This window comes from Georgenia yuyongxinii (assembly GCF_006352065.1).
GTDB lineage: Bacteria > Actinomycetota > Actinomycetes > Actinomycetales > Actinomycetaceae > Georgenia > Georgenia yuyongxinii.
The window spans coordinates 853,374-911,044 of the sequence record NZ_CP040915.1; the positions used below are offsets into that span (position 1 = coordinate 853,374).

Here is a 57,671-nt window from a genome sequence, read left to right on the forward strand (position 1 = left end):
ACCGCGACGCCCACGCCGCGGTGGTCGAGACGCTGCTGGCCGACGGCGCCCCCGAGCGCACGGTGTTCCACTGCTTCTCCGGCGACGTCGAGCTCGCCCGCACCTGCGCCGAGCACGGCTGGTACGCATCCTTCGCGGGGCCGGTCACGTTCAAGGCCAACGAGGACCTGCGCGCCGCGCTGCGCGAGCTGCCGCCCGAGCTCGTGCTGGTCGAGACCGACGCGCCGTACCTGACCCCCGCCCCCTACCGGGGGCAGCCCAACGCCTCCTACGTCATGCCGCTGACCGTGGCGGCGATCGCCGAGCAGCTCGGCCTGGACCTCGAGCGAGCGTGCGCGGTGCTGACCGCGAACACCGACGCCGTCTACGGCACCTGGTAGCCGCCCGGACCGGACGCGTGATCCACAACACATGTCGACAGGGTTTTGCGGAAGATCACGAATCGGTTACGGTCGCATCCGGACCGTCTCCCCCTCCAGGCAGGACACCTCTTCGTGGCACGACACACCGCAGGGCGTCACAACGCTCCCGAGCTTGATGCGACGCCCCTGGGCCCGCCCGCGCCCGGCTCCCGGCGCGCCGCCCGCGCCGAGGCCGAGATGACCGCCCGATCGGGCGGCACCGGCATCACCCTGCCCCTGCCGGCCGTGCACACGCTGCGCGCCGGCGTGCTGGGTGCGGTCGTGCTCGGCACCGGCGCGTTCACGGTCAGCCAGGTCGCGGCCGACCCCGGCCTTGCCGCCGGCGACCTCACCGCCGCCGAGGCCGGCACCCTCGCGCTGCGCTCGGGCGAGGCCGCCTCCCGCTCCGAGACCGCTGGGCGCATGGCGCTCGAGGCCGACGGCGCCCGCACCTTCACGCTCGCGGTGGACGACCAGACCCACGAGGTCATCACCTCCGCCGCCACCCTCGGTGAGGCCCTCGCCGAAGCCGGCGTCGTCGTCGGCGCCGACGACAACGTCTCCGCCCCGCTCTCCGGCGCCGTGCCGGACGGCGAGCGCGTCGAGATCGCCCGCGTCACCACCGAGCACGTCACCGAGGAGAGCGTCGAGGCGCACTCCACCGTCGAGGAGAAGGACGCCTCGCTGCCCGAGGGTGAGCGCAAGGTCGTCACCGCCGGCGTGGACGGCGTCGCCAGCCACACCTACGCCGTCAAGAGCGCCGACGGCGAGGAGGTCTCCCGCGAGCTGGTCGCCTCCGTCGTCGCCGCCGTGAAGGTCGACGAGGTCGTCAAGGTGGGCACCAAGAAGGCCGTCGCCGAGGTGCCCGCGACCACCGCCGCCGTGAGCAGCGGCGACCCGCGCGCGATCGGCCGCGACCTGGCCGCTGCCCGCGGCTGGGGCGCCGAGCAGTTCCGGTGCCTGGACGCCCTGTGGACCCGTGAGTCCAACTGGCGCGTCCACGCCGACAACCCGTCCTCCAGCGCCTACGGCATCCCGCAGGCGCTGCCCGGTTCGAAGATGGCCTCCGCCGGCGCGGACTGGGCCACCAACCCTGCCACCCAGATCACCTGGGGCCTGGGCTACATCGCGGGGCGCTACGGCACCCCGTGCGGTGCCTGGGGCCACTCCCAGAGCGTCGGCTGGTACTGAGCCGACCGCTCGACCAGACCCGCTCCGGGGCCTCGATCTCGGCGGCCGGGTCGTTCGACGCGACGCAGGGGGCCGCGCCGAACGACCCGACCGCCGCATCCCCGCTAGGTCTCGCTGTGATTCGACACACGTAGACGCCAAGGTCACGATTAGATTACGGTTCCAACCGGTCCGTCCTGGACCACGGGCGCGCGAGCGCCCACCCTCCGAACAGCCGGATCAGACCGGCCGTCAGCGCCCCACCCGGCGCACGGCGAGGCAGCGCCTCGACCCTGACGGCGCCTCTGTGCCGGACCGCGCGTCGAAGGACACACGTGAGCGCGAACCACCGCACCGACCAGATCACCACCGTCTCCGCCGAAGGCGTCGAGACCTCCGTCCGCGCGAAGCGCCGCCTCCTTCCCTGGCTCGCCCTGGGCATCGTGCCCGTGCTCGTAGCCGGCGGCGCCGTCACCGCCCACGCCCACAAGAGCGTGGACCTCGAGATCAACGGCGAGCACCACACGCTGAGCACGTTCGCCGGTTCGGTCGAGGGCCTCCTCGCCGAGAAGGGCATCACCCTCGGTGAGCGTGACCTCCTCGCCCCCGCCCCGGACACCGCCCTGGCCGACGGCGCCGACGTCGTCGTGCGCACCGCCCGGGAGGTGACGGTCCAGATCGACGGCGAGGAGCAGGAGGTCTGGACCACGGCCCTGACCTCCGGCGAGGTCGTCGCCAGCCTCTTCGAGTCCGGCCGCGAGGTCTCCGTGGCCGCGTCCCGGTCCCTCGCCGGCGGCCGTCAGGCCCTGGACATGCCGCTGGTGGTCGACGGCGAGGCCGACGTCGTCGCCGACGGCGCCACCACCCGCGTGCAGCTCGCCGGCACCGCGTTCGTGCCCGACGCCCTCGAGGCGGCCGGGGTGGAGGTGGACCGCACCGACCGCGTCGAGGTCCGCACCGGCGAGAACGCGGTCCCCGTGGTCGTCGTGACCCGCATGGACCGGGGCGAGCGCACCGAGACCGAGCCGGTCGAGTTCGAGACGGTCGAGCGCGAGGACCCGACGATGCTCGAGGGCGAGACCGAGGTGGTCCAGGAGGGCGTGCCCGGCGAGCTCACCCGCACCTTCGTCACCGTGACGGTCGACGGCAAGGAGGCGCACTCCGAGCAGACCCGCGAGGAGGTCACCACCGAGCCGGTCAACAAGATCGTCGCCGTGGGCACCAAGGCGCGTCCGGCCCCGGCGCCCGCTCCCGCCGCCAAGGCACCCGCAGCGGCCGCCTCCGGCGGCGGCGGCGCCGCCACGGCCGCACCGGCACCGGCTCCCGCCCCTGCCACCGGCGACGTGTGGGCCCGGCTGGCCCAGTGCGAGTCCGGCGGCAACCCGACCATCGTCAGCGCCAACGGGCTCTACCACGGCCTCTACCAGTTCTCGGTGGGCACGTGGCAGGCCGTGGGTGGCACCGGTCTGCCCAGCCAGGCCTCCCCGGCCGAGCAGACCCAGCGCGCCCAGGCCCTGCAGGCCCGGTCCGGGTGGGGCCAGTGGCCCGCCTGCGCCCGCAAGCTCGGCCTCCTCTGAGAAGTGATAGTGAGATGCTCGCGAGATGTCATCTTCTCCGTGAGATGTCATCTCTTGTGCGAGATGTGATCAGCTGACGCGTGCTCCCTGAGAGCACCTCTGGGCATCCGACCGGGCGCACCTGTACCGACGCCCACAACCGCCGCGCGCGGGACCTCACGGTCCCGCACGCGGCGGTATTTCGCGCCCGACCGGAGCATCTCCGCTGAGCGAACGTCGTGCCCGCACACGGGGCACACCGCCGCGCCAGCAGTGGCCGCACCGGACATCCCGCCGATCGACTGGGAGCCGCACCCGGATATCCCCTCATCGACCTGGGGTCCGGCGTCGACCGCGGCCGCTGGCGTCCCGCGCCGCCCGTTAGGCTCGGCGCCGTGACGACTGATGCCGCCCCGCCCGCGGGCCTGCTCGGCGCGGCGGACGTGCGGCGCCTCGCCGACGCCCTCGGCGTACGACCCACCAAGACCCTCGGGCAGAACTTCGTCCACGACGCCGGCACGGTGCGCCGCATCGTCCGCACGGCCGGCGTGGAAGCCGGCGACGTCGTCCTCGAGGTGGGTCCCGGCCTCGGGTCGCTCACCCTCGCCCTGCTGGAGACCGGCGCCCACGTCGTCGCCGTCGAGATCGACCCGCCACTGGCCCGCGCCCTGCCGGCCACCGTCACCGCCCGCATGCCCGACGCCGCCGCCCGGCTGGCCGTGCTGCCCGCCGACGCGATGACGGTCACCGGACCGGCGGACCTGCCGGCGCCGGCCGCACTGGCGGGGGACGCCGTCGTCCCGACCCGGCTCGTCGCGAACCTGCCGTACAACGTGGCCGTCCCGGTGCTGCTGACCCTGCTGCAGAACCTACCGAGCTTGGCCGAGGTGCTGGTCATGGTCCAGGCGGAGGTGGCCGACCGGATCGCCGCACCGCCTGGATCCCGCACCTACGGCGTGCCCTCGGTCAAGGCCGCCTGGTACGCAGAGGCCACACGCGCCGGCACCATCTCCCGGTCCGTGTTCTGGCCGGTGCCCAACGTCGACTCCGCGCTGGTCCGCCTGCGCCGCCGCGAGCCCCCCGCGACCACGGCCACCCGCCGGGAGGTCTTCGCCGTCGTCGACGCCGCGTTCGCCCAGCGGCGCAAGACGCTGCGTGCCGCCCTCGGACCCTGGGCCGGCTCACCCGCGGCCGCCGAGGTGGCCCTGCGCGCGGCCGGGGTGGACCCCACCCTGCGCGGCGAGCGGCTCACCGTCGCCGACTTCGCCCGGATCGCCGAGCAGCGCCCGGCGGGCGCGGGGACCACCCCCTCTGGCACCCTGGCCAGGTGACGGCTACCCAGGTCCAGGTCCGCGCGCCGGGGAAGATCAACCTCGCGCTGCACGTCGGCCCGCCCCGGCCCGACGGGTACCACCCGCTGGCCACCCTCTTCCAGGCGGTCTCCCTCTACGAGGACGTCCTCGCGCGCCCCGCGGACGAGATCACCCTGGAGCTGCGCGGCCGCGGCACCGACCTGCCCACCGACGCCGGCAACCTCGCCGTGCGCGCCGCGGCGCTGCTGCGCGAGACCGGCGGCGTGGACCGCGGCGTCCACCTGACCATCACCAAGCAGGTGCCCGTGGCCGGCGGCATGGCCGGCGGCTCGGCCGACGCCGCGGCCACCCTGCTGGCGTGCGACCAGCTCTGGGGCACCGGGCTCAGCCGCGAGGAGCTCGCCGAGCTCGCCGCCGAGCTCGGCGCCGACGTGCCCTTCGCGCTGACCGGCATGTCCGCCATGGGCGTCGGGCGCGGGGACCTGGTCACCCCGGTCATGAGCCGCGGCACCTACCACTGGGTGCTCGCCGTGCAGGGGGAGGGCCTGTCCACCCCGCACGTGTTCACGACCTTCGACGAGCTCGAGGGGTACACCGTGCCGAGCGCCGCCGCGCCCGGGTCCGGGTCCGGGTCCGACCAGGCCGCTCCCGACGGCGCCGGCCCGCGCGTCGACCCCGGCCTGCTCGCGGCCCTGCTCTCCGCCGACCCGCTGGTGCTGGCCAAGCACCTCACCAACGACCTGCAGGACGCCGCCCTCGACCTGCGTCCCGAGCTCGGCGACGTCCTCGCCGCGGCCGACCGGGCCGGCGCGCTGGCCGCCGTCGTCTCCGGCTCCGGGCCCACCGTCGCCGCCCTCGCGCTCGACGCCCCGCACGCCGCCAGCGTGGCCGACGTCATGCGGGCCGCCGAGGTCGCCGCCGAGGTCCTCACCGTCACCGGGCCGGTGCCTGGTGCGCGGGTGCTCGAGCACGTGCACGGCAGGCGGTAGGCGGCACCGTCCGGGGCACTGCTCGACCGGACGGCGGCGCCCGGGCGCGAGGAACGCCGGTCGGGGCCCTCAGCCCGAGTCCGCACCGTAGCGCCCGGCCTGAGAGACTGGACCCCGTGCTTCTTACCCGCCCCGCCACACGCCCCGACCGCGAGCCGAGCTGATGGCCCACCTCCTCGGCATCGAGGGCGCCGGCGTCGTCCTCGGCTCACGCCCCATCCTCGACGGCATCACCCTCGGCCTCGACGACGGTGTGCGCGTGGGCGTGCTCGGCCGCAACGGCGCCGGCAAGTCCACCCTGCTCGGCATCCTGGCCGGCAGCGTCGAGCCGGACACCGGGCGCGTCACCCGCGCCGGCGGCACCCACGTCGTCGCCCTCGACCAGTCCGACGACCTGCCCGGCGGGACCGTCGTGCGCGACATCGTCCACCCCGGCGTCGACGAGCACGTCTGGGCCTCCCAACCGGCGGTCCGCGACATCCACGCCGGCCTGCTGGCCGACGTCGGCCTGGACGCCGACGTCGCCACCCTCTCCGGTGGGCAGCGCCGGCGCGTGGCGCTCGCCCGGGTGCTTACCCAGCCCGCCGAGGTGCTCATCCTCGACGAGCCCACCAACCACCTCGACGTCGAGGGGGTGGACTGGCTCGCCCACCATCTGCAGGAGCGGTACGCCCGCGGCGAGGGCGCGCTGGTCGTCGTCACCCACGACCGTTGGTTCCTCGACGCCGTCTGCACCAAGGTCTGGGAGGTCGTCCCCGGGCACGACGGCGTCGCCGGCCGGGCGCCCGTGGGCGGGCACGTGGAGACGTACGACGGCGGCTACGCGGCCTACGTCCTGTCCCGCGCCGAACGCACCCGCACCGCCGCCGTCACCGAGGAGAAGCGCAACAACCTCCTGCGCAAGGAGCTGGCGTGGCTGCGCCGCGGCGCCCCGGCCCGCACCTCGAAGCCGAAGTTCCGGCTCGACGCCGCTGCCGCCCTGATCGCCGACGAGCCGCCGCCGCGCGACCCGCTTGAGCTGACCCGCCTCGCCACCGCCCGGCTGGGCAAGGACGTCGTCGACCTGGAGGACGTGTCCGTCGCCTACCCGCTGCGGCCGGGTGAGACGGCCGCCGTCGCGCGTGACGAGGGAGGCACCGCGGACGGGATGCGCACCGTCCTGGACGGTGTCACCTGGCGCCTGGCCCCCGGCGAGCGGGTGGGGATCGTGGGCGTCAACGGCGCCGGGAAATCCACCCTGCTGCGCCTGCTGGCGGGCACCCAGCAGCCCACCGCCGGCCGGGTCAAGCGCGGCAAGACCGTGCAGGTCGCCCAGCTCTCCCAGGAGACCCGCGAGCTCGACGCCGTCGCGCACCTGCGGGTGATCGAGGCGGTCGAGGAGGTCAAGGGCCGGGTCGAGGTCGGCGGCAAGGAGCTCACCGCCGGCCAGCTGGTGGAGCGGCTCGGGTTCACCCGCGAACGCGCGTGGACGCCGGTGGCCGACCTCTCCGGCGGCGAGCGGCGACGCCTGCAGCTGCTGCGACTGCTCGTGGCCGAGCCGAACGTGCTGCTCCTGGACGAGCCCACCAACGACCTCGACACCGACACCCTGGCCGCCGTCGAGGACCTCCTCGACGGCTGGCCCGGCACCCTGGTGGTGGTCTCGCACGACCGGTACCTGCTCGAGCGGGTCACCGACCACCAGGTCGCCCTGCTCGGCGACGGGCAGCTCCGCGGCCTCCCGGGCGGTATCGAGCAGTACCTGCGGCTGCGGCACCAGCTCGAGACGGCAGGGGAGCGGGCCGGCGGGGCGTCGGGCGGCGGGACGTCAGCGGGCGGAGGCTCCGGCAGCGGGGTGCCCGTGTCCCAGGGCCGGGGAGCGGTGCCCGGCGGCGACGGCGTTGCCACCGCGCCGTCCACCGGGCCCAGCGCCGCCGAGCAGCGCGTGGCACGCAAGGAGATGGCCCGCCTGGAACGTCAGCTCGCCAAGGCCTCCGAACGGATCGAGAAGCTGCACGCCGAGCTGGCGGCGGCCTCCGGGGACCCGGCGCGCGTGGGTGAGCTCACCGACCTGGCGGCACGGGCGAAGGCGGCCGAGGACGAGCACGCCGGTCTGGAGGAGGAGTGGCTCACCGCCGCCGAGGTGGCCGAAGCCTGAGGGGCAGGGCGGCCCAAGCCGGCCGAACACTTTCCCGCGAGATGTCATCTTCTCCGCGACATGTCACGCGCCGTCAGCCCGCCGGTGACATCTCACGGAGAAGTTGACATCTCACCGGGAGGGGCGGGGGCCCGGTGTCAGGGCCGGTCGAAGGGGAGCAGCAGCCTGCGCAGCAGGTCACGCAGCTGGCTACGTTCGGCGGGGGTGAGCGCCGCCAGGAGCTCGCGCTCGGAGTCGAGCAGGGTGGACATGGCGGCGTCCACGCGCGACTTGCCGTCGGGTGTCAGCCGCACCTTGACGACGCGACGGTCGGTGGCGTCACCGGCCCGCACGACGAGGCCGTGGGCCACCATCCGGTCGATCCGGTTGGTCATCGTGCCGGAGGAGACCAGGGTCTCGGCGATCAGCCGGCCGGGGGTGAGCTCGTACGGGTCGCCGGCCCGGCGCAGGGCGGAGAGCACGTCGAACTCCCACGCCTCGACGCCGTGCTCGGTGAACGCCCGACGCCGCGCGAGGTCGAGGTGGCGGGCGAGGCGTGAGACCCGGGAGAACACGTGCAACGGCATTGGCTGCAGGTCCGGCCGCTCGCGCTGCCAGGCGGTGACGATCCGGTCCACCTCGTCCTGACCGCCGGGCGCGCCGGCCGACGGCGTCGCCGCGGGACGAAGGGTCCCCGGCTGCTCGGTCGGCTGCGCTGCACTCATCCTCCGAGATTACTCGACATCGAGATAAATCGTCGGGTGCCAGGCCGGCATGGGCCCCGGCCCCGGCACCAGCACCGGCGCTGACCGACGACGAACGACGGCGCCACCTCGCAGGGAGGTGACGCCGTCGGCCGTCGCGCGGTGGCATTGCGAGCGTCAGGGCCGGTCAGCCCTTGAGGGCCTCGGAGAGCTTCATCCGGCCGCCCGTGTGGAGGACGCCGCGCTGGTAGACGCGGGCCGCGATCCAGATGAGCAGCGGGATCGCCACGAGCGCGATGACGATGGACAGCGGCATCTCCCATCCGGCGAGGCCGCCGAAGGCTTCCCGGACCGGCATCATGAACGGCGCGAAGAACGGCACCTGGGACAGGATCTTGACGGCGGTGCCGTCGGGGTTGTTCGGCACCATGAACATGGTCATGTAGTACGGGATGAACAGCAGGAACATCAGCGGCGTCGTCACCGTGCCGATGTCCTCCTGGCGGGAGACGAGCGCCGCGAACCCGCCGAAGAGCAGCGCGAAGAGCGCGTAGCCCAGCAGGAACCACAGGACCATCAGCCCCAGGGAGGCGCCGAGGTTGATCTCCAGCCCGTCCATCAGGCCGATGGCGCTCGCCGCGATCGCCAGGGCACCGCCGAGCACGACCACCTGGAAGAGCCCGTAGATGCCGATCCCGAGGATCTTGCCGGCCAGCAGCTGGGTGGGCCTGATCGTCGCGAGGAGGATCTCCACCACCCGGGAGGTCTTCTCTTCCACCACGCCCATCGCGATGAGCGAGCCGGACCCGATGAGCGCGAAGAGCAGCACGGAGATCATCGCCATCGCGACGCCGTAGGTCGGGCCGTCGAACCCGTCCGCGCCGCCCTCGCCGTCCTCGCCCTCGAGCGACTCGACGGTGGGCGTGGCGCTCGCCATCGTCTGGTTGAACGTGTCCGGGTTGCCGCCGAGCTCGCTGATCTGATCGGCGAACGCGAAGGACTGGGTGGCCGTGGTGACCAGCGCCAGCAGCTCGGGGTCCGCGCCGTCCGCCACGAGCATGGTGGGGGCGGCCGGGTCGCCGTCGAGGAAGGCGTCGAGCTTGGCGTCGGCCTCACCGGTCAGGGCGGCCTCGGCGTCGTCGCGGGTCATGGGGAGGACGTCGACGTCGGAGTCCTGCTGCGCAGCCCCGGCCTCGAGCGGGTCGGTGAGGACGACCGTGGACTCGGAGACGCCGACCTGCAGCGCCGACGGGCCTTGGTCGCGGTTCATGAAGTAGTTGCCGACGAACGCGGCGACGATGATGACGGCGAGCATGACGGCCAGCGAGATGATGTTCGCCTTGGTCATCATGCGGGTCTTGACCTCGCGGCTGGCGATCAGCCAGATGGTGCCCAGGCTGCTCATGCGGCCACCTCCGAACGGGCGCGACGGGACCGGGAGCCGCTGCCCTCGGGCGGGGTGGGCTCGGCGTCTCCCGCGGTGACGACGTGCCGGAACAGGTCGGTCAGACGCGGCCGGACCGGGGCGAACTCCCGGACCGCGCCGAGGGCGAGGGCGCCGGTGAGCAGCTGCTGCTCGGTGCCGGGCGTCGCGCCGTCCAGCTCGACGAGCACGGCCTGAGGCCGGTCGGGGGCGGGCTGGGCGGTGGCGCCGGGCAGGCCGGCCGCCCAGGCCAGGATGGTGGCGGGCTCGGCGTCGACGTCGACGAGCCAGCGCGGTCGGTCGGTGGTGCGCAGCTCGTCGATGGTGCCCAGCGCCTCCATCTGCCCGGCGCGGACGATGCCGACGCGGTCGCAGAGCCGCTCGACGAGGTCGAGCTGGTGGGAGGAGAAGATGACCGGCACGCCGGCCGCGGCACGCTCGCGCAGGACCGCGGACATGACGTCGACCGCGACGGGGTCCAGGCCGGAGAAGGGCTCGTCGAGCACCAGGACGTTGGGGGAGTGGACCAGGGCGGCGGCGAGCTGGACACGCTGCTGGTTGCCGAGGGAGAGCTTCTCGACGTTGTCGCCGCGCCGTGCGCCCACGCCGAGCCGGTCGGTCCAGTACTCGGTGGCGCTGGCGGCGTCGGCGGGGGACATGCCGTGCAGCTTCGCGAGGTAGACGAGCTGCTCGCCGACCTTCATCTTCGGGTACAGGCCGCGCTCCTCGGGCATGTAGCCCACCCGCCGGCGGGCCTGCAGGTCGAGCTCGGCGCCGTTCCACCGCACCTGCCCGGAGTCGGCGGCGAGCACGCCCAGCATGATCCGCATGGCGGTGGTCTTGCCGGCGCCGTTGGACCCGACGAACCCGAAGATCTCCCCGGCGTGGACGTCGAAGGTCATGTCCCGCAAGGCCCGCAGGGTGCCGTAGGACTTGTTGAGATGGTCGATCTCGAGCTTGCTCACGCGCGTCCCCTCCTGCCCGCGGCAGTCGCGGGCTCGCCGCCGGTGGTACCAGGGCGGATCTGGGCATGGTTTTGCCCGTCAAATTACCAGCAGCGCCACGCCCACCTCGACATCCGGATGCGGCGGGTGGGAAACGCGACGCGAGTGCGGGGCGCCGATGCAATGCCCGAGTGTGGGCGCCATGCGATGCAGAGGGCGGGGACGGCGCGGCGCTCGAAGGGTCGGGGCCAAGTGTGGTGATCTACTGCGGCGGCTGTTGTGACGGGTTCAAGGTGGTGCGGAGCGGTGAGACGCTGCCGAGGACGTCCGGGACTTCACAGCTCCTGCGGGCGAGCACCGCCTCCCGGTCACGTGCCGTGTTCACCGTCGCGGCCCTCTGCGCCTCGGGGCGAACAGGGGCGGTCGTGGGTGAGATCCCGCTGGTCGCCGAAGCGGGGCGCTGACCCGTCGCTACTTCCGGACCGCGACCGCGGCGCCCTGCCTAGCGTTGCGCCGAAGCCGCGACAGGTCCCGAGAGTCGTAGGAGGAGTAGCTCTCCGACTTACTGCGCTGCACACGGTTGAGCACGAGCCCCAGGATTCGCGCGCGCACCGAATCAAGCGATCGCAGCGCCTCGCCCAGCTGGTGACGGTGCACCCGCCCGCAGCCCACGACGACGATCGCACCCGAGGTGAGTCGGGACAGCACGGCGGCATCGGTGACGGGCAGGAGCGGGGGAGCGTCGACCAGCACGACGTCGTATTGCGCCTCGAGCTGCGCTAGCACTCCTTCCATCGCCGCGGACCCGAGCAACTCGCTGGGGGTGGAAGGAACCTGCCCCGACGGCATCACCGCCAGGGGGCTCGCGCCCCAGGGCTGGACAATCTCCTCCGGCGTCGCCGCACCGATCAGCACGCTCGCCAGGCCCGCGCTGCCTTCAAGACCCATGTACTCCGCCACAGACGGACGGCGGAAGTTCGCGTCCACGACGATGACTGACCTGCCGGCGTCGGCGATGGCCAGGCCGAGGTTGAGCATCGTGGTGGTCGTGCCTTCGGTCGGGACGGCCGACGTAAGAACGATCGACCGGGGAGGGTCGGAGACGTCGAGGAACGTGAGGTTCGTCCGCAGTCGCCGATACGCTTCGGCACGCGCGCCGTATGCGTCGTCTCGCACGGCAAGGGGCCGGCGCGGCGCGGAGCTGTCGTGTCGGATCGTGCCGATGACGCTGGCGCTCGTGACGGACGCAACGTCCTCGACATCGTGCACCGTCGTGTTCAGCCGTTCCCGCAGGACGACGTAGACCACAGCGATCGCAAGACCGATCATCAGGCCGAGCGCGAGGTTCACCGGGATGTTGGGCGACGACGGCTCGTCAGGGGCCGTGGCCTCTCGAAGGACCGAGATCTTCACAGGTGACGTCGAGCCGCCCTCCGGCGTCTCGACGTCGGCCACGGCAGAACGGAAGCTCGCCGCGATTGCATTCGCGGTGGCCGAGGCGTCCTGCGGGTCCTCGGCCGAGACACGGATGTTGATCAGGCCCGTGTCAGGTGGGGAATCGGCCGTGACCCGCTCCCCGAGAGCGTCGGCATCGTCCTGGAGGCCCAGCAGTTCCACGACGGGTGCGAGAACGATCGGGGTGGTCACGATGTCGACATAACTGCGCACTTGCTGCCTGGTGAAACTGGAACCCTGCAGCAGGTCGGACGTGGTCGCGCCGCCGCGCACCGAGACGAAAACCTGGGTGGTGGCCGCGTAGACCGGTTTCATCGTCAAGCTGGCCACCGCGGCAGCCGCGACGGCGAGGAGCACGACGATGCCGATGGAGATCCATTGCCTCCGAACAACTCCGAGATACTCATGAAGATCCACAGGTCCAGACTTCCTGTATTCGAGCGCTGCGCTCTGCGGCCGTCCGGGCATCGGCGGTGTGCAGATTGAAGCACGGCCCGCCGAGCCGGTCGGCCGGATCCGGATGGCAATTTCTTCGTTATCTCCTCCGGCACAGCCGCGAGGCGTGCGCCTCACCCACACACTCGCCCCGGATCTGACTGAGTCACCCCGAAATCACCCTTCGTGCTCGTCCCCAAATCATCCGGCCCCGGTCGACGGAAGGGCCTCACTGTTCCGGACCCGACTGGTCTGCTGATCCACGTCGCCGCCCTCTCTCGCGGTACCGCGAAGTCTCGGGGAGCCGGCGCATCTGTCCTGCATGAACGTCGGAGGTGGTCATGACACTGGTTGGCGAGCGCCTGCCTACGGTGGCGCAGCGGCCCGCCCGCGGCGCCCCCGACATGGTCACACCCGCAACGCGCCTGACAGCCACCGACTACGCGCGGACGCTCACGCTCGTCGACACCGTCGCGGTGCTCGGCGCCCTGCTGGCGGGTCTGGCGACCCTGTCCCACGGCGTGCTGCCCTACTCCGCATCCTGGCTCACTTCACTTACCGCACTCGTCACCCTCGGAGCGGGCTGGCTCATCGCGCTCACCCTTACCCGCTCGCGGCACCGAGCCTTGCTCGGGCGCGGACCAACGGAGTACCAGCGGGTGTTCGACGCCAGCTGGACGACCGTCGCGACTGCGGCCATCGCCGACTACGTCCTGGACCTCAGCCTGACGAAATCCACTCTCGGCGTCATGGCCGGCGTGGGCGTTTCAGCCCTGCTCCTGGGGAGGTTCGCGGCCCGGCAGTGGCTGCACCGGCAGCGCGCCGTCGGCCGCGTTCGGATAGCGACGTTGGTCGTCGGGCGGGAGGCGCAGATCCGCTCCTTGGCCAACCGGTTCCGGCGGGCCAACGGACGCAGCCCGGAGGTGGTCGGTGCCTGCGTGCCCGCAGACGAGGCCGGTGGGGGGCTCGACCAGACAGTCCCTGTACTCGGCGACCTCTCGCGGGTCGCCGAGGTGGCGCAGGAGACAGGCGTCGAACTCGTCGTCGTCGCGAGCTCGGACGTGGTCACCGCTGAGGAGTTCCGGCGGTGGGGCTGGGAACTGGAGCGCAGCGGTGTCGGCCTCGCAGTCGCCTCCGAGCTGGCCGATCCCCCCAGCCGGCGGACGCTGCTGACACTTCACGACGGCGTACCGCTGATCCATGTCGACGCACCCCGGTTCAACGGACTCAGGCACGTCGTCAAGGCCGCCTTCGACTGGGGGGCCGCCGCTCTCATCGTCATCGCGATCGCCCCCGTGATGCTGACGATCGCACTCCTGGTCAAGGTCACCAGCCCGGGGAACGTGTTTTACACGCAGGAGCGGGTTGGCAAGGACGGCAGGCCGTTCCGGATGCTCAAGTTCCGGTCGATGGTCGACGGCGCGGACCGGTGTCTGGACGAGGTCCTCGGTGACGCCGGGGTGCGCATCTACTTCAAGTGCCGCAACGATCCTCGGGTAACTCCGCTCGGACGTTTCCTGCGACGCCACTCGCTGGACGAGCTGCCACAGCTGCTCAACGTGCTGAAGGGGGAGATGAGTCTGGTCGGTCCCCGGCCGCAGGTGGAGCGGGAGGTCGCCCAGTACGACCGGTACGCCCTCCGGCGGCTCCTGGTTCGCCCGGGCTGCACAGGCCTGTGGCAGGTGAGTGGGCGGTCGGACGTCCCTGCGCGGGAAGCCCTCGTCATGGACGTCCGGTACGCGGAGAACTGGAGCCTCGTCGGGGACCTGCTCATCCTGGCCCGCACTGTCAAGGTCATCCTCACGGGTGAAGGAGCCTACTGATTTGACTATCCAGCTTGCCGGCCGCCCCGAGGCCGACAGACCCGCCGCGCTGGCCGGCCTGCGCGTGTGCATCGTGGGCCTCCATTACGCGCCGGAGACCACGGGCAACGCTCCGTACACGACGGCCCTGGCGCGGTGCCTGTCGGCGGCCGGCGGCGAGGTCCATGTCGTCACCGGTGTGCCGCACTACCCGCAGTGGGCGATCCAGGACGAGCGCTACCGTCGCGGTCTGCGGTGGTGCGAGCGGGACGGTGAGGTGCGCCTGACGAGGCTGCGTCACGCCGTCCCGGCGGTGCCGGACCTGGCCGGGCGCTCCCGCCTCGAGGCCACGTTCGCGGTGCAGGCGGCGCGGGAGGTCGCGCACGACCGGTCAGACGTCGTGATCGCGGTCACCCCGATGCTGTCCGCGCTCTCCGCGGCGGTCGCCGCCGGCCGGGGCCGCCCCGTCGGCGTGCTCGTCCAGGACCTCACCGGACAAGGTGCACAGGAGTCCGGGCTTGCCAGCGGCACAGCGGCGCGCCTCATCGCCCGGGCCGAGGTAGCCCTGCTGCGCCGGGCCTCGCTCGTCGGTGTGATCACGCCCCGGTTCGGCTCCCTGCTGGCCGGTGCCGGTCTCGACCCGGGGCGGATCGTAGACCTGGCGAACTTCACCCACGTGAAGGCCATGGAGGTCAGCCGCGACGACGCTCGCCGGCGTCTGGGGTGGCCGACTGACCGCTTCCTCGTCGTGCATGCGGGAAACATGGGGGTGAAGCAGGGGCTCGAGACGGTGGTCGACGCCGCCCGCCTTGCGCAGTCCGCCGCATCCAACGTCTACTTCGTGATGGTTGGCGCCGGCAGTCGCCGTGAGGCCGTCGAGCGACAGGCGCGGGGCGTCGACCGGATCACGTTCGTCGACCCAGTCTCCGAGGACGTCTTCCCGTACGTGTTGGCGGCCGCGGACGTCCTGCTCGTCAACGAGAAACCCGGCGTGAAGGAGATGTCACTGCCGAGCAAGCTCACGTCCTACGCCAGCGCGCATCGGCCGATCCTGGCCGCCGTCGACGCCGGAGGGATCACGGCGAGCGTGCTGGCGGAGCACGGCGCCGCGGAGCTGACTCCGGCCGGCGCGGCCGGTGCGATGCTCGAGTCCTTGCAACGCCTGAGCCACGAGCCAGCGCGGCGACGCCGGTTGGCCGATGCCGCGGCAGAGCTCGGCAGGACGAGGTTTGGCGCGGCGGCGGCCGCCACGCGCTACCGCAAGTTCGCACGGAGGCTCGCCGATGAGTGTTCGTGATAGGCGGCCATCCGGCAGACCCGACCGCACGCCGCGCAGGAGCCTGCCGTCCGGGCTCGTGACGCTCTGCGGCGTCGCCGTGGTGACCGCTGTCCTTATCGTCGCCGCCCTGACCCGCACCTACGAAACATCACCGGCCGCGGCCCGGGCAGCCGCGCCCCTCACGTCGGCCGTCCTGTTCGAGGACGCCGTCGAGCCTGTCCGCCTGGCGGCCGTGGGTGACTCGATCACGGCTTCGGGGGGGCCGCTCGAGGGTGGCGTCTTCAACGAGAACACCTGGCTGAGTCACGTGGTCGACGCCGTGGAGGTGCGGTGGGCGGGTGGATGGGCTCAGCCCGGCGCGACCACCGCGGCGATGCTCGAGGGTGTGGTGCCGGTCGCCGGCGCAGACGTGCTCGTGATCATGGCAGGGACCAACGACTCCGGCCAAGGCCTGCCGTTCGACACCACGGCGGATAACCTCCGCCACACCGCCGAGGTGGTCGGCGCCCCGCGCGTGATCCTCGCGAGCATCCCGCCCCGGGAGCCCGCCCCCGAGGTCGCCGCCGACTTCAACGAGCTCCTCGAATCCCTCGCTTCCGAGCAGGGCTGGGAGTTCGTGGACGTCGCCCGAGGGCTCCGGGACGACGACGGCGGCTGGTTGCCCGGGCTGACGGACGACGGCATCCATCCCCTCCCCGACGGGCAGGCCGTCATCGGCGCGGCGATTCGGGACGCGGTGCTGCTGTAGCGGCGCCGGCGTCGCGGTACGCGTCCTCGAGGAGCCTGACTACACGGAGCATCCCGAACTCCTCGCGTGCCAGACGCCGCCCGCGCCGTCCCATCTGCGACCGCGCCGCCGCGTCGCCGAGCAGGCGATCGATCGCGTCCACCAGCGCCGACGGGTCGTCGTCAGGCACCACTAGACCCACCCGGTGGGTCGCGACGGCGGAGGCCAGGCCGCAGCTGCGTGTCACGATGACAGGCTTCCCACGGGCCATCGCCTCGAGGACGCTCATCCCGAAGGGCTCGTCCACGGCCGGTAGGACGAACACCGCGCACCGGTCCATCCGGGACGGTACGCGGGCCGGCGGGACGGGGCCCTCCCACACCAGCCGTTCCGGTGCGGACGACAACGCGGCGAGCGCGCGGACGGCGTCCGCCTGACCGTCGTCCGGGCCCACGAGGCTGAACCGCGCGTCGGGGTGCGATTCGAGCAGTCGCGCCGCCGCCTGAGCGAAGAGGAGGGGGCGCTTGCGCTCGTGCATACGTGCCAGGAAGAGGACCTCCGGTGGGTCAGGAGGACCCGAGGTCCCAGGTCGCGTGTGCTCGTCGGTGATCCCATTGGGGACGACGAGCGTCCTGACCCGGCCCACGGCGACATCGTGGACGGCGTCGGACTCGCGGTCGTCCAGGCACAGGATGCGGCTGGCTCCGGCCAGGACGCGTCGGGTGAGGACCCGGTCCAGCGGCCCGGAGAGCGGGTGCTCGGAGCGCGCAATCATGCCGTGGGTCTGGACGACGTACGGTGCGCGGAGCATCTGGACCACGGCGGCGGCCGGCAGGGTCACGAGGTCGCGGGCCAGATGCACGTGGACGACGTCCGCCTGCCGGCCGTGCCGCGCCAGCCAGCGGTGCAGGCCGGGCGAGCCGAGGCCGGCGTACCCCGCGCCGGGCACCGCGGTTCGGGCGGGGAACAGCCGGACAGGCACCCCGGCGACGCGCACCGGCGGCGAAGATCCGAACCCGCGCTGGGCGGCCGCCACGACCACACGATGACCGCGGTCCTGCAGGGCCCGTGCCTGGTTGAGGGCCACAGTCGCGGGACCGCCGTAGGCGTTCTCCGGGGTGACAAGGGTGAGTAGGTGCAGGATGCGCACGGTTCAGCCGACCCTGTGACCGCGCGGTGCGAGCACGGTCGCGCCTGCCGGGACGTCCGACGTCATCAAGGCGGTTGCCCCCACGACGGCACCGGGCCCCACCCTGACACCCCGTAGCACGGTGGCCCGTGCCGCGACCCACGCCCCATCACCGATGGTGATCGGTCCGTTGTCGAACTCGAACGTGGGGGAGCGGTGGTCGTGGCTCCCGGTGCAGAGCAGGACGTCCTGCGAGATGCACACGTTGGACCCGATGGTCACCGGCTCGAGGTTGAGAATCCACGCGCCTTCCCCGACCCACGAGTCGTCACCGATCGTGAGCTTCCACGGCCAGTGGATCCGCACCCGGTGTCGGACCAGGACCCGATCGCCCACCGTGGCGCCGAACATCCGCAAGATGACGGCGCGCACCGACGCCGGGCACCACCACCGGACAAAGACAGCGCCCGAGATCAACATCCACGCGGCCTGCCAGGGCAGGCCGCGGCCCTTGTCGTAGCCCCGGCCGGTGAAGCCGCGAAGGTCGCGGGGGGTCACAGTCATCGATGACCGACCTCCGGGTCGCGGTGGGAACGGGCTCTGCTGCTCCGGGCAGCGTATCCGCCGAAGCTGGTTCAGAAGTGGCCTCTCGTGCCGGATCTTCGGGGTACGTTCGTGCGCCATGACCTGGTCGAGGGCGTCCGCGGGCCGGACGGGAGCGCGCGAGGACCGGCCCGGGGCACCGTCGCGCGTCCTCATCGTGGAGCCCGACGTGACCGGGCACCGGCTGCTGTACGTGCGGCTGCTGGCCGAGGCAGCGCAGGCGGCCGGGCACGAGGTGCATCTCGCGCTTGCGCCGGGGGCACGGCGGTCCGTCGAGTTCGGTCTCCAGCTCGCCGGGGTCGACGCTCCCATCCACGAGTCGGCGCGCTGGTCCCACGACGAGGTGGCCGCGCTGAGCCGGCGTTTGTTGACCGACCGCGTCCTCGTGCCCGACGGCGACCGGTTCGCCCAACGGCTCGCGCTCCGCCCGCGGTGGGCCGGCAGCGGGGACCTCGCCCTGCTCATCATGCGGCCCTTCCCCCACCCAGGGCTTGCCGCACGGGCGCGCGGCGCCCTCAAGGGGGCACTCCTGCGGCGGGCGGGACGCATGCGGCGCGCACACCTGGCCGTGCTCTCCAGCCCGTTCTCGCCCCCGCCCGGGTGGCGGGGCGTCGCCGTCGCAATCGATCCGGTGCTCCTCGAGGGCACCCCCGGGGACGTCGCCGCCGTCCGGCGTCGTGTCGGACTCCGCGCGGACTGTTACTGGTTCGCGGTCCTGGGCGTCATCGACGCCCGCAAGAATCTCGACCTCGTGCTCGACGCCCTCCTCACGGCGCGCCCGCCCGCCACCGGTGTGTGCCTCGCAGGCAGCATCGACGCGGCGGCGCGCGCCGCCCTCGACTCACGACGCGGTGCCCTCACCGCGGCCGGCATCGAGCTGGTCGTCGTCGAGGCTCGGCTGTCCAACGCGGAATTCGACGCGCTCGTCCGAGCGGTCGACTGCGTGGTGGTCGCGCACAGCAACGAGGGGGCGAGCGGGGTGCTCGCGAAGGCGGCGACCGCCGGCACGAGGATCGCGGCCGCCGGCGCCCGCTCCCTCCGACGGGACTGCACCGCCCTCGCGGTTTCCAGCGAGTGGTCCGAGCTGCGCGTCGACGCGCTCGCAGGCACGCTCGCCCGGGCGCGTGACGCGGCACGCCCGCATCCCGTGCCGCCGGCGGACCTCGCGTCGTTCACGCGCCCCCTGCTCGGCGACCTGGCGGGCGCGGAGCTGCCTGCCGGGTGACGGTCAGAACTGCTTGATCGACAGCGGTCCGCGCAGCGCCGCCTCGAGCGGCTTCGCCAGAACCGCGCGCAGCCGTCGTCCCTTGCCGTAGTCGCCTCCGTGGGTCCCCGAGCGTCCCGAGTACCGCGGGGGGCTGTGGAAGCGATGAACGGTCGTGCCGGAGGCCAGTGCGAGCGCGAGGCGGCGAGCCAGCACGTGCTCGAGCCACCGGTCCGAGCTCTCGTCGACCTCAGCGGCCATGCCGGTCAGTGTGTGCAGCCATCCGGCGCGCGTCGCCCCGACGAGCCGTGCGTCCACATAGGAGAGGTCGACCGTCGCACGCACGACCACGGCCCGCGGGTCGCGGTTGTCGGGGAGCACCCGCCGGAGGTTGGGGACGAACAGCCGGCCGGTGCACTTCAGAATCAGGTCCCCCGCGTCTGCCCCAGGGATGCGGGGCAGCACCGCCTCGAGGAGGTCTGCCTCGCAGGCCCCCTTGCCACGAGTGACGACGGCGGCATGGGGCGGCGGCACGGGGACCAGCAGGAGCCGATCGGACGGGGGGAGCCCCCGCGTGAGATCGGCGAGGTCCGCCCCGCTGTTCTCGGCCAGCACCAGACGAAGGTCCGGCCAGTCCCCGGCCAGCTGGACCCACCGCCGTAGGGCCCGCTGGTACTCGGCCGTTCGGACGGCGGGGTCGGTGACGGCCAGGCGGGTCTCGGCCTGCGGACGCACGGTCGCGGTAAGGATGACGGTTGGCACCGGACTCACACCGCCCGGGCCGGGCCGCGCCGCACCGGCTCGCGGTCTCGAGTGCCGTCCGCCCCCGCCGCAGACGAGCGTCGCCCGCGCACAGCGAGGGCGAGCAAGAGAAGTATGGCGCCCTGCGTGGCGATCGGCCCCGCCCAGAGCCACGCCAGCCCGCCGAGAGCACCGAGAGCGGTCAGGCCTCCGAGCCCGACGGCGGTGCCCGCGCCGACGGCGACCGCGGCTCGCGCGGGGGCTCCCTCCGCCAGCAGCTCTACCTGCAGCGCCTGGCTGTACCCGGACAGCGCCGCCCCGACGCACACGGCAACCAGCAGCGGCCGGGCCGGCTCGTACGCCTCGCCGAGCACCCTCACCGCCGCTTCGGCGACAAGCGGCGAGACGAGAACCATCGCAATCCCGTAGCCCGTGACGACGCGCCGCAGGCGGCGATACGTCCGCGACCGCCCGGGTGCGGACCGGTCGCGGGCGGCCTCGGGCACGTAGACGGAGGTCAGGGCGGCCGGGACGAGATTGACCACCCCGGAGATGCGGGCGGCGGCGCCGTAGAGACCAACGCCCATGCCTCCGGTCGTGAACCTGACCAGAGTCAGATCGAGCTGGACGAGCTGAGCGGCGAGCGTGGAGAGCCAGAATCCTCCGGAGCTGCGGACGAGCCGCCGCACGCCGGCGGGGCGATCACGGCGCAGGGTCGCCCAGAGCGCCGCGACGAGAAAGACCGCCGCCGTCCCGGCGACGTATCCCCAGAGGACCCGCCCACCGCCGGCGAGGGACAGGACGAGCGCCAGCGGGACGACACGCTGCAGCACGAGCGTCAGCGAGGCGACGGCCTGCCGGCCGGACCCGGCGAGCTGCGCATGGATGAGGTCGCAGAGCTGGTCCGCCGCGACCGCGGTGCCGGCGGCGACCGCGACGAGGACGGGCGCGCCGAGGCCGAGCAGCGCCAGGAGGGCCGCGCCACCGGCGACGGCCGACGTGAGGGTGCGCACCAGCAGCATCGCGCTCAGCGTCGCCCCGGAGGTCCTCTCCCGTGAGAGCTGGAGCGCGCGGGTGCTCAGCCCGAGCCCGAGGAACGCACCGAGGAGGAGGCCGACCGCCAGACCTTGCGCGAGGTAGCCGAAGTGGACCGGCCCGATCGATCTGGCGAGCACAAGCAGCGTGACCGCCTGCAGCCCGGTCGCCCCGCCACGGGCGATGATCCGGCCGCTGAGCACCCCGCGGGTCCTCTGGTGCGCGGAGCGAGCGGCGGGGCCAGTCATGTGCCGATGCTCGCGACTGCGGGTGGGACCGGCTGTGCGGGCGTCCGACGCGGGGAAGAGAAGTGGTCCGTGCCGGCGGCCACCAGACCCAGGACCAGCCAGTTGCCGACGACCTGGGCGCGCGACGGCTCGATCATCATCTCGAAGATCACGACGACGAGTGCTGTGAGGAGGACGGCATTCACGGGCCCGGGAAGTACTCGCCAGGACCGGACGGCCTGCGCCAGGCCGAGCAGATATGCCCCGGTCAGGCCGACGAAGGCGACGGCGCCGCCTCCCACGAGGGCGGAGAGGAACGCGTTGTGCATGGCGTCGTCGATGCTGGTGATCGCCTCCAGCCAGCCCGCGCTGGCGGCAGCCTCGCGGAACACGAGGTTCTCGTCGCGGCCGAGGGCGAAGGACAGCGGGTCGTGTGTGAGCAGCTGCCAGACGTAGGTGTAGTTCGTCACCCGGAGGTCGGAGCTGGTGACGTCCACGGTGAGCAGGCCGGTGACCGTGTGCGCGGCGACGAGCCCCGCGCCCGCCACGACCGGCGCGCGCAATCGCGGGAAAAGCAGGAAGGCCAGCACCACGGTGCTCAGCGGCACCTGGAGCAGGATGCCGCGGGCCTGGAAGTAGAAGAGCGCCCAGTAGACCAACGCCCCGACGGCGAGCACCGCGGCCCCGCGTTCCCAAGCCGCGGTCCGTCGGGACAGGACGAGGTACACCAGGAGCGGCACGGCCACGGCCGAGAGCATCGCGATGCTGTCGATGGCCACGTTCAGCCCGTAGTTGCGCGGGTACGGGGAGACGACGCCGAAGATCGCCCGACGCCCCACCTCCCCGGCGACGTTCGGCAGCGGGAGGATCCCTCGCCCCGCCAGCATCGCCGTCACCCCGAAGACCGCGATTGCGGCGTACGCGCTCCACCCCATCGCCCGCAGGTTCAGCCAGTCCGGCTGCAGCGTCCGGGCCACCAGGAAGATCAGCAGAAAGCTCACCGCGGTCACCAGGTGCCGGCCGGTTTCGGCAACCGGCAGATAGCTGATCCGCAGGGGGTAGGAGAAGACCCAGAGCACCAGCAGCGTCGTGATCCAGCGGCCGGTCCGGTCGGCGGCCCGCCAGCCGAGAAGCCTGGTGGCCGCAACAACGACGAGGATCGCGTTGTCGACCGTCACGGACACGACGGGTGTCTGCACGGCGAACGCGGTGAGCGGCTGCGTCAGGAGGAAGAGGCAGACCAACCGGACCGTGGGGTCGAGCCGGGGGGCCACCCGCAGCACGCCGAACACGAGCAGGGGAGCCACGGCCAGCGGCACCGCGACGTAAGGGGCGACCGTCGCCAGGACCGCGAGCAGGACGGCGCCGGCGACGGCCGCGGCCAGCAGCATGCGGCGTCCCTCAGGCGCAGCCGGGCGCGCGGCGGCAGTACGCGATGAGCTCGTCGTCCCGGTCGGCGTGGCCGCGAAGGGTCATGGCCCGGAGTATCGCACCGGCTGGGTCCGATCCGTGGAGAATTGACGCACGCACCGGCGGACGAAACGCCAGCCGGGCGGAAGGGAGGGCCGCATGGGCATCGAGCTCACATTGGCGTGGGTGACCAACGTGGCTTCCCCCTACCGCCTGCCCGTGTGGGAGCACCTCGCCTCGGGTGCCGACCTCACGGTCCATCTGCTCGAGAGCTCGGCCCGGCTCCTCAAAGACCCGGGGAACCGTGGACCGGAATGGGCCGTCGACGGCGGCCAGGGCTACGCGATACGCGAGGTTCCGACGTGGCGGGTCACGCGCGGCGAGACCCAGCTCTACGTCGCGCGCCGGAGGATTTTGCCGCGTGCCCGACGGGTAGACGCCGCCCTCCTCGGCGGCTGGGAGTCGCCGGCGTACTGGCAGGCGCTCGCCGAGGCCCGACACCAGGGAGCGCGCACCGTCGGCTTCTACGAGTCGACGCTGAGCACCAACCGGTTCAGTGGCGGACCGGTGGCCAGGGCGCGTGAGCGGTACTTCCGTCTGCTGGATGCCGTGGTCGTGCCCGGCCCCGCCGCCGAGGAGGCCGTCCTCGCCATGGGCGTGCCGGAGAGACGTGTATTCACCGGTTTCAACGCCGTGGACGTGCGCGGCATCCACGCCGCGACCACGCGGCTTCGGCAGGGCGCGGGAACGCAGCCGGGCCACCGGTTCCTCTACGTCGGACAGCTGATCGACAGGAAGAACGTCGCGTCCCTGGTGCGGGCCTTCGCCGCCGTGGCGCAGCCCGCGGACAACCTGGAGATCGTGGGTACCGGGGCGGGGCGTCCTGAGCTCGAGCGGCTCGCCGTCGGGCTCGGGGTGCGGGACCGCGTCGCCTTCACGGGCCTGGTGCCCTACCCCCAGCTCCCGGCGGTGCTCTCCCGCAACGACACCCTCGTGCTGCCGTCCACCGAGGAGGTCTGGGGTCTCGTCGTCAACGAGGCCCTCGCGGCGGGACTGCACGCCGTCGTCAGCACCGTCTGCGGAGTCGCCCCCTCCGTCGCGGGCATGCGTGGCGTCCACCTGACTGGAGCCTCGCCAGCCGGCCTCGGGGCGGCGATGGCCCACAGCAGATCGGCGTGGCGCGGTCCGGTCCTCCAGCCCGAGATCCTCGCCTGCACCCCCGAACGTTTCGCCGGCGTCTTCCGCGACGCACTGACCGCAGGGCGCTGACGAGGGCCACCCGGCCGACCCTCGAAACCACGCGCGCGCCCGCGGCGTCTCGCCCCGCGTTCACCCCCTTTCACCCCCTCCCACGGGCCCTAATCGTCCGTCGCTCATCCCGAATCCCGGGCACCTGCGGGCGGTATGACCGGTTCGCTGTGGCTCGAGTCTCGTCGGCCATGTGTCGGCGTCGTCACCGCTCGTGCAGCCGCCTTCTTACGGGAGAGGACCCCATGTCAGTCTCAGCACCATCACGCAGACGAGCGGGGATCGCCTCCGCGGCGGCTCTCGCCGTCGTCGGCGCGATGGCCCTCGGGGCCACGCCAGCCATGTCGATGCCGATCGCCACCGTGCCGGAGGACCCGGCGCAGTGGGCCACGTCGCCGTACTCACCGCTGCCCGCGGGCGAGATCGCGGCGGCGGGCAACCACCTCGAGCTCACGTTCGACGGCACCGAAGGCGGCCTCCACGACGGCGCCGACGTGGACACCGGGTTCACGATGATCCAGCCGTCGAGCGCCAACGACGACTACTACCTCCCCGAGAACCTGGCAGTCACGGGCGGCAACCTGACAATCAAAGCCACCAAGGGCATCGCGTACTCCAACACGGGTGCGACCGGCCTGATCAACCAGCAGGACAACACCCTGGGCGTCGGCGTCGATGCCAACGCGACGAGTCTGGAGCTCACGACCACGGTTAACAGCCCGGCCGCCGCGACCGGCTCCGCGCAGGCCGGCCTGTGGTTCGGCCCGGACGACCAGAACTACGTCAAGCTCGCGCTCATCGGCTCGGACGCGACCGGGCGGCAGATCCAGCTCTCGCGCGAGATCAACGGTCTGACGGCGAACGGCGCCGTCGGTGCACCGTCCGCGGACCAGATCATGGTCGGCCTCACGCAGGCGAGCATCGGCACCCAGCCCGTGCACCTGCGGCTGGTGGTGAACTCGGTCGCGGGGACGCTGACGGGGTACTACGCCATCGGCGCCGGCGCCGAGCAGACGCTGGGCACCTTGGCCTTGCCGACGAACTATGTCGACGGCACGCTGCTGAACCCCGCGATCGCGGACGTGACTTCCTTCGCGGGCATCTACGCCACCAAGCGGAACATGCCCGAGGCCACCGCGCTGAGCTACACCTTCGCCGACTTCGGCCTCGCCGAGCTCGACTCCGAGCCGCCGGCCGCTCCCGAGGGCGTGACCGCGGACGCCGAGGCCGGGCAGGTCTCGCTCGCCTGGAACGCCGCCCCCGTCTCCTCCGACGTCGTGGGCTACCGCGTCTACCGCGCCAGCACCAGCCCCGTCTCGACGGCGGGCAACGGCATCGGCGGCACGGCCGCGCTCACCACGCCGGCATTCACCGACGCCGCCGTGTTCGTCGGACAGGCCTACACCTACGCGGTCGTCGCGGTCGACGCCGCCGGCAACAAGTCCGAGCCCGTCGAGGTCCAGGCCCAGGTGCCGGCGATCGACGGCGAGCCGGTCGCCCTGGTGAACTTCCAGACCGCCGCGGCCACGACGCCCGACGGGTACACCGCCGACACCGGCGCCCCCTACTCCCCGGCGGCCGGCTCCGGCTGGACCTCCGGCGCCACCGGCGCCCCGCTGGACCTGACCACCATGACCCGCCTGCGCGCGGGTTCGGGGGTCACCCCCGACCCCCGCCTGGCCACGATCATCCACATGCAGCACACCAGCACGACCGTGCACGGCGTCTGGGAGTACAACCTGCCGAACGGCACCTACACGGTCGTCGCCGCGGTCGGTGACACCGGCTCCGCGAACGGCGGCGGCTACGACAGCACGCACGCGATCAACGCGGAGGGCACCGCGGTCATCAGCCCGTTCAACCCCAGCTCCGCCCGCGAGTACGACGAGGGCGTCGCGACCGTCGAGGTCATCGACGGCTCCCTCACGATCGACGCGGTCGGCGGCTCGAACACCAAGCTCGCCTACGTCGGCATCTACGCCGCGGCGCAGACGCCAGTCGCGCCCGCCGCACCCACCGGCCTGACCGGTGCTGCCACCGCGGGGGGTGTCCAGCTCGAGTGGACCGCCGTCGACGGCGCAACCGGCTACGACGTCTTCCGCTCCACGGAGCCGGCCGCCCCCACCGGCGGCGCCCCGCTGAATGCGGAGCCGCTCACCGACGCCGCCTTCCTCGACACCACCGCCGAGCCCGGCACGACGTACTACTACGCTGTGGTCGCCTCGAACGACGGTGGTACCTCTCCGGCATCCGGGGCCGTCGAGGTCGTCGTCCCCGCGGACGGGATGGCTCCCGCCGCCCCGGGCGGCGTGACCGGCGAGGCCACCTCCACCGGGGTCCAGCTCGCCTGGTCCGCCGTCGACGGTGCCGAGAGCTACAACGTCTTCCGCTCGGCCCAGGCGACCGTCCCCACCGACGGCACGCCTGTGAACGCGGAGCCGCTGACCAACGCCAACTACCTCGACACCACCGCCGCGGCGGGCCAGACCTACTACTACGTGGTCGTCGCCGCCAACGCGGCCGGGACCTCCCCGGCCTCCGCGGCCGTCGAGGTCACCGTGCCCGAGCTGCCCGACGTCCCGGCCGCCCCGGCGGACATGGCCGGCGAGGCCACGGACGACGGCGTCGTCCTGACCTGGGCCGCCTCTGCCGGCGCGACGTCCTACGAGATCTACCGCGGCATCGGCACCCAGGCGCAGCCCGAGGGACAGCCGCACGCCACTGTCACCGCCCCCACCTTCACAGACTCCGACGTCGAGCCGGGCACCACATACAGCTACATCGTCGTCGCCCTGAACGACGAGGGCAGCTCCGTGCCCTCGGTCGCGGTGGCGGTCGAGGTGCCCATCGTCGACCCCTCCGCCTGCACGGGCTCGCAGTGGAGCGCCGAGTACTTCCTCGGCACCGGCCTGGCCGGCACCCCCGCGGCCGTCGAGTGCACGGACACGGTCGACCAGGACTGGAACCAGGACGGCCCGGCCGATCTGCGCAACTACCAGTTCTCCGCCCGCTACACCACCGTCATCAACGGCTCCGGGCTCTACCGCTTCCAGGCCCAGGCCGACGACGGCGTCCGGGTGATCGTCGACGGCGAGACAGTCATCGACCAGTGGGTCGACCAGGACGGCTCGCAGGTCCACTCCGCCCACGTCACGCTCGACGCGGGCTCGCACACCGTCGTCGTGGAGTACTACCAGGCCTGGGGCGGTGCCGAGCTGAGCGCCTCCTTCGAGAAGGTCGACACCACGGGTGAGTGCCTGCCCGGCCAGTGGTCCGCGCAGTACTACCTCGGTACCGAGCTCGCCGGCGCCCCGGCGGAGTCCGAGTGCGTGGCCGGCATCGACGAGGACTGGTCCGGTCAGGAAGGTCCGGCCGGGATCCGCAACTTCCAGTTCTCCGCCCGCTACAGCACGATCGTGAACGACGGTGCGGGCGTCTACACGTTCAGCGCCCGGGCCGATGACGGGGTCCGCGTCATCGTCGACGGCACCACGGTCATCGACCGGTGGGTCGACCAGGACGGCAAGGCCGCCCACACGGCCTCGCTCTTCCTCGACGAGGGTGCGCACGACGTGGTCGTCGAGTACTACCAGGCCTGGGGTGGGGCGGAGCTCCACATCGGGTACGACTTCACGCCCGGCGGCTCCCTGTGCGGGGCCGGTCAGTGGGCCGCCGAGTACTTCCTCGGCACCGGCCTGGGCACCCAGCCGGCCGCCCAGGAGTGCGTCACGGGCCTCGACGAGAACTGGTCCCAGGACGGCCCCGCCGGCCTGCGCAACTGGCAGTTCTCCGCGCGATACACCACCGTCGTCAACGAGGGCGCCGGCACGTACCGGTTCGAGGCCCAGGCCGACGACGGTGTGCGCGTGCTCGTCGACGGCGTGCCGGTCATCGACCAGTGGGTGGACCAGGACGGCAGGGATGTCCACACCGGTGAGGTCACCCTCACGGATGGGTCGCACACCGTGGTCGTCGAGTACTACCAGGGCTGGGGCGGTGCGCAGCTGCGCGTCGCGTACGAGAAGGACGGCTCGGACACCGAGGCGCCCGAGGCCCCGACGCAGCTCGTCGCGACTGCCGGCACCACGGCCATCGAGCTCAGCTGGAGCCCGACGGCATCCACCGACGCGGTCGGCTACCACGTCTACCGTGGTACCGAGGCCGGCGTCACCGCGGGGAGCACCCCGCTGAACACGGCCCCGCTCACCGGGACCACCTACTCCGACGGCACCGCCGCACCAGGCGTTACCTACTACTACGTGGTCACGGCCGTCGACACCGCCGGCAACGAGTCCGCCGTCTCCAACGAGGCCACCGGGCTGCTGACCGAGGAGGCCGACACCGAGGCTCCCGCGGCCCCGGCGGACCTGACCGCCACGGCCGGAGACGGCGTCGTCGACCTCGCCTGGGCAGCCTCGACCTCCACGGACACCGTGGGCTACAAGGTCTACCGCTCGCTTGAGCCGAACGTCGCCATCACCGGTGAGCTGGTGTCCGGCGAGGCACCGGTGACCGGCACCACGTACGCCGACACCGCCGTCAGCAACGGCACCACCTACTACTACGGGGTGCGTGCGGTCGACGGCGCGGGCAACGCGTCCTTGATGTCCAACGAGGCGTTCGGCGTCCCGCGGGTGCCGAACGACCTTGACGTCATGGTGGACTTCGCTGCCGCCGGAACGACCCCGGCCGCCGGGTACATCCTGGACTACGGCCAGGCCTACGGTGCGCGCACAGGCGCGAACCAGGGCACCGGCCTCACCTACGGCTGGGTCGACGAGGACGGGCACGCTCTGTCCCTCGTCGGCAACGGCCGCGACCGCGGCCGGGCCGGGATCGACGAGCGGCTCGACTCGATCCTGCACATGCAGTACGGCGACGTCGACGGCACCAACGGCGTGGACACCGAGGGCACCTGGGAGATGGCCGTCCCCGACGGCCTCTACGAGGTGACCATCGCCGTGGGCGACGAGGGCGGCACCAACGGCTATGACTCGGTCCACGTGATCAACGCCGAGGCCGGCGTCGCCATCGAGGGCTTCCAGGCCACCGCGGCCAACGAGTACCTCACCGCGACCACCACCGTCGGCGTGTGGGACGGGCGCCTGACCCTCTCCCCGAAGGGCGGCACCAACACCAAGATCGCCTACGTCGAGGTCACCGGCCTGCCGATGGCCCCGCACGTCGACACCGTGCTCCCGGACAACCGGGGCACCGACCACGACGTCACCGCGGGCGTGTCCGCCACGATCCGCATCCCGTACGCCGGCGTCGGCGTCGACCCGACCACCCTCCAGGGCAACGTGCGCCTCTTCGAGGCGGTCACCGGCACCCCGGTCCCGGTCACGGTCGGCACCTCCGGGGGCAACGACGTCATCTCGCTCTCCCCGGACGAGTCGCTGGACGGCAACAAGACGTACCGGTTCGTCGTCACCGACGCCGTGAAGGACAACTTCGGCGCCGCGTTCGTGCCGTTCACCTCGGTGTTCACCACCGGGTCCGGCGAGATCATCGGTGAGGACGAGTTCACCCCGCTCACCGGCATCGAGTTCGAGAAGGTCGAGCTGCCCGTCGCGGCCAGCAAGTACTGGGCGTCGTTCGCCTTCGGGCCGGACGGCAAGCTGTACGGCACCACCATCGGCCAGGGCCTGTTCCGGATGACGGTCAACGAGGACGGCACCCTGTCCAACCTCGAGAACCTCGGCTACCAGGGGCGCGCGATGATCGGCCTGGTCTTCGACCGGGACGCCACCGCGGGCAACCTCAGGCTCTGGGTCACCTCCACCAGCGCCAACATCGGCAACGAGACCCAGGAGTGGATCAGCGGCATCAGCCTCCTCGAGGGGCCGAACCTGCAGACCGAGCGCAAGGTGTTCACGTCGCTGCCCCGCTCCCTGTCCGACCACCTGACCAACTCCATCGCCTACGGCCCGGACGGGCGCCTGTACTTCCTGCAGGGCTCGAACCAGGCCGCCGGCGACCTCGACAACAGCTGGGGTCAGCGCGGTGAGAAGCTGCTCACCGCGGCGGCCCTGGTGTTCGACCAGGACCACCCGCAGGTGCAGGCCGCCACGACCGGGAACGCGCCGATCGACGTCAAGACGGCCGACGGCGGCACGTACGACCCGTTCGCCGCAGGCGCCCCGCTGAAGATCCACGCCACGGGCATCCGCAACGCGTACGACCTGGTCTGGCACTCCAACGGCAACCTGTACGTGCCGACCAACGGCACGGCCGGCGGCGCCAACAGCCCCGGTGTGACGGCCAATGCGAACGGCACCTTCACCCGTGTCGCGGCCCCTGGCATCCCCGGCTTCGCGACCGTCAACGGGCGCAACGTCACCGATGCCTGCCTCAACCACCGCATCGACGGTCAGCCGTACACGGGTGGTTCCGTGCCGGCCATCAACAACCACCCCACGCAGCAGGACCACCTGTACCGCGTCGAGGAGCACGGCTACTACGGCCACCCCAACCCCGAGCGCTGCGAATGGGTGCTGCACGAGGGCAACGACCCGGCGAACCCGCCGACCGCGGCGGGCCAGGGCGGCTCCAAGTACCCCGCGGGCACCAAGGCGGACTCGAACTACCGGGGCATCGCCTACAACCTCGGCTTCAACAAGTCACCGAACGGTGCCTTGGAGTACAAGTCGGAGACCTTCGACGGCCAGCTCAAGGGCCGCCTCATCGTCACCCGCTTCTCCAACAACAACGACCTGATCTTCCTCCAGGCCGACTCCGCGACCGGCAAGATCCTCGGCGCCCAGACGTCCGAGGGCCTGACCGGCGTGTCGAACTCCACCATGACCGGCGTCGACGGCTTCAACGACCCCCTCGAGGTGGTGGAGGACCCCAACACCGGCAACCTCTACGTCAACCAGTACAACCGCGGCGGTAGCGACCAGAAGCTCTTCCTGCTCCGCGTACCCGAAGAGCACCAGGCACCCACCCTGGAGACCTCGGTCGAAGAGCTGGTCTTCTCCGCGGTGAAGTCCACGACCTCCGCTCAGAAGTCCGTCACGGTGACGAACTTCTCCGCGGAGACCGTCACCCTGGGTGCGTCCCTCACCGGCGCCAACGCCGGCGAGTTCGCACTCACCGGCGCGGGCGGCCCCCTGGCCCCGGGTGCCAGCGCCACCTTCCAGGTCCAGTTCAAGCCCGGTACCACCCTCGGACAGCGCTCCGCGATCCTGCGGCTGACCAACGCGGACCAGACGGTGGACGTCGGCCTCTACGGCCTGACCATGAACGGCATCGAGGGCGGCAATGAGCCCACGCTGCACAACGTCATGGGCACGCTCGGCTACGCGATCAACGTCGGCTGGACCACCCTCGCCGGCGGAATGGACCCGGCCGCCAAGGGCGACGAAGTCCTCAAGCCGCTCTTCGTCAAGGCGGGCAACGGCCCGGTGACGATGACGCCGCTGGCCCAGTACGCCCCGCGGGAGGACCTGCCGTTCGGCTGGTACACCGGCGCAGGCACCACGGCTGAGCGTCACCAGGTGGGCTCGATCGACATCAACGGCTACCAGTCGCTCCTGCCGCCCGCCAGCCCCGGCTCGCAGACGAGCTTCGACCCCGGGACCGCCGAGTTCGGGTTCTACTACTTCTCCAACACCTTCAGCCGGCTGGGCTACACGGAGGACCGGCTCAACTCACCGGCGTCCGACGCCCACCGCGCCCGGATCTACCCGGCGAAGAACCGCTCGGGCGCCCCGATCGCCAACACCTACATCGTGGCCTTCGAGGACGCCAGCAACGGCGACTACCAGGACTACGTCTTCCTCGTCACCGGTGTGAAGCCGGCAGGGGAGGCGCCGGGGCCCGTGGAGGACGCCATCAAGGTCAACTTCTCCAACGAGGCGGCGGCTCTGCCCGCCGGCTACCTGCGCGACTTCGGCCAGCCCTTCGGGGCCCGCACGCGCAGCGACCAGGGCACGAACCTCATCTACGGCTGGAAGGACCAGGCGACGGAGAACCCGATCAACCTCTCCGTCGGCGGCACAACCGGGCCCGGCAACGGCCGGGACCGGAACACCAGCCAGCCCGACCAGCGGCTCGACACGCTCATGCACATGCAGTCGGCAGACGTCACCGCCAACGGCAACACCTTCAACGGCGTCTCCGCGTACGCCTTCTGGGAGATCGCCCTCCCGGACGGCACCTACCGGGTGACCGTCGCCGCCGGTGACTCCACCGTCAACTCCGACCCGGAGCAGCACGCGATCAACATCGAGAACACGCAGCTGATCGCCCCGTTCGCCCCGACCGGGGCCGCAGGCTCCAACACCCGGCACAAGACCGCCATGACGGAGGTCACCCTTACCGACGGGTTCCTCACCATCGACGCGAACGGGGGGACGAACACAAAGATCAACTACGTCGACATCGTCCCGGTCGACGTCGACAACGACGACCCGTCCGACGGTGCGCAGGTGAAGGTGGCGTTCGGGCCGTCGTCGGCGCCGCTGACGAGCGGGTGGGTCCGCGAGGCCGGCTCCGCCTACTCCGACGAGCGCGGGTTCGGCTGGGTGAACGCCGCCACCGGCCAGCCGGTGGACCGCACGGTGGCTACGCGCTACCGCACCACACCCACCGCGGGCGTCGACTACCCGACCGACAACCGGCTCAAGTCGTTCGCATTCCTCGACAACGCGTCCCAGCCGTCGTACACCAACGGGATCTGGGAGTACGAGGTTCCGAACGGCACCTACCGGGTCGCGGTCTCCGTCGGCGACGCGGGGTTCCTCGACTCCACGCACGGGGTGGCCGCCGAGGGCCAGCCGGTGATCGCGAGCTTCGTGCCGACGGGCACCACCGCGTTCCAGACGGGTGTGCGGACGGTGACCGTCACCGACGGGAAGCTGTCGATCACCAACACCGGCACGAACACCAAGATCAACTGGGTGTCCATTGCCGGCGACGGCCTCGACCCGGTGGACCCGCCGCCGACCGGCGAGGAGGCCCAGATTGCCTTCGGTCCCGAGTCCGCCCCGCTCACCGCGGGGTGGACCCGGGAGGCCGGCGCGGCCTTCTCCGAGGCCCGCGGGTTCGGCTGGCTCGACGCCGACACCGGCCAGCCGGTAGACCGCACGGTGGCAACGCGCTACCGCGCCACGGCCGCCGGCGGCATCGCCTACCCGAGCGACGACCGACTGAAGTCGTTCGCGTTCATGGACAGCGCCACCCAGAGCTACACGAACGGCACCTGGGAGTACGCGCTCGGCAACGGCACGTACACCGTCGAGGTCTCGGTCGGCGACGCCGGCTTCCTCGACTCCACCCACGGCGTCGCTGTGGAGGGTGTGAAGCTCATCGACGGCTTTGCACCCACGGGGTCCGCGCCGTTCGCCTCTGCCACCCAGACCGTGGAGGTGACGGACGGCAGACTGTCGCTGACCAACACCGGCACCAACACCAAGGTCAACTACATCCGCATCACCGGTGAGGGCCTCGGTGCGCCCGCGGTCGGCGTCACGCTGAACGGCGTGAGCGTCGGCGCGAGCTACTCGGGCGGACCGGTGGAGGTCGCCATCAACGCCTCCGTGGCCGGCGGGACCACGCTCGAGTCGCTGACGTACAGCGTCAACGGGGGGCCGGCAACGGCGTACGTCGGGCCGTTCAACCTCGGCGTGGGCAACCACGTGCTCGAGGTGACCGCCGTCGACAGCGACGACCGCACCACCGTGCGGGAGATCGCCCTGGAGATCCTCGACGTCGGCGGCACCGCGAAACTGACCAACACGCAGGTCACCCGCCAGGCAGGCGCGCCCGTCCCCGGGCTGTCCGAGGACTGGCTCGTGCTCCACAAGATCAACTCCGGCCTGGGCGCCCACAAGTTCCCCAGCACCGGCACGGTCACCCTGGCAAACACGGGCACCAAGGACCTCCGGGTCACCGACGTCGCTCTGACCGGCTCCGCAGCGTCCAGCTTCACGCTGGGCACGCTGCCGGCCGCCCCGTTCACCCTTGCTCCGGGGCAGTCCGTCCCGGTCACGGTGAACTTCACCTCCACCACCGGCGGCAAGGGCATCCGCGCCGCCCAGGTCAAGATCGCCTCCTCCGACGCGGCCTCCCCGATCACCACCCTCGAGGTGCGCGGCGGGTACATGACCTCGCCAGAGGGCGGCAACGAGCTCACGCTCAACCAGGTCTCGGCGCTGTACGGCTGGACCACGCAGATCGGCAACCTGGTCAACGGCGACGAGATGCGCACGTCGGCGCTCAAGGGTGATGAGGTGCGGTCCTTCCAATGGAAGCGGATGGACTCCTCGAAGCCGGTCACTGCGCGGCAGCTCGCCGCGTTCCACGGTTGCTGCGGCCAGACGGAGACGATCAACGTCAACGGCGCCACGGCCACCCACCACGGGGACTACGGCCAGTCGATCTACCCGCTGAACAACGCCCAGTCGGGACCGACGCAGCTGACCACCAACCCGACCGGCAACTTCAACCTGACGGTCTCCGGCCAGAACACCGCCAACCCGAACTACATGGCGGTCAAGACCTGGCCGGTCATCGACAAGGACGGCAAGGTCGTAGCCGGCTCCTGGATCGTCGGCCACGACTACATCAGCTCGCCCAACCAGTGCGGCATCGGTGCGACGAACTGCGACTTCCAGGACAACGTCTACCTCGTCACCAACATCCTCCCGGTCACCCCGCACGACGCCACGGCGCCGGCGGCCCCGAGTGGGGTGGAGGCCGAGGTGGCCGGACAGACTGTGGTGCTCGGCTGGGACGCCTCCACCGAGGCCGACGTCGCGGGCTACCACGTGGAGCGCTCGCTCAGCGCGTCCGGTCCGTGGACGCGGCTGACCGGGGGGACCCCACTGACCGGCACGACGTTCACCGACTCCGCAGTGCCGGCGGCGGGCACCGGGTTCTACCGGGTGCTCGCGGTGGACCTGTCCGGCACGGTCTCCACGGCGGCCACCCCGGTCGAGGTGGACCTGCCCGAGGTCGACGAGGCGCCGATCCGGATCAATGCCGGCGGCGGCGCCGTCACCCTCGGCGGCGTCCAGTGGTCTGCGGACCAGTACTTCTCCGGTGGGAAGTCCTACTCGAACCCCCAGGTCACCCAGATCGCGGGGACCACCGATGACGTGCTGTACCAGAGCGAGCGGTCGGCCACGTCGAACCTCGGCAGCTTCGGGTACGACATCCCGGTCAACGGCGGCGGCTACGTGGTGCGCCTCCACTTCGCCGAGATCTACCACGGTGCCACCGGCGGCGGCGCCGGCGGCACAGGCAAGCGGGTCTTCAGCGCCAACCTCGAGGGCGGTCCCACCGAGATCACCAACCTCGACCTCAACGCCGTCGTCCCGCCGATGACCGCGCACGTGATCGACGTCCCGGTGACCGTCACTGACGGCAACCTCGACATCGACCTGACCGCCACCGTGAACCAGCCCAAGATCAGCGCGATCGAGGTGCTCCCCGTGCGCTGACCGCACGGCCAGACCCGCCCCTGTTCTGCCCGTGACGGCCGGGGCGAGACCCACCTGGACGACGGCTGCCGGATGGCGTCGAAAATCTCGACACCATCCGGCAGCCTTCGCCATGCCGCCATTTCGGACGAATTCTCGAAATTGGTCATCGAATCCCAGGACTTTTTCCCCAGGTGGATCGGATACTGAATTGTCACGGCGCGTGCTCAGAATGCGAGGAGAGCAAACTTGACCAAGCGAGCGCTCATCACTGGGATCACCGGACAGGACGGGTCCTACCTGGCCGAGATGCTGCTGGCCAAGGGATACGAGGTCCACGGCCTCATACGCCGCGCGTCGACGTTCAACACCGTCCGGATCGACCATCTCTACCAGGACCGGCACGAGCCGGACGCGCGAATGTTCCTGCACTACGGGGACCTGGCAGACGGTGCCCGGCTCGTGACCCTGCTGGCCCAGGTGCAGCCCGACGAGGTTTACAACCTCGCCGCCCAGTCGCACGTGCGCGTGAGCTTCGAGGAACCTGAGCACACCGGCAACACGACCGGGATGGGCGCCACCCGGCTGCTCGAAGCAGTCCGGATGACCGGGCTTCACTGCCGGTATTACCAGGCATCCAGCTCCGAGATGTTCGGAGCCTCTCCGCCGCCGCAGAACGAGCTCACGCCGTTCTACCCGCGCTCGCCCTACGGTGCCGCCAAGGTCTACGCGTACTGGCTGACGAAGAACTACCGCGAGGCGTACGGATTCTTCGCCGTCAACGGCATCCTCTTCAACCATGAGTCGCCGCGGCGCGGTGAGACGTTCGTGACCCGGAAGATCAGCCGCGCCGTGGCACGTATCAGGGCCGGACTCGACGACGTCGTCTACCTGGGCAACATCGACACCGTCCGCGACTGGGGCTACGCGCCCGAGTACGTCGAGGGCATGTGGCGGATGCTGCAGGCCGACGAGCCTGACGACTACGTCCTGGCGACCGGGAACAGCTGCACGGTGCGCGACTTCATGATCACGGCCTTCGAGCATGCCGGTCTCGACTGGGAGAAGCATGTGAGATTCGACGAGCAGTACCTCAGGCCCACCGAGGTCGACGCGTTGATCGGTGATGCCTCCAAGGCCACCGGCCGACTCGGGTGGAAGGCGACCGTCCACGCCGACGAGCTGGCCCGCATCATGGTCGACGCGGACATCGAGGCGCTTGAGCATGCCGGCAGCTCGTGGATAGACGCGCCCCGCGTCGACGGCTGGGTAGCCGCCCCGGCGGCGCGCTGATGGGCACCGGATTCTCGCCGGGGCCGCTCGACCGGGACGCGCCGTTCTACGTCGCGGGCCACCGCGGCCTGGTGGGATCGGCCGTCTGGCGGCACCTCCAGCGCAGCGGCTTCACGAGACTCCTCGGGCGCACCTCGCGCGAACTCGACCTGAGGAACAGGGACGCCGTCTTCGCGTTCTTCGCGGAAACCCGACCCCGCTACATCGTCCTGGCCGCCGCACGGGTAGGCGGCATTTTGGCGAACGACACCTATCCCGTCGATTTTCTCTCCGAGAACCTGCAGATCCAGACCAATGTCATCGACGCGGCGCTGAGGCACGACGTCGAGCGCCTCCTCTTCCTCGGGTCCTCCTGCATCTACCCCAAGCACGCCCCGCAGCCCATCCGGGAGGATGCGCTGCTGACCGGGCCGTTGGAGCCGACGAACGAGGCTTATGCGGTCGCGAAGATCGCCGGCATCATGCACGTCCGGTCGGTGCGGAGGCAGTACGGGTTGCCGTGGATCTCTGCGATGCCGACTAATCTGTACGGGCCGGGCGACAACTTCTCGCGGACGAGCTCGCATGTGCTGCCGGCCCTCGTCCGCCGCTACGAAGATGCGCGGGCCGGGGGAGCAGCCAGCGTGACCAACTGGGGGAGCGGCTCTCCCCGGCGGGAGTTCCTTCACGTCGACGACATGGCCGCCGCGACTCTCCACCTGCTCGAGCACTTCGACGGCCCAGGGCACATCAACGTCGGTACCGGGAGCGACATCACGATCAGAGCGCTTGCCCAGCTCGTCGCAGAAGCCGTCGGGTACACGGGCGCAACGGAGTGGGATACCTCCAAGCCCGATGGCACGCCTCGGAAGTTGCTCGACGTCTCGGCGCTGAGGGCGTCCGGGTGGCATCCCCGGATCACTCTTCCGGCGGGCGTGGAACGCACGGTCGAGGCGTTCCGACGCGATCGGAAGGTCGGGTCGAGGGGATCGCTGCCGCTCGTCGTTAGCCCTGCGCCTGCGAGCTGAGCCGCGGTTCCTTCTCCAGGCCCTTGAGCCCGTTCCAGGCGAGGTTGACCATGTGCGCGGCGACCTCGGCCTTGTCCGGGCTGCGCGCCTCGAGCCACCACTGCCCCGTGAGGGCGATGAGCCCGACGAGCATCTGCGCGTACATCGGCGCCGCCGCCGGGTCGAGCCGTCGGGCGCGGAACTGCTCCGCGAGGAGGTGCTCCACCTGGGAGGCGACGTCCCCGATGAGGGAGGAGAAGGTGCCGGTGGCCTGGGCGACGGGGGAGTCGCGCACCAGGATGCGGAAGCCGTCGGTGTTCTCCTCGATGTAGCCGAGCAGGGCCAGCGCCGTCTTCTCCACGACGACCTTGGGGTGCCCGCCGCCGCTCAGCTCGATGGTGAGCATGCCGAGCAGGCGCTGCACCTCCCGGTCCACCACGACGGCGTAGATGCCTTCCTTACCGCCGAAGTGCTCGTAGACCACGGGCTTGGAGACCTTCGCGCGCGCCGCGATCTCCTCGACGCTGGTGCCCTCGAAGCCCTTCTCGGCGAAGAGGGCGCGGCTGACGGCGACGAGCTGCTCGCGGCGCTCGCTGCCGGTCATGCGCACCCGCGGGGCGCGTCTGGTCTCGGGAGGCACGCTCCCCATCATGCCCTGCCGGCTGTTCGGGGCTGTCGTCCGCGCCTGGCACACTGGATCCGCGCACGCGCGCGGTCCGCCCTGGTGTAATGGCAGCACGCAGGCCTTTGGTGCCTTGCGGTCCGGGTTCGAATCCTGGGGGCGGAGCCGGTGCAGACCCGTCTCGGTATGCGAGTGCCGGTGGCTTCCACACAGTGGGTGGGCGGGAAGGACAGGCCGCGGGCGGCGCTAGAGTGGGCGCTGCACCACGCCCGGGGCCGTTGCCGGGCGGTGAATCCCTGAGGGAGCCGGCGTGAGCCTGACCCAACCTGCTGCTGTCGTCGTGCTCGCCGCGGGTGAGGGCACCCGGATGAAGTCCCGCACCCCCAAGGTGCTCCACGAGATCGGCGGCCGCAGCCTGCTGGCCCACGCCCTTCACGCCGCCCGCGCGCTCGAGCCGGCCAGGCTCGCTGTCGTCGTCCGGCACGAGCGCGACGCCGTCGCCGCGCACGCCACCGCCCTGGACGACGGCGTCACGATCGTCGACCAGGACGAGATCCCTGGCACCGGACGCGCCGTGCAGTGCGCGCTGACCGCGCTGGACGCAGCCGTCCGGGGCGCCTCGCTTGTCCATGCCGCCCCGGGGTCCGCCGCCCCCGGCGGTGAGGTGGCCGCGCTCCACGGGCCCGTAGTCGTCATGGCCGGTGACACCCCCCTGCTCGACGCCGGCACCCTTGCCGAGCTGCTTCGCGCGCACACCGAGGACGGCAACGCCGTCACCGTGCTGACCACCACCGTGGAGGAGCCCCAGGGGTACGGGCGCATCCTGCGCGAGGGCGGCGCCGTCGTCGGCGTGGTCGAGGAGCGCGACGCCACCACCGAGCAGCGGCTCATCCGCGAGATCAACACCTCCACGTACGTGTTCGACGCCGCCGTCCTGCGCGACGCCCTCGGCTCTGTCGGCCAGGACAACGACCAGGGCGAGGTGTACCTGACCGACGTCGTCGCCCTCGCCCACCACCAGGGCCTGGGCGTGCGCGCCATCTCCGTGGACGACTCCTGGCTCGTCGAGGGCGTCAACGACCGGGTCCAGCTCGCGGCGCTGGGCACCGAGCTCAACCGGCGCACCCTGGAGCAGTGGATGCGCGACGGCGTCACGGTCGTCGACCCCAGCACCACCAGGGTCGACGTCGACGTCGAGCTGGCGCGAGACGTGACCCTGTTGCCCGGCACCCAGCTGTACGGGCGCACCCGGGTGGCCGAGGGCGCCACGATCGGCCCGGACACCACCCTGCGCGACGTCGTCGTCGGCGCCGACGCCACGGTCGTCCGCACCCACGGCTCCGACGCCGAGCTCGAGGCCGGCTCGACCACCGGGCCCTTCGCCTACCTGCGCCCCGGCGCCCACCTCGGCGAGCAGGGCAAGATCGGCACGTTCGTCGAGGTCAAGAACGCCAACATCGGGGCCGGCGCGAAGGTGCCGCACCTGACCTACGTGGGCGACGCGGACATCGGTGAGGGCACGAACATCGGCGCCTCCTCCGTCTTCGTCAACTACGACGGCGTGGCCAAGCACCGCACCCGCATCGGCGCCCACGCCCGCACCGGCTCGGACAACATGTTCGTCGCCCCGGTCACCGTCGGTGACGGCGCCTACACCGGCGCCGGCACCACGATCCGGGAGGACGTCCCGCCCGGCGCGCTCGCGGTCAGCGGCGGCCCGCAGCGCAACATCGACGGGTGGGTGCTGCGCCGTCGGCCCGGTACCGCCGCGGCCGAGGCCGCCGCGCGGGCGCTCGGCGGGGACGCCACGCCCAGGGACACCGCGAGCCCGGGGAGCTCGGACTCCGGGGCATCCTCGTCGGCTGCGGCTGCGGCTGCGGCGGACGCGGACGACGGCCCGGGCGCCGGCGCACTCAGCCCGCAGGCCCGGGCCGAACGGGCCCGCGCCGTGCCAGAGAGCCGTACTCCCCGGGACCAACAGGTCCAGGGTGCCACCGCAGAGAAGGACAGCAACCGATGACGGGGATCATCAGCCAGGGCGAGAAGCGCCTCGTGGTCGTGAGCGGGCGAGCGCATCCCGAGCTTGCCGCCCAGGTCGCCCGAGAGCTCGACATCGAGCTGCTGCCGACGACGGCCTACGACTTCGCCAACGGTGAGATCTACGTGCGGTTCGACGAGTCGGTGCGCGGCTCGGACGTGTTCGTGCTCCAGTCGCACACCAATCCGATCAACCAGTGGTTGATGGAGCAGCTGATCATGGTCGACGCGCTCAAGCGGGCCTCGGCCAAGCGGATCACCGTGGTCGCACCGTTCTACCCCTATGCGCGGCAGGACAAGAAGCACCGCGGACGCGAGCCGATCTCCGCGCGTCTGGTGGCGGACCTGTTCAAGACCGCGGGCGCGGACCGCCTCATGAGCGTGGACCTGCACGCCGCGCAGACCCAGGGGTTCTTCGACGGGCCCGTCGACCATCTGTGGGCCCAGCCGATCCTCACCGACTACGTGCGCTCGCGCATCGACCCGGAGCGGGTGGCGGTCGTCTCGCCGGACGCCGGTCGCATCCGGGTGGCCGAGATGTGGGCCGCCAAGTTCGGCGGTGTGCCACTGGCGTTCGTGCACAAGACCCGCGACATCTCCAAGCCCAACCAGGCCGTGGCCAACCGGGTGGTCGGCGACGTCGAGGGCCGCACGGCCGTTCTGGTCGACGACCTCATCGACACCGGCGGCACCATCGCCGAGGCGGTCAAGGTGGTCCTCGCCGCCGGGGCGTCCGACGTGATCGTGGCGGCCACGCACGGCGTGCTCTCGGACCCGGCCGCGAAGCGGCTGTCCGAGTGCGGCGCGCGGGAGGTCATCGTCACCGACACCCTCCCGATCTCGGCGGACAAGCACTTCCCGCAGCTCACCGTGCTGCCGATCGCGCCGCTGCTGGCGCGGGCGATCCGAGAGGTCTTCGACGACGGGTCGGTGACGAGCCTGTTCGACGGAAACGCTTGAGACCTCGTGCACGAGAGCGGCGAGCGGCGTGGTGCGGCTAAGTGGTCACCGGTTCACGCCTCCGCGGCAACACCGCTCCGCCGATGTCCCGCAGCCGGCGCTCAGTTGCTCCGGCTGCGGGTGATCTCGGTGATCTCGCGGAAGAAGCCGTTGGTGGCGAGCAGGTGGTCGGGGGCGTCGAAGTCCTCGATCTGACCGTCGACGACGACCATCACCCGGTCGCAGAACGACAGGGTGGTGAGCCGGTGCGCGACGAGGAAGATGAGCATCTCGCCCTTGAGCTGGCCGAGCGACTCGTGCACCAGGGCCTCTGAGCGCACATCCAGGGCGCTCGTGGGCTCGTCGAGGATCAGCACCTCGGGCTGGTCGGCGAGCGCGCGGGCCAGGCAGATCCGCTGGCTCTGGCCGCCGGAAACGGCAGCCGCCCGCTGCCCCACGACTGTGTCGTAGCCGTCTGGCCAGGACATGATCTCGTCGTGAATCCGGGCTCGGCGCGCGGCCGCCTCGACGTCGGCGTCACTGAGGTGCGGCCGGTGGTAGCGGATGTTGTCGGCGACCGTGCCCCAGATGAGCTGCGGCGTCTGAGGGACATAGGCGACTCTTCGCTGCCAGTCATCCCGGCGGAACTCCCGGACGTCGCGGCCGTTGACCTGCACGCTCCCGTGCGCGGGATCGCGCAGGCGTAGGAGCATCTGGACGAGCGAGGACTTCCCAGCGCCGGAGGGGCCGACAACGCCGATCGCCTCCCCCATGGCGACCGTGAAGGACACCCCGCGCAGCACCTCGCGCCCGCCGGGATAGGTGTAGCCCACGTCACGCAGCCCGAACCACTCGATGACCGGGAGCGGCTGCTCGCCGTCCTGACGCGGGTGCGACACGTAGTTCTCGATGGCGTCCGCCAGCCGGTGCATGAACGGGATGCGCTCGTCGAGGTTCGTCATGGCGGTCTGGATCTGCTGGCCGTAGGTGAGGGCTCGAACAAGGATGAGGACGACCCCGCCGAGCGTGGCGATCCGCTCCGTGCCCATCAGGGAGACCACGGCAAGCGCGACCACCAGCATGAGCAGGGCGATGCTCTGGTAGAGAGTCGGCACAGCGCTGGAGAGGAACCGCGTGCGCAGCATCGGCTGCCGCACGGCGTCGATGAGCGTGTAGAACCCGTCACGGTACGTGCGAGTGGCACCGAACACCTCCGTCTCCTCAGCCATGAGGACGACCTCCTGCACGGCCTTGGAGTACTCGATGTTCTCGGCGCTCAACTTGGAGGCCTGCCGGCGCAGCCGGCCGGCCAAGGGGCGCAGCCCCAGGAACAGCCCGACCGACGCCACGGTCAGGACGACTGCGGCCGGCAGGTTCAGCGCGAACGCGGAGACGAGCAGGGAGAAGAAGACGAGCAACACGGACAGGCCGTTGCCGAGGCTGATTATCGCCTGGCTCGAACTGTTGATGTGCGTGCTCATGAGTGACTGGAACTGGCCGTCCCGCTCCGCGGCCTTGACCGGCCAAGCGGATACGGTGAACGCGTCGAAAAGCCGGCGCCTCAGGCTGGCCACCGCCCGCGCGCTCATGCTTGCCGGAAGGTAGGCGAGCAACAGTTGCAGCGCACCGCGGGTCACCGCCAGGGCGGCCGCGGCGCCGAGCATGACGCCGCCGCTGGCGTGCAGCGAGACCGGGCCGACGTGGACGGCGACCTCGGTCTGTCCCTGGGACAGTGCCCCGGCGATCGCAGCCACCAGACCGAGCAGTGCGGCCTCCGCGAAGCCGGCGATGACCGAGCCGATCACCAGCAGCAGCATCTGGGTCGGTGAGGTCCGGAAGAACGGGGACAGGCGCCGCCACGCCGCGGTCGCGCGGCGGAGCACCGTGACCGGGTTGGTGCGTGGCCGCGGCTGACGGGCTGGCGGGGCGACTGTCACACGGACGTCCTGAGGTCGTCTGGGCGGGGCATGGGGCTTGGGGGGTAGTTTCACGCTAGTCCGTCCCTCCGGTGCCACGGGCGGGATCTGATGCGCAATTGACGGCACCGGGTGCCGATCTGCGTCGCGTTACGACATGTGGCCGCGTTCCGGCCCGGGTGCAGGCTGCGGACCCTACAGTCGGTCGCCATGGAGCTCACGTCATTGCTCGACGGCGGTCGGGTGATCGAGGTCGGTGCGACCGGCCCGGAGGTTGGCCGAGTGCTCAGCGCAGCCGGCGCCCGCTACCTCGGGCTCGTGCCCACGCGTCGGCTTGTTGACGTGCGCAAGGCCGCTGGCGAGCTGGGGCAGCGGTTCCACCCGCTGCAGTCCGGCGAGGTGGTGATGCACAGCAGCACGGACATGCTCGTCCTGCGCGCAGGCTACAGCCGGCTCCTGTGGTGGCTGCGGGACCTGCGCGGTGTGCGATACGTGGCGGTCGAGCACGAGCCGGGATTCGGTTTGGAGCGGCGCGCGGCCGAGGCGCTGGGCCGGCTCGGGGGCCGCACCCGGCCGGTCGGGCGCTGCACCTGCGCCGGTCGCCGGTTCGACGTCATCGAGGTGCTTGCGCCGCAGCAGCCCCGCGTCAGGCACTACCTCTCGCCCGTCTGGGGGGTCGCCGGCCTCGGCCGCCGGCTGGAGGAGCGCGGGCTCAGCCACGTCGTCCTGCGGTGGTTCGAGGACCTGCCCCACCTCGACCCGGGTGAGGACCTCGACCTGCTCGTCGCCGATGCCGACCTGGCGGCGGTGCACGACTTGCTTGCGGAGGAGCCGGGCACGATTCCTGTCGACGTGTACAGCGAGACTGGCCGGCCGGGTGCCGATTTCCGGGGGGTGGCCTACTACCCGCCCGCGCTCGCCAGGCTCCTTCTCGATCGCGCGGAACGCCGCCCAGGCGGGTGGTGCGTGCCCGCCCCACGTGAACACTTCCTCTCGCTCGCCCACCACGCCGTCTACCACAAGGGCGAGCGCTCCGGGCTGACGTCCGCACTGTTCCCGGACCGATACCCCGACCCGGAACACGACTACGAGTCAGTCCTGGAGGCCCTGGCCCAGAATGTCGGCGCCGACGTGGCGCTCAATCTCGAGGCGGTCGACGAGCACCTGCACGAGCACGGGTGGCGGCCCCCGCCCGACGCCTTGCGCCGCCTCTCGGCGGCGAACGAGTGGGCCCGCAGACGCTTTCGACGCGCGGAGGGCGGGCCGCCGGAGCCGCCGGAGCCGGCGGTGTTCCTCGTCCGCGAGCGCACCGTCGACGTCCTTGCCATCGCGGAGGTGATCGGTGCCCTGGCGGTCTACGGCTTCGAGCCGCTCCGGGTGGTCGAGCTCGATCCCGCCGCGCGCGGGCGATGCGCCGAGCAGCTGCGCGGAGGTAACTGGGACCGCGGCCCGTTCCCGCGCTCCGGCGGCAGGCCGGCGGTCGCCGTCGTGGCGCTGCACTACGCGCCGCAGCCCACGGCCCCGTGGGTGCGTGAGCGCTACCCGCACCTGTCGAACGCGGACGTGCTGAAGGCCAAGCTGCGCGTGCGCGACCTCGTCGCTGCCCGCGTCCCCGAAGAGTCTGGGTTCAACCCCATGCACTCCTCCGACAACGAGGCCGAGGCCTGGGAGTACGTCGAGGTCGTGTTGCCGGCCGAGGTGGCCACATTGCGGGCGGAGGTTGAGCGCCGCCGGGCCGAGTTCCGCACGGATGTGCCGGTCGTCCGCGAGCTCAGCCGGGGGCGCCGGGCGAAGGTCGAGGTCGTGCGGCACGACCAGGGGGTCGCGGTGCGGAAGACGTTCGCCCCGTCGGCCCGCTCCCACCTCGCCCGCGAGCTGGCCGGGCTTGAGGAGCTCGCCCCGCACACCGACGTCCCCGAGGTGCTGGCCACCGGGGCGAACTGGCTCCTCACGCCCTTCTATGAGAACCGGCTGCGCTTGGGGGATCGTCCGGGTGGTCGTCTCGTCCCGTTGCGCGTGGCACGGGAGATGGTCGCCATGCTCCGCCGGATCCATGCGCTCGGGATCGACCTTGTTGACGTCAAGCCTCAGAACTTCCTGCGCGAGCGGCGTGGGCTCCGGCTCGTCGACCTGGAGTTCCTCCACCGCTACGACGGCGCCGCGCCTCCGTTCGAGCGGATGTACGGGTTCGTCGGGGTACCGGAGGGGTTCGCTGGTGACGTGCCGCTGGCCGACGAGCTCACCTACGAGGCCCGCTGGCTGCCGTACACCGGGCTGACGCTCGACCAGCTCCTCCACGCACCTCGGTGGGCGCAGCATGGTTACCGCATGGTCTTCCGGGCTCGCCGCGTCCTGACCGGCTCGTGGACGCCGCTGCGGCGCGTGGGCGGACCCGTGCGACGCCGGTTGCGCGCGACCCTGCGCCGGTCCCGACGGGCGCTGCGGCGACGGGGGCTCATCGCGGTGGCTGAGCGATGAGCGCGAGGATGGGCCGCGCCCCCGTGGCGGCCCTTCCAGAGAGTGGGAGCCGGGTCTCCTCAGAGGCGTCAAAGGTAGAGAACGCGGAAGCGGACGCTGCCCGACACCCGGCCGGCGGCAGCCGACGCCTGCTCGGTCCAGCGCCACCGGACCCGGGGAGACAGCAGCGCGACCGGGGCCTGCGCGGCCAGGCCGGCCCAGCGCACGAGCACCCCGACGAGCCGGGGCCGGGGCATGCCGTGGCGGGCGTAGTCCCGGAACAGCCGGCCGCGCGAGATCCCAGTGCGGTAGGCCTTGCGGGCGACCGCCCGCAGCTCGTGTCGGTGCCGGTAGTGGACGACGGCGTCGGGCGCGTAGGCCAGCCGGAACCCCGCGAGCTGGAGTCGCCAGCAGAACTCCGTGTCAGGACCGCCGTAGTCGTACTCCGGCGCGAAGCCGCCGAGCGCCTCGAAGGCGTCGCGCCGCACGGCGAGGTTCGCCGTGATCGCCCGGGGAAGGAAACCGGCGACGACGGGCAGGTGATCGGGGTGGCGCGGAAGGTACGGCTGAGAGCCGGGGTTGAGCAGGTCGTTCTCAATCGCCCCCCCCGCGGCGTCCGCGTCGGTGTGTGTGAGGGCCCGCGTCATCGCGGCGAGCCAGCCCGGCGCGACCTGGTCGTCGGCGTCGCAGAACAGGAGCAGCTTCCCGAACGCGGCCGCCGCGCCGGCATTGCGGGCGGCGGAGGTGCCCGGCGTCGTGCAGGAGATCACGCGCAGCGATGGCAGCACCGCCGCGTAGGTGCGACACACCTCAACCGTGGCGTCGGTGGAGCCGTTGTCGACGACGACGACCTCCCAGCCGACGTCCGCGTCCTGCGCCGCCAGCGCATCGAGCTGCGTCGCGATGGTGGCCGCCGCGTCGAGGGCGGGCACGACCACGCTCACTGCGGTTTCGGCCATTCCCGGAGGATAGCGACGGTGGACGGCCAGGACGTGAGAATGGTTCGTCTCTACGCCGGTTACCCCTCCGGGGTGTCCCGGTTCCCCCTAGTCTCGCGGACATGGGTGACCGAGAGCTTGCGCGCCGGCCCCTTTGCGCCTGCGGGGAGGAGGTCGTCCTCGCCCTGCCCGGTTCGGGCCTCGCCGCGCGTAACGCGTGCCCGGCATGCCGCGAGCCCTACTCGGTCGACGATCTAGGCATCTTGCGCCTGGCAGCGACCGACCGGTCGTGGCGCGACCTGCCTCATCATGTCGTCGCCGCAGTCCTCGCCGCATCCACGGCGGAGGCGCTCGTCCAGGAGATGCTCGACGGCGAAGCGCCGTGGCCGAGCGCGCTGCGACGCCGGCTCATGCACCCCTCGGGCGGCGGAGCCGCCACGCTGGTGGCAATTCAGCCCGGCGCGCGGGTGCTCGACCTCACCGGGTGGCCCACTTTGCCCCGGGCGCTGCGTTCGTTCGGTGCCAACGTTGCCGTCGGAGACTGGGTCTATGCCCGGCTCCGCTTCGCGGCGCTGCTGCAGGACGGCACGCCCGACGCCGTCCACCTCTCCCCGGACGCCGCCCTCCCGTGGACAGCCGGCACCTTCGACGCCGTCTTCGTCGACGTTTCCGAGCTCGAGAGCGCGGCGGGCATCCGGGGGCGCGACCGGCTGCTCAGGGAGGTCCGGCGCGTGCTCCGTGCTGAGGGCGTTGCCGTCCTCGGCACCCGCAATGGGCTACGGCACCTCCTGGAGCGCCCCAGGGGGGCCGGGGTGGGTTTGGCCGAGCTCGTGCGATCCGTCGTCCGGCCGGCGCAGAAGGACGTGGTTCGCCGATGCGGGCTCGAGGTGACGCGCACGGTAGTGCCTATGCCGCGTCGCGTGGGATGGCGCGCTCTGGTGCCCGGCGAGCGCCTCGCCGACCACCTTCGCGAGTCGCTGACAGGCACCTCGACCCCGCGCGCTGCCGCGGCGCGGGGGGCGGCGCGCCTGCTCGTGCGTCTAGGCGGCGCCCGGTGGGTAGCCGCCGACCACTACCTGATCGCCCAGCATCGCGGCGCCGTCACACCGACGCTCACCCTCGCGGAGCTGGTGCTGGCCGACGAGACCGCCAGAGCCTCCACAGGGCGGCGGGCTGAGATCCACGCCCTCAGTGACGCCCGTGTGGCGGTGGCCGGAGAGCACCACTTCGTCAAGCTTCCGCTCACCGCCGAGCAGCAGGAGAAGCTCGCCGCCGAGGTCGCCAAGACCGAGGCCGCGCGGAGGACCGCCTTCGCGCCCTTCGTCCTCAGCGGGGCACGCGTGGAGCGCAGGCACGGGCTTGTCTATGCCGTGTACCCGCGAGTGCCTGTGGTGCACGACCCGGCGCGCCAACACGCCGCCGTGGAGCTCGCGCTCGGCCGGCTGGGCGTCGGCGTCGCGGGGCCACTGAGCAGCACGGCCTTCTGGGGCCGGCTCGCGACCGATCGAGGTGCACGCGACGCCGCGGAGATCGGCGCCGGTCGCCTGCGCACGCTCGTGCTCGACGCCTGGGCCGATCGCGTCGTTCCGGTGGGCGCGAGCCATGGTGACCTGCACAGCGGCAACGTGCTGCTCCGTGCCGACGGCCCGCCGCTGCTGGTCGACTGGAACCGGTTCGAGATCCGTAACCCCTTGTTGCTCGACGGTGTGTACGCCGTCGTGGAGGCGTGTCGCGACGCTTCTGGAGGAACCCTCGCCAGCGCTCTCGAAGCCTTCGTCGACGACGAGATCGGCGGTCCGCTCGCACGCCGCGCGCGCACCCTGCTCGGGGACCTTGCTCCCCTGGAGGCCGCTGTTGTCGTCCTCCTCGACCGTGCCATGTCCTACGGTCAGCCCCGGCGCCGCCATCGCCCTTGGACGTTGCCTCCGCTCCAGCTGGCCCGTGCGACGCTCGACCGCCGGATGATGACCGTGCCCGAAGATCGGGCGGGCGACCGCAGGGAGGCCTGAGGAACGCAGGTAGCACCGGGACGGCAGGTCGTGCGCGCCACAACCGAGGCGCATCAGCATCCCTCACTCACGCTGCGGCGGCGGTCGGTGCAGAAGCGCCGGCCTGGCGGCGCCCCACCAACTTGCCATGCGCCAAGCCGGTCGTGCGGGACAGAAGAGGCCACGCACGGTGACCGCGGTCGTCCTCACGGACCAGTCACCCCCTGATCGCCCCCGCCGTCACCCCCGGGCTCACGGCATTCACTCGCTCTTCATCATCGCGTTCACAAGCCACTCCTGACGACTTCGCTGTTGCCTAGAGCCAACGCAGGGCTCGGTCTTTCGTCGAGCGTTTCGACCCTGCGCCGGGTGCTCAGCAGGCAGCGCCGAATGCACCTCGCCAGCGGCGGCCGAAGGAGGAGGACGGATGGTCGGCGTCAGGACCCAAACAGATCGGGGCGTGCTCGCGCGCTTTGCTTCCGCGCTAATCCTCGCCGTCCTCCTCGTGGGTTCCGTCTCGCCACTTTCAACGGCTGCAGCGACGGCAGCCGCCACACCGGTCGAGGTGGCGGTCACGGATCCGACCGACCTCGGCGCTGTGCCAGACGCCTCCGTGCCGGAGACCGATGCCTCGGTGGCGGCCGAGGCTGCACTAACCCTTCGGGACGTGCCCGTCTCCGTCAACACGGGTGAGAAGCCACAGTCCAAGGTGTGGCAGAACCGCGGCACCTGGTGGGGGGTGCTCGCCTCCACGCAAGTCTCACCATCGGGCACCTGGTTGTGGCGCTTCGACGGCTCCGGATGGACAAACGTGCTCCGACTCGCCTCCGATGCCACCCTGCGCGCGGACGCAAAACGCGTGGGGGACGTCACACACATTCTGCTCCACGGTCCCGAGCCCGTCCTCGTGTCGGTCCAGTATGACGCGGCTACCAATGGTTACCGGCCGTGGGCCAGTCGGCCGACGGCCACGCCCCTGTCGATGTCCGGCAGCGAGACCGCGACGATCGACATCGACTCCGTCGGTCGGATGTGGGTTGCCTATGACACCGCCAGCACCGTCCGCGTCCAGTACAGCGACGCTCCGTACGCCTCCTTCTCCAGCCCCATTACGCTCGCCGCGGGCATCGCTACGGACGACATCGCCGCGGTCACCGCGATGCCGGGCCAGGTCGGGGTGATGTGGTCCAACCAGAACAGCAAGCGCTTCGGCTTCCGCACGCACGTCGACGGCGCGAGCGCGTCCACCTGGACCCCGGACGAGGTCCCAGCCAGCCAGTCCGCCGTGAATGTCGGCGGCGGGATGGCGGACGACCACATCAACCTCACAGCCGGCTCCGACGGCACTCTCTACGCCGCGGTGAAGACCTCCTACAACAGCTCCAAGCAGCCGGCCATCGGGCTCCTCGTGCGCCGGCCGAGCGGTTCGTGGGACCGGCTCTACCCGGTGGACGGCTCCGGTACGCGTGGCATCGTCGTTCTCAACGAAGAAGACGAGACCGTGCGCGTGATCTACAGCGCGGCCGTCAACTACGCCGACATCATGACGCGCACCGCCTCGATGGCGGACCTAAGCTTTGGCGCCGCGCAAACGCTCATGTCGGGCCGCTTCAACAACGCCACGAGCACCAAGGAGAACTGGACCGGGCAGGTCGTCGGCCTCGCATCCGGCGTCACCACCGCGCGAGCCTTCGTCATCGGTGCCGGAGCAACCCCGCCAAAACCGGACCCGGTGGCACCGGTGGCGGCCGACGGCACCCTCATGGTGATGCAGGGGCAGTCCGCCGACGGCACGCTCCGGGTGACGGCCAGTTCTGGCCAGCCCTTGACGTACGAGGTGCTCCGGGCCCCGACCAAGGGGACGGTGGTTCTGCGTGACGCCGGTACGGGGGTGTTCGCGTACGCCGCCGCCGCCACCGCCGACGGCACCGACAGCTTCACGTTCCGGGTGCAGGAGGGCGGGCTGTGGTCGGCCCCCGCCACGGTCAGCATCACCATCAGCGCTTCCTCGGCGGTCCGTGGTGTGTGGTTGTTGGACGAGGGCGGGGGGACTGTGGTTGGTGACGGGTCGGGGCTGGGGAATCACGGGACGGTGAAGGGGGGTGTGTCGTGGGTGGCGGGCCGGTCGGGGTCGGCGTTGCGGCTGAACGGGTCGAGTGGGTATGTGGCGGTGTCGGATGCGGTGTCGCTGGACCTGACCGGGCCGATGACGATCTCGGTGTGGGTGCGTCCGGAAGGGCTGGCCACGCAGTATGTGGTGAAGAAGGCGAAGAACAACGCTACGGATGGTTTCGAGCTGGGGTTGTCCAGCTCGGGGACGGCGTTCTTGCGGTTCAACGAGCGCACGTCGGGAAACACGTACCGGGTGGAGTCGTCGTCGAAGCTGCCGGTGGACGGGGCGACCTGGGTACACCTGGCGGGCACGTATGACGGGACGACGATGCGCCTGTTCGTTGGTGGGGCGTTGGAGGACTCGAAGGCGGGGCCGTCGGCGGTGCGGGCCAATAGTCTGGAGTTGGCGATCGGGGCCGAGTCGGGCGGGGGGCGCCCGTTCAAGGGGGCGATCGACGAGGTCGAGCTGTACGGGCAGGCCCTGAGCGCCCATGAGATCGCCGCCCTGGCAGGCACATCCAGCACCGATCCCGAACCGAGTCCGGAGCCGTCGCCGGAGCCGTCGCCGGAGCCGTCGCCGGAGCCGTCGCCGGAGCCGTCGCCGGAGCCGTCGCCGGAGCCGTCGCGGGAGCCGTCGCCGGAGCCGTCGCCGAGCCCCGCGCCCTCACCTTTCGACTCCCGTGGTGTGTGGTTGTTGGACGAGGGCGGGGGGACTGTGGTTGGTGACGGGTCGGGGCTGGGGAATCACGGGACGGTGAAGGGGGGTGTGTCGTGGGTGGCGGGCCGGTCGGGGTCGGCGTTGCGGCTGAACGGGTCGAGTGGGTATGTGGCGGTGTCGGATGCGGTGTCGCTGGACCTGACCGGGCCGATGACGATCTCGGTGTGGGTGCGTCCGGAAGGGCTGGCCACGCAGTATGTGGTGAAGAAGGCGAAGAACAACGCTACGGATGGTTTCGAGCTGGGGTTGTCCAGCTCGGGGACGGCGTTCTTGCGGTTCAACGAGCGCACGTCGGGAAACACGTACCGGGTGGAGTCGTCGTCGAAGCTGCCGGTGGACGGGGCGACCTGGGTACACCTGGCGGGCACGTATGACGGGACGACGATGCGCCTGTTCGTTGGTGGGGCGTTGGAGGACTCGAAGGCGGGGCCGTCGGCGGTGCGGGCCAATAGTCTGGAGTTGGCGATCGGGGCCGAGTCGGGCGGGGGGCGCCCGTTCAAGGGGGCGATCGACGAGGTCGAGCTGTACGGGCAGGCCCTGAGCGCCCATGAGATCGCCGCCCTGGCCGCTCGGTAGCCGACGCGGTGGGTGCATAGCCCTGGCCCGGCACAAGCACGGCCCGTGCCTAACGACGCAGTGTTCTTTGGGGCCGCCACGGTCACCTGACACGGGGACCACCCGCAAGAGAGTGTGGACTGTGGAAAAGCAGGCCCGTTCGGCGACGCGCTCGCTCACAGCTGCCGGCTACCTCATGGAAAATCAGACGCCCGTCCCAGCTGGTCGGAGTGGACAAAAGTTATGCGTGCCCGCTCACTTCGCGGGCTCGACCGTGCCGAGCAGCACGTTCGACGTTTTGTCCCAGGTGACATTGGGGCCGAGATTTGCCCGGACGCCGTACCGGTAGTTCTCTTGGAAGACGTTGTTGCGGAACGTGCACTCGGCACCTTCAGAGCCCCCGCCTCCGCCGTTGATTGTGTAGTTGCCGCCATTCATCAAGTTGTTCTCCACCACGCAGTTGCGCACTCGGCCGTGTTCCTCGCCGAACTGGAAAGCGGCGTTGGCGGGATATCCAAGGTCCGGGTTGTAGGCCTGTAGGTTGTTGCCGTGGATGTTGATGTTCTTGCCTGACAACACCTGAATCACGTCGCCGTGGGTCTTGTCATCGTCTATGAGGCTATGGATATATGAATCCTCGATGGTGACGTTGCCACCGTCGATGCGTGGGCCCTCCACCACGTTGTGGATGTGGACGCGGCGCAAGGTGTAGTCGCTCGACCCCAGTACCGGGTTGGCCTTTCCCTGGCCGTCGATCTCTGTGTCCTCCACCAGGAGGTTCGCACCCTTGACCTTGAGCGGGGTTCGCGCGGTGCCGAGGATCCGCGAGTTCCGGATGACAACGTTGTCCGCCAGGACCTTGACACTCCCGACGATCTCCAGGCCCTCAATGACCGCACCATCCTCCTCGATCGTCAATGATCCGGACCGTGTCAGTGGCGTGCCCGCCGGGACGCCGGTATTGGAAGCGTCTGGGAAGTCGCTCATCTGAGACGACGGCGAAGGCGCTGGGGACTGGGCTGCTGGGGTGGGGGAGGCGGTCGGTCCGGCATCCGTGGCCCCGGGTTGCTGGAGCGTGCACGCGGTGAACGTGGTGACGGCGAGAAGCAGGAGCGACGCCAGGGCGACCTCAACGGGGGCGGCACCCGCCCGAAGCTTGTTACGCATCGGACCCGTTCGTTTGCACCTGCCGCTACTCACCACGACGACCGGCCCCGCACCAGGCGGCGAACCCGCTTGCGTCCCTGCTCGGCCTTCCATCGCCATCCGAAGTAGCGCCGGACGTCGAGGCTGGCCCGCTGCACGGCCAGAGCCGATTCGTGCTCCTGACGTGCCCACTGAGCCACGGACGTGATGCCCATCGCCTGGGCCGTCAGGGGCATGCGGCGCAGGAAGTCTTCGTCATCGCGGAAGAGACTGCGCGGGGAGCGGGGGTCGTCGAGGTTGTCCTCGCGGACGAACGGGAAGAGCCAGCCGTTCACCGCGCCGGCGCGGGCAAGCTTGAGGCAGTAGCGGGTGAAGGACTGTCCCGGAGCGAGCGGGCCGTGCCGCTGCACCAGCGCCCGCGGCAGAAGGTAGCCGCTGCCCTGGACCCAGTGATTGCGTAGTACCTGATGGCCATCGTGAAAGGTGGCGATCTTCGGCGCGGCGAGTTCGGGGACGAAGTCCTCTTCGCGGAAGCGCCATGATCCGACCGCGCCGAAGGCTGGGTTGGCCTCGTGAGCTGCACGCAGGCGCTCGATCCAGCCTGCCTCGGGCAGGCAGTCGTCGTCGACCTTCGAGACGTACACACCGTCGGCCTCGGCCCACAGCCAGTTCGTCGGGGGCGTCAGGCGAACGTTCGCGCGACTGTGGTGGAAACGGTGCACTCGCGGGTCGGCCGCGAGCTGCTTGACGACGGCGAGGGTTTCTTCGTGGTCGCCGTTGTGCCACAGCCAGATGCGAGTGCTTTCGTCACAGGTGGAGAGCAGGTGAGGCAGCGAGATTCGAACGTAGTCAGGGCTGTTGTAGGTGATCATTAGCACGTCGACGATGGGGGCCATGGGGGCAACTCCAGGCGGTTCCGGGATCCCAGCAACGTAGCAGCGCGGCGGAGTCGACCACTGGAAAATGGCGCGCATCGCTGGACCAGAACTCGGGCTAGTTTCGGACCGTCTTCACAAGTATTAAGACTTCCAAAAAGAGATGCGCGTTTTGGCCCGAAGGGCTTCGGACGTGCCATAGCGTCTCCGGTGTCCGAGGAGGGATTGTGATGGATCTTTTTGGCATTGTTGCGGCCATCGTGCGCCGCTGGTACGTCTCGCTCCCGATCCTGCTCATTGCCGGCTTCCTCGCGCAGCAGGCGTACAAGGCGGTCGAACCTGCCTACACGGCATCGGTCACCGTCGTCGTGCTCCCCTCGCTGGCCGAGAGCTCGGGTGCGCCGCCGCCGCCCGAGGGTGTGCCGGTTCCAGTCAACCCCTACAACGGCTCCGGTGGCGCGCGCTTCGCCGCCGCCGTGCTCGCCCGAAACATCAATTCAACGTCATATGCGCAAAATATCGGCCTCCCGGTGGGCTCCGGAACTTTCATGGCCGATGCTGCTCGCGAGCAGCCAATTATTCGAATCGACGCCACCGCTTCGAGCCCCGGGGCGGTCACGGATCTTCTCGAGAAGGTGTCGGCGGGAGCCGCGACGGTCCTCAACGACTTCCAGGCGGCGGCCGGCGCCCCTGAGGACAAGCGGTACCGGGCCGCCCCGGCTGTCCCGGTCGGTAACGTCGAGGACATCACGCCGTCGCGCATGCGGTCTGCCGGCGCGATTGGCGTGCTGGGCCTCGCCGTGGCCGCGGCGACGGCAGTGGCCGCCGACGTCGCGCTCCTGCGGCGCCGTTCCCGATCAGCAACTGGCGGTGAGCCCCCGAACCTCGTCGAGGCGACGGCGACCAGCCCAGGCGACCGTCCGCAGGTCGCCGACGGTGCTCGGAACGCGCGGAGCGGCGGGGGTCGGCAACCCGATGGTGCGGCGCGCCTCCATTGGGAGCGTGAGTCGGCCAGCCTGGAGCATTGACGCGATGAACGCCGTGGCTGCACCGAACGCTGCGCCCCGGCGGCCGGACGGGCCATGGTTCGCCATCGTCGCCCTTCCGGTCGTCGCCTTTGTGGTGCCGGCCGGGGTGGTGGTCGCGGGCCCGCTGGCGTCGAATGGGTGGCCTGCCCGGATGCTGGTCTTCTGGATTGCGGCGGCGGTGGCGTTGGGCTGGTTCGTCGGCCGTGGACGAAGTACCCGGACCTCTCCGGCGCAAGTGGGCACCTGGCTGCTTGTTGTCGCACTGATCGGCGCAACGGCGGCCGCGTATCTGCGCCACCTCACCCCGCCCGAGGCAGCGGGAGTGCTGCGGGCGGCCCTCGTGATGTTTCCGCTCACGATCCTCGCCCTAGGTGTCGCAGCAACGGCTGACCGGCGGCGCTGCGACGTGCTGCTGGTATCCATCGTGGTCGGTGCCTCATTCAGTGCCGTCATCGCCGCCGCGCAGTTCATCAGCTACTTCGACCTGGCACAGGCGATGGACGTGCCAGGCCTCGAGGTCCGGGCTGGTGGCGCCGGTATTCGCGCTGACTTTCAGCGAGTCACGGGCAGCGCGGGGCACCCCATCGAGCTTGCGGTGATCTCAGGCTCGATCTTCCCGCTGGCTCTTCACTTCGCGCGCTTCGGCGCGACGCAGTTGCGGCGGCACGCCGCCGCGTTTGCCACCGTGTTGCTGCTCGTGGCGAACCCGGCGTCGGTGTCCCGCTCTGGCGTGGCCGCACTCGCGGTGGCAGCGCTCGTCTACGCACTTGTCCTCACCAACCGCCAGCGCCTGACATTGCTCGTCCTTAGTGTCGCCGGCGCGACCTTGTTTCGCGCGGTCGTGCCGGGCTTGCTCGGGGCACTGCGCAGCCTCTTCGTCGGGGCGGCAAAGGACGACTCTGTGACGGGTCGCACCGACGATTACGTCGTCATCAATGACTTTTTTCACGAGGCGCCCTTTCTCGGTCGTGGGTTGGGCACCTTCCGACCAGAGGACTACTTCTTTGTCGACAACCAGTACCTCCTCGCCGTCGTCGAGGGTGGCGCGCTGCTGCTTGCCGCCACAGTCCTGTGGTTCCTCCTCGCCATGGCGAGCGCCAGGGGCGCCGCCCGACGAGCACGGAGGGAGGAGGACCGGTCGCGGGCGCAAGCAGTGCTAGCTGCGATCACGGCGATCGGCGTCTCCGGGACACTCTTCGATCTATTCAGCTTCGAGCAGGCGACGGTGGTCGTGTTTCTCCTGTGCGGCGTCGCCGGTGCCCTGTGGCGAGATGGGATGGAGGACGGCCTTTCGTTGCCTTCGGTTGCTGAGCGGCTGGACCCGCGGCAGAGGCCACGCGGGCCGGGACGCCGTTCCCGGGGCGTGCCCGGCAACTCCCCGGTGCACGTTCCGCTGGCGGTACCCAAAGGGCCGCCCTCACGGACGTGACGACTCGTCCCGTTCCCAGCGGACTGTCCGCCTTCGCGCGATCAGCCGCGCGAGGAGCACAAGCGTGGCGTAAGTGGCTGCGTCTAGGGCAGGCCCGACACCGTTCACGGTGCGGAGGAGCTCCCGCGCTGTCTGCGAGGTCGTCGGCCCAGCGTCGCCATGGCTGGGGACGGCGGATCTGGGGAACTCGGCGTTGCCGCGATAGACCCGACGGAGGATGGAGAGCAGGCTCCGCACCGTGCGGGGCGTTCGGACCCGCACGGGCGTGGTGGCCACAATGGCCTTTTCTGCGCTCGCGTACAAACAGTCGATCCACAGGTCATCGCCGGTTGTGTCCGGAAACTCCTCGAAGCGCGAGCGTCCCTCGAGCGAGACCGCGTAGACGCCGGCGCCCCACAGGTGGCGGTCGAGCGACGGCATGCGGCGCTTGGTGCGATAGAACGCTTGCACAGGCCAGGACGCTCCGGTGTCGTCGAATTCACGTGCCGGACGTGCGGCGAGGGACCGGCCGGCGCTGAGGTGCGCGAGGACATCCGCCACGGTGCCAGTGGTGATCTCGATGTCTGCATCGAGGTAGAGGCGGGGCCAGTGCTGGGCGGCTTCATCGCCAAGGTTCAGCGCGAAGGGCTTGGACGGCTGAGCGCTGTCTAGGACGCGCACGCCGTCAAACGACCGAGCGACCTCGGCGGTGCCGTCCGAGCAGCCGTTGCATACGACGATCACTTCCAGCATGCCGGTGGCCGCCATCGGGGCGAGCGCGCTGAGGGTTCGGGCGATGACGCGCGCCTCGTTGTGCGCCGGGATGATGACGGAGCCGACCGCGCGGCTCACAGACGCGCTAGTCATGACCGCGGGTCCGTCGGCCGGGAAGGCGCTGGCGGTGGCTGCTCGAGACGAGCGCAAGCAGGGCAAGCCGATGGCCGCGCTGTCCCACCCGCAGCGCCGACTGGAGGATCAAGATGGGCAGCAGGGTGGCGACTGCCCATGAACCATGGTGAATTCGAGCGTAGCGAACGCGGTTGACCTGCATGAGCGCGGTAAGTGCCGGAAACAGTCCCGACCCTCCGCGGCGGTGCGTCATGGTCGCGTTCGGCTCGAACCAGATTGTCGCCCCGGAATTGCGGACCCGACGACAGTAATCAGTCTCCTCGGAGTAGAGGAAGAACCGTTCGTCCCAAGAGCCGACGGAGCGGGCGAGCTCCGCGCGGATGAGGATCGCCGCTCCGGTGGCCCAGTCGACGGGGTGGGGATACTCATACGCGGTCGGGGCGAAGACGAGTTCCGAGAGCCAA

At 71.2% G+C, this 57,671-nt stretch carries 37 protein-coding genes and 1 tRNA gene (2 of these 38 cut by a window edge); 22 read left to right on the plus strand and 16 right to left on the minus strand.

What is annotated here, in order from left to right; genetic code table 11:
- The 6 genes from FE374_RS03920 to FE374_RS03945 all read left to right on the plus strand — a co-directional run.
- Nucleotides 1-380 carry the end of a TatD family hydrolase gene (locus FE374_RS03920; protein ID WP_139927333.1) on the plus strand. 565 nt of this gene lie to the left of the window's left edge, so 380 of the gene's 945 nt are visible here — the last part of the coding sequence; its start codon lies off the left edge, out of view; the stop codon is at nt 378-380.
- Nucleotides 381-494: 114 nt separating this feature from the next.
- Nucleotides 495-1,592: an aggregation-promoting factor C-terminal-like domain-containing protein gene (locus FE374_RS03925; RefSeq protein WP_139927334.1), complete on the plus strand. Its 1,098-nt coding sequence runs from the start codon at nt 495-497 to the stop codon at nt 1,590-1,592.
- A 314-nt stretch (nt 1,593-1,906) separates the two neighbouring features.
- Nucleotides 1,907-3,148: a resuscitation-promoting factor gene (locus FE374_RS03930; RefSeq protein ID WP_139927335.1), complete on the plus strand. Its 1,242-nt coding sequence runs from the start codon at nt 1,907-1,909 to the stop codon at nt 3,146-3,148.
- A 374-nt stretch (nt 3,149-3,522) separates the two neighbouring features.
- On the plus strand, nt 3,523-4,458 hold the full coding sequence (rsmA, locus tag FE374_RS03935; protein ID WP_223173640.1) for a 16S rRNA (adenine(1518)-N(6)/adenine(1519)-N(6))-dimethyltransferase RsmA: 936 nt from the start codon (nt 3,523-3,525) through the stop codon (nt 4,456-4,458).
- On the plus strand, nt 4,455-5,429 hold the full coding sequence (locus tag FE374_RS03940; RefSeq protein ID WP_139927337.1) for a 4-(cytidine 5'-diphospho)-2-C-methyl-D-erythritol kinase: 975 nt from the start codon (nt 4,455-4,457) through the stop codon (nt 5,427-5,429). The genes rsmA and FE374_RS03940 overlap by 4 nt, the downstream gene beginning before the upstream one ends.
- Nucleotides 5,430-5,592: 163 nt before the next feature.
- Nucleotides 5,593-7,566, plus strand: a complete 1,974-nt coding sequence (locus FE374_RS03945) for an ABC-F family ATP-binding cassette domain-containing protein (RefSeq protein WP_139927338.1) — start codon at nt 5,593-5,595, stop codon at nt 7,564-7,566.
- A gap of 137 nt (nt 7,567-7,703) precedes the next feature.
- On the opposite strand, the gene FE374_RS03950 is transcribed toward FE374_RS03945, so the two are convergent.
- From FE374_RS03950 to FE374_RS03965, 4 genes are all read right to left on the minus strand, one after another.
- Nucleotides 7,704-8,270 (minus strand): MarR family winged helix-turn-helix transcriptional regulator, encoded by a 567-nt coding sequence (locus FE374_RS03950; protein WP_139927339.1) that lies wholly within the window; start codon nt 8,268-8,270, stop codon nt 7,704-7,706.
- 166 nt (nt 8,271-8,436) lie between these two features.
- Nucleotides 8,437-9,654, minus strand: a complete 1,218-nt coding sequence (locus tag FE374_RS03955; RefSeq protein ID WP_139927340.1) for an ABC transporter permease — start codon at nt 9,652-9,654, stop codon at nt 8,437-8,439.
- On the minus strand, nt 9,651-10,637 hold the full coding sequence (locus FE374_RS03960; protein WP_230978443.1) for an ABC transporter ATP-binding protein: 987 nt from the start codon (nt 10,635-10,637) through the stop codon (nt 9,651-9,653). The genes FE374_RS03955 and FE374_RS03960 overlap by 4 nt, the downstream gene beginning before the upstream one ends.
- Nucleotides 10,638-11,087: 450 nt before the next feature.
- Nucleotides 11,088-12,488, minus strand: coding sequence for a polysaccharide biosynthesis tyrosine autokinase (locus FE374_RS03965; RefSeq protein WP_168205583.1), 1,401 nt, complete (start codon nt 12,486-12,488; stop codon nt 11,088-11,090).
- Between the two features lie 359 nt (nt 12,489-12,847).
- On the opposite strand from FE374_RS03965, the gene FE374_RS03970 reads away from it, so the two are divergent.
- The 3 genes from FE374_RS03970 to FE374_RS03980 all read left to right on the plus strand — a co-directional run bounded on the left by FE374_RS03970 (nt 12,848) and on the right by FE374_RS03980 (nt 16,335).
- Nucleotides 12,848-14,329, plus strand: a complete 1,482-nt coding sequence (locus FE374_RS03970) for a sugar transferase (RefSeq protein ID WP_139927342.1) — start codon at nt 12,848-12,850, stop codon at nt 14,327-14,329.
- A gap of 1 nt (nt 14,330) precedes the next feature.
- Complete coding sequence (locus tag FE374_RS03975) at nt 14,331-15,605, plus strand: glycosyltransferase family 4 protein (protein ID WP_139927343.1); 1,275 nt, start codon at nt 14,331-14,333, stop codon at nt 15,603-15,605.
- 82 nt (nt 15,606-15,687) lie between these two features.
- Nucleotides 15,688-16,335, plus strand: a complete 648-nt coding sequence (locus tag FE374_RS03980) for an SGNH/GDSL hydrolase family protein (RefSeq protein ID WP_168205584.1) — start codon at nt 15,688-15,690, stop codon at nt 16,333-16,335.
- Here the strand turns inward: FE374_RS03980 and FE374_RS03985 are convergent.
- Entirely contained in the window at nt 16,298-17,464 is a 1,167-nt protein-coding gene (locus FE374_RS03985; RefSeq protein WP_139927345.1) for a glycosyltransferase, read from the minus strand. The genes FE374_RS03980 and FE374_RS03985 overlap by 38 nt on opposite strands.
- A 3-nt stretch (nt 17,465-17,467) precedes the next feature.
- On the minus strand, nt 17,468-18,007 hold the full coding sequence (locus tag FE374_RS03990) for a DapH/DapD/GlmU-related protein (protein WP_139927346.1): 540 nt from the start codon (nt 18,005-18,007) through the stop codon (nt 17,468-17,470).
- Nucleotides 18,008-18,125: 118 nt separating this feature from the next.
- On the opposite strand from FE374_RS03990, the gene FE374_RS03995 reads away from it, so the two are divergent.
- Entirely contained in the window at nt 18,126-19,271 is a 1,146-nt protein-coding gene (locus tag FE374_RS03995; RefSeq protein WP_139927347.1) for a glycosyltransferase family 4 protein, read from the plus strand.
- 3 nt (nt 19,272-19,274) lie between these two features.
- Here FE374_RS03995 and FE374_RS04000 read toward each other — a convergent pair whose 3' ends face one another.
- Genes FE374_RS04000 through FE374_RS04010 form a run of 3 tightly spaced genes read right to left on the minus strand, consistent with a single transcriptional unit; the run spans nt 19,275 to nt 22,644 of the window.
- Nucleotides 19,275-20,012 (minus strand): hypothetical protein, encoded by a 738-nt coding sequence (locus FE374_RS04000; RefSeq protein ID WP_139927348.1) that lies wholly within the window; start codon nt 20,010-20,012, stop codon nt 19,275-19,277.
- 5 nt (nt 20,013-20,017) lie between these two features.
- The gene (locus tag FE374_RS04005) at nt 20,018-21,274 is read right to left on the minus strand and encodes a lipopolysaccharide biosynthesis protein (RefSeq protein ID WP_139927349.1); all 1,257 of its coding nucleotides are present in this window, start codon (nt 21,272-21,274) and stop codon (nt 20,018-20,020) included.
- The gene (locus FE374_RS04010; RefSeq protein WP_139927350.1) at nt 21,271-22,644 is read right to left on the minus strand and encodes a hypothetical protein; all 1,374 of its coding nucleotides are present in this window, start codon (nt 22,642-22,644) and stop codon (nt 21,271-21,273) included. Before FE374_RS04010 ends, FE374_RS04005 begins: the two co-directional genes overlap by 4 nt.
- Before the next feature lie 178 nt (nt 22,645-22,822).
- On the opposite strand from FE374_RS04010, the gene FE374_RS04015 reads away from it, so the two are divergent.
- From FE374_RS04015 to FE374_RS04030, 4 genes are all read left to right on the plus strand, one after another.
- Nucleotides 22,823-23,932 carry a glycosyltransferase gene (locus tag FE374_RS04015; RefSeq protein WP_139927351.1) on the plus strand — a complete coding sequence of 370 codons (1,110 nt, stop codon included), beginning with the start codon at nt 22,823-22,825 and terminating at the stop codon, nt 23,930-23,932.
- A 224-nt stretch (nt 23,933-24,156) separates the two neighbouring features.
- The gene (locus tag FE374_RS04020) at nt 24,157-35,361 is read left to right on the plus strand and encodes a PA14 domain-containing protein (protein ID WP_139927352.1); all 11,205 of its coding nucleotides are present in this window, start codon (nt 24,157-24,159) and stop codon (nt 35,359-35,361) included.
- Nucleotides 35,362-35,589: 228 nt separating this feature from the next.
- Complete coding sequence (gene gmd, locus FE374_RS04025) at nt 35,590-36,633, plus strand: GDP-mannose 4,6-dehydratase (protein WP_139927353.1); 1,044 nt, start codon at nt 35,590-35,592, stop codon at nt 36,631-36,633.
- Nucleotides 36,633-37,640: a GDP-L-fucose synthase family protein gene (locus FE374_RS04030; protein WP_139927354.1), complete on the plus strand. Its 1,008-nt coding sequence runs from the start codon at nt 36,633-36,635 to the stop codon at nt 37,638-37,640. Before gmd ends, FE374_RS04030 begins: the two co-directional genes overlap by 1 nt.
- Here the strand turns inward: FE374_RS04030 and FE374_RS04035 are convergent.
- Nucleotides 37,618-38,268 carry a TetR/AcrR family transcriptional regulator gene (locus tag FE374_RS04035; RefSeq protein ID WP_168205773.1) on the minus strand — a complete coding sequence of 217 codons (651 nt, stop codon included), beginning with the start codon at nt 38,266-38,268 and terminating at the stop codon, nt 37,618-37,620. The genes FE374_RS04030 and FE374_RS04035 overlap by 23 nt on opposite strands.
- A 66-nt stretch (nt 38,269-38,334) precedes the next feature.
- Between FE374_RS04035 and FE374_RS04040 the strand changes: the two genes are divergently transcribed.
- The 3 genes from FE374_RS04040 (at nt 38,335) to FE374_RS04050 (ending at nt 41,238) form a co-directional block, all read left to right on the plus strand.
- Nucleotides 38,335-38,406, plus strand: a tRNA-Gln gene (locus FE374_RS04040).
- Nucleotides 38,407-38,551: 145 nt separating this feature from the next.
- Nucleotides 38,552-40,261: a bifunctional UDP-N-acetylglucosamine diphosphorylase/glucosamine-1-phosphate N-acetyltransferase GlmU gene (gene glmU / locus FE374_RS04045; RefSeq protein WP_139927355.1), complete on the plus strand. Its 1,710-nt coding sequence runs from the start codon at nt 38,552-38,554 to the stop codon at nt 40,259-40,261.
- Nucleotides 40,258-41,238 carry a ribose-phosphate diphosphokinase gene (locus FE374_RS04050; RefSeq protein WP_139927356.1) on the plus strand — a complete coding sequence of 327 codons (981 nt, stop codon included), beginning with the start codon at nt 40,258-40,260 and terminating at the stop codon, nt 41,236-41,238. The genes glmU and FE374_RS04050 overlap by 4 nt, the downstream gene beginning before the upstream one ends.
- 101 nt (nt 41,239-41,339) lie before the next feature.
- Here the strand turns inward: FE374_RS04050 and FE374_RS04055 are convergent, their stop codons facing one another.
- The gene (locus FE374_RS04055; RefSeq protein ID WP_139927357.1) at nt 41,340-43,154 is read right to left on the minus strand and encodes an ABC transporter ATP-binding protein; all 1,815 of its coding nucleotides are present in this window, start codon (nt 43,152-43,154) and stop codon (nt 41,340-41,342) included.
- A 189-nt stretch (nt 43,155-43,343) separates the two neighbouring features.
- On the opposite strand from FE374_RS04055, the gene FE374_RS04060 reads away from it, so the two are divergent.
- Nucleotides 43,344-45,611 carry a protein kinase family protein gene (locus FE374_RS04060; protein WP_139927358.1) on the plus strand — a complete coding sequence of 756 codons (2,268 nt, stop codon included), beginning with the start codon at nt 43,344-43,346 and terminating at the stop codon, nt 45,609-45,611.
- A 68-nt stretch (nt 45,612-45,679) separates the two neighbouring features.
- Here FE374_RS04060 and FE374_RS04065 read toward each other — a convergent pair whose 3' ends face one another.
- Nucleotides 45,680-46,549 (minus strand): glycosyltransferase, encoded by an 870-nt coding sequence (locus FE374_RS04065; RefSeq protein ID WP_139927359.1) that lies wholly within the window; start codon nt 46,547-46,549, stop codon nt 45,680-45,682.
- A gap of 101 nt (nt 46,550-46,650) precedes the next feature.
- On the opposite strand from FE374_RS04065, the gene FE374_RS04070 reads away from it, so the two are divergent.
- Together FE374_RS04070 and FE374_RS04075 are read left to right on the plus strand one after the other, a co-directional pair.
- Entirely contained in the window at nt 46,651-48,537 is a 1,887-nt protein-coding gene (locus tag FE374_RS04070; protein WP_139927360.1) for a phosphotransferase, read from the plus strand.
- Between the two features lie 718 nt (nt 48,538-49,255).
- Entirely contained in the window at nt 49,256-51,922 is a 2,667-nt protein-coding gene (locus FE374_RS04075) for a LamG domain-containing protein (RefSeq protein WP_168205585.1), read from the plus strand.
- 234 nt (nt 51,923-52,156) lie between these two features.
- On the opposite strand, the gene FE374_RS04080 is transcribed toward FE374_RS04075, so the two are convergent.
- Complete coding sequence (locus tag FE374_RS04080; RefSeq protein ID WP_139927362.1) at nt 52,157-53,068, minus strand: right-handed parallel beta-helix repeat-containing protein; 912 nt, start codon at nt 53,066-53,068, stop codon at nt 52,157-52,159.
- Nucleotides 53,069-53,097: 29 nt separating this feature from the next.
- Nucleotides 53,098-53,943, minus strand: a complete 846-nt coding sequence (locus FE374_RS04085) for a glycosyltransferase family 2 protein (RefSeq protein WP_139927363.1) — start codon at nt 53,941-53,943, stop codon at nt 53,098-53,100.
- Between the two features lie 209 nt (nt 53,944-54,152).
- Here FE374_RS04085 and FE374_RS19080 point away from each other — a divergent pair, with 209 nt between their 5' ends.
- Together FE374_RS19080 and FE374_RS04090 are read left to right on the plus strand one after the other, a co-directional pair.
- A complete protein-coding gene (locus tag FE374_RS19080) occupies nt 54,153-54,950 on the plus strand; it encodes a hypothetical protein (RefSeq protein WP_168205586.1) in 798 nt (265 codons plus the stop codon).
- A gap of 4 nt (nt 54,951-54,954) precedes the next feature.
- Entirely contained in the window at nt 54,955-56,379 is a 1,425-nt protein-coding gene (locus FE374_RS04090) for an O-antigen ligase family protein (RefSeq protein WP_168205587.1), read from the plus strand.
- Here FE374_RS04090 and FE374_RS04095 read toward each other — a convergent pair.
- Together FE374_RS04095 and FE374_RS19085 are read right to left on the minus strand one after the other, a co-directional pair.
- Entirely contained in the window at nt 56,368-57,210 is an 843-nt protein-coding gene (locus FE374_RS04095; protein WP_168205588.1) for a glycosyltransferase family A protein, read from the minus strand. The genes FE374_RS04090 and FE374_RS04095 overlap by 12 nt on opposite strands.
- Before the next feature lie 7 nt (nt 57,211-57,217).
- Nucleotides 57,218-57,671, minus strand: the end of a protein-coding gene (locus tag FE374_RS19085; protein ID WP_168205589.1) for a glycosyltransferase family 2 protein. 533 nt of this gene lie beyond the right edge of the window; only the last 454 of its 987 coding nucleotides appear in the window; its start codon lies beyond the right edge, outside the window; it ends in the stop codon at nt 57,218-57,220.

Coding starts and splice junctions, on each gene's coding strand:
- FE374_RS03945 (WP_139927338.1), top strand. CDS start 5,593: ATGGCCCACCTCCTCGGCATCGAGGGCGCCGGCGTCGTCCTCGGCTCA.
- FE374_RS03950 (WP_139927339.1), bottom strand. CDS start 8,270: ATGAGTGCAGCGCAGCCGACCGAGCAGCCGGGGACCCTTCGTCCCGCG.
- FE374_RS03955 (WP_139927340.1), bottom strand. CDS start 9,654: ATGAGCAGCCTGGGCACCATCTGGCTGATCGCCAGCCGCGAGGTCAAG.
- FE374_RS03970 (WP_139927342.1), top strand. CDS start 12,848: ATGACACTGGTTGGCGAGCGCCTGCCTACGGTGGCGCAGCGGCCCGCC.
- FE374_RS03990 (WP_139927346.1), bottom strand. CDS start 18,007: ATGACTGTGACCCCCCGCGACCTTCGCGGCTTCACCGGCCGGGGCTAC.
- FE374_RS03995 (WP_139927347.1), top strand. CDS start 18,126: ATGACCTGGTCGAGGGCGTCCGCGGGCCGGACGGGAGCGCGCGAGGAC.
- FE374_RS04005 (WP_139927349.1), bottom strand. CDS start 21,274: ATGACTGGCCCCGCCGCTCGCTCCGCGCACCAGAGGACCCGCGGGGTG.
- FE374_RS04010 (WP_139927350.1), bottom strand. CDS start 22,644: ATGCTGCTGGCCGCGGCCGTCGCCGGCGCCGTCCTGCTCGCGGTCCTG.
- FE374_RS04015 (WP_139927351.1), top strand. CDS start 22,823: ATGGGCATCGAGCTCACATTGGCGTGGGTGACCAACGTGGCTTCCCCC.
- FE374_RS04020 (WP_139927352.1), top strand. CDS start 24,157: ATGTCAGTCTCAGCACCATCACGCAGACGAGCGGGGATCGCCTCCGCG.
- FE374_RS04030 (WP_139927354.1), top strand. CDS start 36,633: ATGGGCACCGGATTCTCGCCGGGGCCGCTCGACCGGGACGCGCCGTTC.
- FE374_RS04035 (WP_168205773.1), bottom strand. CDS start 38,268: ATGGGGAGCGTGCCTCCCGAGACCAGACGCGCCCCGCGGGTGCGCATG.
- FE374_RS04050 (WP_139927356.1), top strand. CDS start 40,258: ATGACGGGGATCATCAGCCAGGGCGAGAAGCGCCTCGTGGTCGTGAGC.
- FE374_RS04060 (WP_139927358.1), top strand. CDS start 43,344: ATGGAGCTCACGTCATTGCTCGACGGCGGTCGGGTGATCGAGGTCGGT.
- FE374_RS04065 (WP_139927359.1), bottom strand. CDS start 46,549: ATGGCCGAAACCGCAGTGAGCGTGGTCGTGCCCGCCCTCGACGCGGCG.
- FE374_RS04070 (WP_139927360.1), top strand. CDS start 46,651: ATGGGTGACCGAGAGCTTGCGCGCCGGCCCCTTTGCGCCTGCGGGGAG.
- FE374_RS04080 (WP_139927362.1), bottom strand. CDS start 53,068: ATGCGTAACAAGCTTCGGGCGGGTGCCGCCCCCGTTGAGGTCGCCCTG.
- FE374_RS04085 (WP_139927363.1), bottom strand. CDS start 53,943: ATGGCCCCCATCGTCGACGTGCTAATGATCACCTACAACAGCCCTGAC.
- FE374_RS19080 (WP_168205586.1), top strand. CDS start 54,153: ATGGATCTTTTTGGCATTGTTGCGGCCATCGTGCGCCGCTGGTACGTC.
- FE374_RS04090 (WP_168205587.1), top strand. CDS start 54,955: ATGAACGCCGTGGCTGCACCGAACGCTGCGCCCCGGCGGCCGGACGGG.